Raw genomic sequence first — 50881 nt, 5'->3', positions numbered from 1 at the left:
GTCGCTCGCAGGTCCGTCCGCTGCCCAGACCAAGTGCGCGTGGGAGGTGACGCCAGGGAAGCCCCAACGGAGGAGATAGACGATGCCCGCCAGGGTCTGGCGCGCACACTGACGCGGACGACCACCACGTGGACGCGGTGGGGGTGAAGGAATGACCGGTTGAATCAGCGCCCACAGGTCATCGGGTACGAGCTGCTCGACCATGATCGGAACATAGTCCGACGTGTTCTGTCCTCAGGCTCTTAGCGTGTCAGCCCAGATTTGAGGCGATTTGCTCTCCGACTATGATTGAAAACCTGAGCCAGCTTCGGCCGTACCTTCGCACCGGCTACAGTGGACAGTGATATCCGTAGAAGCGTAAATTCGCTGTCCTTTCCGCAACGGACACACCCCTGCCTGGGCAGGGGTGGAGTGGGTGGATTAGGTTGCACGGTCCGCCAGAGGATCGGGGTTGTTCCGCGCCGATCGTCATTGGATCAGGTGCAACGCGCTCAGTGTGGCGGCGTGGCTGATCTGGATTTGTAGCGGTTTTGGCAGTGTGGGACGTCTCTGAAGACCTCGTCAAGGCTGCGTGTGAATTCAGCACCTACTGGCGTATCAGCGGGCGGTCCAGGTCATCGCAGGCCAGTCCGTCCTTGTTCTGATCCCTGTTGTTCGCGTACGCCGCTTCGCTGCGGCGCAGGGTTTTCAGGCCCAGCTGCACCAGCTGGCGGCAGTCGCCGCTTAAATTCACGCTGGAACGCAGCACCCAGCCGCGCTGGCGGTCCACTTGGACGTCACACCACACGGCGTAGCAGCGGCGCAGGTCCAGGGAAGTGCCGGCGGGCAGGGCGCGGAGGGCCGCGCTCGTCTGATTGGGCACTGGGTAGAGTTTGGCGCTGGGGACAACCCAGGCGGGTGAGGCGAGGGCCGCGCCGCTGAGCAGCAGCAGCAGGGGGCGGATAAGGCGGTGCATGGTCGCGTTTAGTGTATCCGGTAGGACCCGCGCCTCCCTTCACCCGTGGGGGGCAAAGGGAGGCGCGGGGTCCTGCAGGCGTTACAGGTAGTCGACGCTGAGAATCTCGAACTCGGCGCTGCCTTTGGGCAGTTGCACGGTGACTTTCTCCCCGGCGCGGCGTCCGGCGAGGGCCTTGCCGATGGGGCTGGCGTCGCTGATCTTGCCTTTCAGGACGTCCACCTCGTAGGTGCCGACCAGCTCAAACTGGTGCTCCTTGCCCTTGGCGTCCCGCACGCGGACCTTGGCGCCCAGCCCGGCGCCGCCGGTGGCGTCCTCCTCGATGATCAGGGCGCGTTCGAGCTGACGTTCCAGTTCGGAGATGCGGGCCTCGTTCTCACTCTGCTGCATGCGCGCCTCGTCATAGGCGGCACTTTCTCGCAGGTCGCCGTCCTCGATGGCGCGGCCCATGTTCTCGGAGATCTCCTCGCGTTTGGTGGTTTTCAGGAAGTGCAGGGTCTCGACCAGTTTGTCGTACCCGCGCTGGGTCATCGTGATGCGATCCTTCGTCATAGCACTCAAGTATAGGTGGTTTCGGGTGGGTGCGCGCGGTGAAGTGGGCGGGCAACGCGCCGGGAATCATGAAGGTCACCCCGGCCGTTTCCCCACCCGCGCCTTGGGGGCAGCGCTTACCCTCCGGGACATGACACGAGATGACGCGCGCGAGTACGCCCCGGAGGGCGAGGTGCGGGATGACGGCACCACCGGCGAACTGCTGAACGACAAGATGACGGCCGAGGCGCTCCTGCGGGACGCCGCCAGTGCTGAGAGCAGCAACCCGAATGACCAGCCCGGCTTCCAGGACGGCATGCTGGGCGGGAGCGATTTCGAGGACCGTCAGGGCACCCCGAACAACGATGGGGACAGCGACCTGGAGGGCCGCGCGGCGGGTGGGGAGGGCGTGCACCGCAGTGGTGGCGTGGACGGCGGCCCCGCGCGCACCACGCCGCTGCCCGGCGCGAAGAAGTAACGTCACTTCAGGCTCACCAAGGTGAGAGGGAACCCTGGCTGTCTGGCCGGGGTTCCCTCTTCCTGATTCAATCAGCGGCTGTCGGTGCCGAGGCCCAGGTTCTCCACGATGGCCTGCTGCGTCTGTTTCTGCGAGTCCATGACCTCCACGGCCACCTGCTCGCCGCCCTCGAGATCCATGACGAAGTGATCGCCGTCCAGTCTCACGCGCGACAGGATCTGCTCTTCACCCTCGGGCCGGGTCGTGGCGCGCAGTTCCACGAAGCGGCGCATGGGCGTACGGATCACCTTGGGGGCCAGGATCTCCTCCACCTGGAAGATCCCTCCGGAGTTGTTCATGGTGACGCTGATCAGCACGGGCTTGTCGCGGCCGCGCTCAATGACCACCTGATCCACCGCGAGCGCGCTGATCGAGTGGATGTCCACGCTGCCCAGACTGAAGGCCTTGCGACCGCGACCCTTGGTGATGTCGGTGCCGTCCGCGACGGCCACGATCCCGCCCTCCAGCGTCAGCGGCGCGGGGTTCAGGTCGTGGCAGTTGATTGCGCCCAGGATGAACGAACGCACCTTCACGCGCTTGAACGGGTCCGGGTACAGCGGCGTCATGATCCGGTCGATGATCGGCAGGGCCAGCGCCACGGCGTGCGCCTCGTGCCCCACCCGGTGAATCTGGTTGCCGATGTCGTGCAGCATGGTGCCCAGAATGACCGTGAGGAACACGTCATCCGCGTCCCCGACGCCACTGTCCATGATGTCGGTCTTCACGCCGCCCTCGAGCAGCAGTTCCGTGAGGGCCAGGCCCGCCGCGCCCGTGATGAAGGCGTGCACGCGCCCGTGGTCGTTGTAGCCCAGCTTGCGCATGGTGATGTAGTTCGCCATGTCCCAGTGTGCCAGGGCCTCCGGATCGCTGCGCAGCGCGTCGTATGCCGCCAGGGCGCGCGGGTAGCCGCGCAGGTCCATGCGGATCGCCTGATTGGCCTCCTCGATCAGTTTGGCGCGGGGCGTGGTGAACTCCACCACGCGGGTCTTTCCGGCCGCAGCGGCGCTGTCCTCACGGCCGGCCACGTCGCTGACCTTACCGCCCTCGACCTGCAGTCGGAACTTCTGCTCGCCGGCGCCCATGCCGTCCTCATTCACCCTGGAACTCCGCGCGGCGCTTGTTCAGGAAGGCGTCCACCCCCTCACGGAAGTCCTTCGTGGCGACCGTCATGCCGAACAGGTCCGCCTCGACCTCCAGCCCTGCCTCCAGCGTGGTGTCCAGACCGCGCCGCACAGCCTCCTTGACCAGCGACAGCGCAATAGGAGCATTTTTCAGCATCATCTCGGCCACCTCGCGCGCCTTGGTCAGCGCGTCGTCCGCGACGTAGTTCACGAGGCCCATGCTCAGGGCCTCGTCGGCCTTCACCTGCCGGGCAGTGAGCATCAGGTCCAGCGCGCGGCCCGCGCCGACCAGTCGGGCCAGGCGCTGCGTGCCGCCGAAACCGGGGATCAATCCCAGCGTGACTTCCGGCAGGCCCAAGCGGGCGGTGGTGGCCGCCACGCGCACGTCGCACGCCAGCGCCAGTTCCAGCCCGCCGCCCAGGGCGAAGCCGTTCACGGCGGCAATCACGGGAATGGGCAGCGAGGAGATCTGGTGCATGACGTCCTGCCCGGCCAGGGACAGCTCGCGGCCGTCGTACACGCCTTCCAAGTTCTCGAATTCGCTGATATCCGCGCCCGCCACGAAAGCCTTGTCGCCGGCGCCCGTGATGATCAGCGCGCCCACCTCGGCGTCCTCCACGATCAGGTTCACGGCCTGCGCGATCTCCGAGAGGGTGTCCGCACTCAGGGCGTTCAGGGCGCGGGGGCGGTTGATGGTCAGCACCGCGATCGGGCCATGCTGGTCAATCTGCACGTTGTTGAACTCGAACTCGTCCAGTTGGGTCATGCGCCCATCCTGCCACAGCCCGGTCCGCCCTCAAAGGAAGAAGGAGTCGCTCCGGCGGACGACTCCCTCCGGGCCGTGGCGTTCAGTCGCGCGCAGCGAGCGTCACGATGGCGTCCAGCGCCACGCGCACCATGCGGTCCACCCCGGCGGCCAGCACGTCGTCCGGCACCAGCTGCGGGTCGCCGATATCGTTGCTGCACGCGGTCAGGCACGCGGCGCGCAGGCCGCGCTGCGCCGCCACCAGGAAGATCGCGCTGGCCTCCATCTCGAAGCCCAGCACGCCCCGCCCCGCCCACAGGCGCGCGTGCTCCGGCGTGCTGGCGTAGAAGGCGTCCTCGGTCATGACCAGGCCGACGTGGTGCGGCGCGCCGCTCGCGCGGGCGGCCTGCACGCTGGCCTCCACCACCTCAAAGCTCGCGGCGGGCGCGTACGGGGCGCCGCCCAGCATCTGCCTCGTGGTGCCGTCGTTCGGGACGGCGGCCGTGGCAATCACCAGGTCGCCCGGCGCGACGCTGGGGGTTGCGCCGCCCAGCGTACCTACGCGGATCAGCGTGCGGGCGCCCAGCCGCGCCAGTTCCTCCGTGACAATCGCCGCACTCGGGCAGCCCATGCCGGTCGTCTGCACGCTGACCGGCACGCCCTGGTACGTGCCGGTGAAGCCCAGCAGCTGCCGGTGGCTGGTGTACTCCTGCGCGCCGTCCAGATAGGTCTGCGCGATGTGCCGCGCGCGGTTGGGATCCCCGGGCAGCAGGACGTAGGGGGCGACGTCGCCCACCTGAGCGCGAACATGAATCTGACTCATGCGCCGGAGTATACGGGCCGCTTTCACGTCCGAACAGCCGCAGGGGGTCCGCGCTGACTGAATGGCTCACTCATGAGTGAGGGACATGACGCGCACGACAGCTTTCTCATCAAGAAGACTGAAGTGCCGTGATTGGGCCGCAATTCCTCACTCATCGAAAGAGCCCTGACCTCACGAAACTGCCATGGTCAACCCGGGCGTCAGGTTCGTCTCATTCAGGCCCGCCAGGAGGGCGCCAACGCCGTCTGAAATTCACAAAGACCTCACTGGCCCTGCCTACCGTGAAGCGCAGAGGAACACGTCACACTGTGCCGCTGTTTCCGATTCAGACCGCTCAAGGAGAACAACACATGCGCAAATCACTGATCATCGCGTCCACCCTGGCCCTCAGCCTCGGCGCAGCCAGCGCCCAGACTTCCACCACGACCGCCGCTCCCGCCCAGGTCACCCTGAGCGACGTTCCCGCCGGTCACTGGGCCAAGGACGCCGTGGACAAGATCGTTCAGTGCGGTCTGATTCAGGGCTTCCCCGACGGCACCTTCCGCGGCAACGAGAACCTCACCCGCTACCAGGCCGCGCTGATCTTCTACCGCGCCCTGCAGACCGGCGCCCTCAACAACTGCGGCTTCAGCGCCGGCGACATGACCACCATCGCCAACGGCATGCAGGAAGTCAGCACTGAACTTGCCGCCGTCGCCAACCGCGTCACGGACCTTGAGAAACTCACCGCTGACCAGCAGGCCCGTATCGACGCCCTGGAAGCCAAGATCAACGGCATGGGTGACGGCGCCGCCAGCGCCGACGTCGCGGCCCTCAACGCCCGCATTGACGCCCTGGAAGCCGCCATCCGCAACATCCCCGCCGGCCCTCAGGGTCCCGCCGGTCCTGCCGGCCCCCAGGGTCCTGCCGGTCCTCAGGGCCCCCAGGGTCCCGCCGGAACGAGCACCAGCGCCACCGTTACCACGCCCACCACCACGACCGACACCACCGTCGTGATCGGCGAGCCCACCCCCACTGCCGTGGTCAGCCGCGACATCTACGCTGGCGTCTCTGGCGGCGTCAAGATGGCCGGCGCCGGGTCGGAGTGCCTGAGCCTGTCCGACAAGACCAGCCCCGTCAACTACTGCGTGAACGGCGGCGTCGTGATCGGCAAGAACAACGTCATCGGCCCCGTCGGTGCCCGCGTGTCCGCCGACTACCAGCCCGGCTGGAACGCCGTGAGTGTGGACGCCAACGCCACCTACGCGCTGAACACCGGCAGCCGCATCACGCCCTACGTCGGCGCGGGCCTCGGTCTGACCAGCGGCCAGCAGCGCGGCAACACCGCCCAGAACACCAGTGACATCTACGTCAACGCGATTGCTGGTGTGGACTTCAACATTACCGATAGCCTCGCCATCTTCGCCGAGTACAATGGCCGCTACTACACCAGCAACAAGGGCTACGCCACGGGCCTCGACCAGGGTGCTTCGAGCGGCCTGAGCAACGGCATCAAAGCCGGCGTGAAGTTCTTCTTCTAAACACACTTCAGCCAGAGCAGGCATCCCCGGTCACATGGCCGGGGATGTTCGTCGGTTGATGGGCAGACAGTCAGGCGTCCGCACTGAACGGTGGTGCGGAGACGCTGATCACCGCCGCCCTGGCCCCTGCGCGCTACACTGCCGGGATGCGGCTCGTTTCCTTCCTTCAGGTGCTGCTGCTGCTCGGCATTGCCGCGTACCTGGTGCTGGTCACGCTGGAGAACCCCGGCGTGATCCGCCTGCCCCTCCCGACCGGCACGGGCGAACTCTCGGTCCCGGTTGGGTCCGGGGTGGCCGCGTTTCTCCTGCTGGGCGTGCTGTTCGCCACGCTGCTCCTCCTGCCTGCCCTGTGGTCCGAGCGGCTGCGGCGGGCCCGGGAAGCCCGTCTGCGCCGCCAGTCCGAGGAACGCCTGACCGCCACCCTCCAGGCTCGGTTGGGCGGCGCCGTGACCCCAGATGACTCGCGCCACGGAGAGCAGGCGTGAGCGCTGTTCCTCGCTGGGTGCTCGCGCCCCCCGCCAGCCGCGACGAACTGCTGCGCGTCATGCGGGAGTGGCGTGTGTCCCCACCTCTGGCGCAGGTGCTCACGGGACGGCACCTCACGCCCGCGCTCCTCGACCCGCCGCTGACGCTGACGCCGAACCCGGCGCTGCGCGAGGCCGCCCGGCGCATCGTGACCGCCATCCGGGCCGGGCAGCGCATCCGCATCCACGGGGACTACGACGCGGACGGCGTGAGCGCCACCGCCACCCTGGTCCTTGGCCTGCGGGACCTAGGCGCGGATGTGCACGGCTTCATCCCCCACCGCCTGAACGAGGGGTACGGCGTTCACCCGGATAAGGTCGAGGAGCACGCGGCCGCGTGCGACCTGCTGGTCACCGTGGACTGCGGCGTGACGAACGTCGAGGAGGTCGCGGCCCTGGTCGCGCGGGGCGTGCAGGTCATCGTGACCGACCACCACGCCCCGGGCGACGACTTTCCCGACGCACTGGTCGTCCACCCGCACCTGACCGACGGCTACGACCACGACCTGCACAATCTGACCGGCGCGGGCGTCGCGTACCACCTCCTCTGGGCCGTTCATGAGGAACTTGGGCTGCCGGAACCGCGCGCCCTGACGGCCCTGGCCACCCTGGGCACCGTCGCGGACGTCGCGCCTCTCATCGGGGAGAACCGCGCTCTGGTCCGCGCCGGACTGGACGCGCTGAAGGACACGACCCTGCCCGGCCTGCGCGCCCTGCTTGACTCGGGCCGCGTGAAGCGACCCACCGCGCGGGACGTGGCGTTCATCCTCGCGCCGCGTATCAACGCCGCCGGTCGCCTCGGCGAGGCCGACGTGGCGCTGGACCTGCTGACCACGCCCAGCGCGCACAACGCCAGCCGCCTCGCGGAATACCTGGAGATCCGCAACCAGGAACGCCGCAAACTCCAGGACGACATGTTCCAGCACGCCCTCACCCTCGCCGATCCGGGCGAACCCGCGCTGGTCGTCACGCACCCCGACTGGCACGCGGGCGTCATGGGCATCGTCGCCAGCAAGCTCGTGGACGCGTACCACAAACCCGTGTTCATCGTCGCGCAGGGCAAGGGCTCGGTGCGGTCCACACCTGGCATCAGCGCCGTCGAAGGCCTGCGCTACAGCCACGACCTCCTGAAACGCTACGGCGGGCACCCCGGCGCCGCCGGATTCGCCATCGACCCCGCCAACATGGACGCCTTCCGAGACCGCATCCACGCCTACGCCCGGCAGTTCCCCACCCCCGCCCCGCGGGTGCGGCTGGACGCGCCGCTGCCCGCACTGGCCGCCAGCCTCGACCTGCTCCACGAAACCCACGCCTTCGAACCCTTCGGCGAGGGGCACGCCCTGCCGCTGTGGCACCTGCGCGAACCCCTCACTGAGACCCGACTGGTCGGCAAGAAAGGCAACAGCCTTCAGTTCAAGGTGGCGGGCCTGCGCGGCATCAAGTTCGACGAGACCAACGACGCGGCGGGCGAACGCGACCTGGGGGCGCACCTCGTCAGCAGCGAGTGGCGCGGCCAGACCCGACTGGAATTCCAGGGGCAGGCCCTGCGCGCACCCGGCACTATCGACCTCGACGCCCCTATCCCGGAACAGCTCACCCCGCGCCTGAACCCCAAAGCCGCCATGGAACACCTGCGCGCCGGAGCCAGCGCCTACGCCGAGGGTCCCGTCGCCGCGTACCTGCGCGACAACGTCCCAGGCCTCACCCTCGTCACCACTGCCGATGCGCACCCCGGCGGGGAACTCATCCTGTACGCCCTGCCACCCGAGGACACCCTGCGCGGCTGGCTGCACGCCACGCGGACGCGACTAGCGGCCAGCCTCGCCTTCGCGTTCGGTCCCAAGACCCTCGCGGAACTTGAAGGTAGCCTCAGCCGCCACCACCTCAGCGCCCCGCCCGCCAATCCCCTGCTGAACCCCGGCACCCTGGAGGCCGCCGCCGACGCCTACCGCCGCTGGCAGTGGGCCCACCACTGGCGCACCCTCAGCGACGACGGCTGGACCGCCAGCGTCCACGCCATGCTCGGCGAACCCGTGCAGGAATGGGAAGCAGTCAGCGCGGACTGAGCAGGGTCGAGGGGGCTAAACGTCTGAGGGTCCAAGCGTTTAAGTCTTGGAACCTCAGACTCTTAACTTTCCGACCCTTACGTTCCCGTGACGCGGCGGGCGAGGGTCCAGCCACTGAGCAGGGCGGTTTCCACGCGGGGGCCGTGCGCGTCGGGGGTGAACCAGTCGCCGCACCAGCCCAGGCGCAGTTCCGGGTCCCAGTGGCAGGGGCCGGGCGCGGGGCGGGTGGGGATGGCGTAGCGCCAGCGGTGCGCGAAGGCGTGCAGGGAGGGGGGGAGGTCGCCTGTGATCTCGGCGGCGGCGCGCAGCAACTCGGGCAGCACCTCGTCCGGGGTGCGCTCCAGGTTCGCGCGGCTCCACTCGGGCGTGGCGTGCAGCGTCAGCGCGGGGGGGTGCCCGGCGGGGCGTTTGGTGTGCTCGCAGGCCAGCCACTCCAACACGGGATGGTCGGCGCGCAGGGCAGGCCAGTTGGCCTCCAGATCACGCTCCAGCACGACGCCTGCGGCCCAGCAAGGCGCGTACTCGACGGCCGCGACCCGTTCGGCGGTGCCCTCGGAGTCGCTGCCGCGCAGGTCGAGATCGGCCAGCAGCGGGGCCAGCTGCGGCGCGGGGAGATTCAGGAGGAGCGTCCCCGCCTCCCAGGTGGCACCGTCGCGGGTGTGGACGCGCCAGCTGCCCGGGCGGCGTTCCAGGCTGGTGACGGTCACGCCGGTGGTGACCTCCAGCCCGCGGGCCAGCGTGCGGCCCAGGGTGCTGAGGCCCTGCGGGGGCGCATAGCGGGGGTGCCCGTCGCCACCGTCACGCACGTTCCCTTCTTCCCAGCGGGGAATGCCGCGCGTCCACTCGGCGTTCCACCCCTCCCGGACGCCTGCCTCGGCCAGCGCGCGGGTGCGGTCGTGCCGGGCGGTGAAGAACCGCGCCCCGTGATCCAGCCGCGCCTCCCGCCCGTCGGGGAGGGTCACGCGGCGGGTGGCGGCGCGGCCCGACACGCCCCGCGCCTTGTCCAGCAGCGTGACGTGCTGCCCCGCCGCGCCCAGGTCACGCGCCGCGGCCAGCCCGCCCAGGCCCGCACCCACCATCAGCACGTCTGGCATGCGTTACAGCAGCGCCCGGTGATCGGCGAGCAGGCAGCGGTCCTGTACGACGTCGATCCCGCGCGATGCAAGTTCGCGGGCGGTCGCGTCGTCGCGGATGCCGAGCTGCAACCACACTACTTTGGGCGGGGTCGGCATGGCCAGGATGTCCGGTAGGTGCTCGCGCACCCGGTCGCTGCGGCGGAACACGTCCACGATGTCCACCGGGGTCGTGATCTCCGCCAGGGTCGCCACCGCCCGGTGCCCGAAGAAGCTCTCGCCACGCGCCGCCAGCGCCGGGTTCACCGGGATGATCGTGTAGCCCTGGCGGTGCATGTACTCCGGCACGTAGTACGCGGGTTTCATCGCGTCGTGATGGAAGCCCACCACGGCGATGACCTTGTGCTCGGTGAGGATCTGCCGCACCTGCGCCGTCTGCGTCACCAGCGTCATGCGCCCAGATCCTGGTAAGCGGCGCGCGCGGCGTCCAGCGTGGCGTTCAGTTCCGCGTCGCCGTGCACGCCACTGACGAAGATGCTCTCGAACTGGCTGGGCGCCCAGTACACGCCCCGGCCCAGCATCCCCTGGAACCAGCGGGCGAAGGCCTTCGTGTCGCTCGCGGCGGCGTCCGTGTACGTGCGCACACTGCCGTCCGGCGCGTCCAGGTGGAAGGCGGTCAGCATGCTGCCGATGTGGTTGATGCTGATCGGCACGCCCGCCGCTGCCGCCGCGTCCCGCAGGCCGGCCGCCAGAGCGGTGGTGTACGCCCCGAGCCGCGCGTAGAGGTCCGGGTCGGCCTCCAGCGCGCTCAGGGTCGCGAGGCCCGCTGCCATCGCCAGCGGGTTTCCGCTGAGCGTCCCCGCCTGATACACCGGGCCCTGCGGGGACACGAAATCCATCACCTCGGCGCGGCCCCCGTACGCGCCCACCGGCAGGCCGCCGCCGATGATCTTGCCCCAGCAGATCAGGTCCGGGCGCAGGCCCAGCAGGCCGGTCGCGCCGCCCAGCGACAGGCGGAAGCCGGTCATGACCTCGTCCGCGATCAGCAGCGCCCCGTGGGTCTTCACGCGGTGCAGCGCCGCCAGGAACTCCGGCGTGGGAATCAGCACCCCGGCGTTCCCCACCACCGGCTCGAAGATCACCGCCGCCACCTCCGACCCGCGCGCGGTCATCAGGGCGTCCAGCGCCGCCGGATCGTTGTACTCGCTCACCAGCGTCAGGCCCGCGTACTCCTCGGGCACGCCCGCGCTGCTCGGGGCGGCCGCGCCCAGCGCTCCGTCCGCGTTCGTCAGCAGGCCACTCCCGGCCTCCACGAGCAGGCCGTCCGCGTGCCCGTGGTAGTTCCCGCGGAACTTCACGATGAACTTCCGGCCCGTCACGCCCCGCGCCAGCCGCAGCGCGCTCATGGTGGCCTCGGTGCCGCTGCTCACGAAACGCACGCGGTCCACGCCTGTCAGGCGCGTCACCAGTTCCGCCAGCAGCACCTCCCGCTCGCCGGGCGCGCCGAAACTCGTGCCGTACTGCAGGGCGTCCGCAATGGCCCCCCGCACCGCCGGGTGGTTGTGCCCCAGGATCATCGGCCCCCACGACCCGATGTAATCCAGCAGGCGCGTGCCGTCCGCGTCGGTCAGGTACGCGCCGTCCGCGCGGGCGATGAAGCGCGGCGTGCCGCCCACGCTGCGGAAGGCCCGCACCGGACTGTTCACCCCGCCCGGCGTGACGGCCCGCGCGCGCGCGAACAGCGCCTCCGAATGCGCCGTGGGCGCGGGTAGAACAGCAGCTTGCAACTCGGTGGTCATGCCCCCCACCTTACCGGAGGCCCGTGAGGGCCGTGGGCAACCCAGCGCACACTGAAGTGCAGCTAGGAGGTCTGCACCGCGCGCCGGGCCGGGCGGGAGGGGCGCGCTACGCTGGCGGGATGAGTGAGTCGTCCCCCCACAACCTGAGCGTCCGGGAGATGGGCGTGCGGGCCCGCGCCGCCGCCCGCGTGCTGCGGTCGCTGCCCACCGCGCGCAAGGTGGCCGCACTGCACGCGATCGCCGCCGGACTGCGCGCCAATGCGCCCGCGATCCTGACCGCGAACGCGCAGGACGTGCAGGCCGCGCTGGAGGCCGGGCTGCCTGCGCCGATGGTGGCCCGCCTGCGCCTGGACGCACGCCTGCTGGACGGCATCGCGGCGGACGTGGAGGCCGTGTCGCGCCTGCCCGACCCGGTGGGGGAGACCACCCCCGCGCAGGTGCAGCCGAGCGGCATCCGCGTGAGCACCCGGCGCGTGCCGCTGGGCGTGCTGGGCGTCATCTACGAGAGCCGACCGAACGTGACCGTGGACGTCGCCGCACTGGCCCTGATGAGCGGGAACGCCGTGATCCTGCGCGGCGGCAAGGAGACGGTGCGCAGCAACGCCGCGCTGGAAGCCGTGATCCACGCCGCGCTGCGCGGTCAGGGCCTCCCGGCGGACGGGGTGCAGGTCATCCGCGACCCGGCCCGCGAGCGCATGCTGGAACTCCTGAAGCTGGATGATCTGGTCGACGCGATCATCCCGCGCGGCGGGGCCGGCCTGCACCGCTACTGCGTGGAGAACGCGACCGTGCCCGTCATCGTGGGCGGCATCGGCGTGGTGCACGTGTACTTGGACCCCAGCTTCACCCGCGACCCCGGCGACCGGGCGCGTGCCCTGGAGATCGTGCGGAACGCTAAGGTGCAGAAACCCAGCGCCTGCAACGCCCTGGACACCCTCCTGATTCACGAGGAGGCGCTGGACGCCCTGCCGGACATCGCCCGCGACCTCCAGGCGCACGGCGTCACGCTGCGCACCGACCCGGCCGCCCACGCGGCCCTGAGGGCTGCTGGGATCAGCAGCGACCCCGCCACGGCCGCCGATTACGGCACCGAGTTCCTGGCCCTGACCGCCAGCGTGAAGACCGTCCCCTCCTTCGAGGAGGCGCTGGATTTCATTGCCGCGCGCGGGAACCACACCGACGTGATCCTCACCCGCGATGACACTCAGGCGCAGCGGTTCATCAAGGATGTCGATTCGGCGGCGGTGGTCGTGAACGCCAGCCCCCGCTTCAACGACGGCGGGCAACTCGGCCTGGGTGCGGAGGTCGCCATCAGCACCCAGAAACTCCACGCCCGCGGCCCCATGGGCCTGCGCGAACTGACGACTACGAAATGGGTCGTGGAAGGCAACGGCGAGGTGCGCGGGTAGATGGTCAAAAGTTGATGGTTGATGGAAGGTCGCCCCTTCTATCAACCATCAACCTGCTATACCCCGAGTGGTACGTCGACGCCGAGTTCGGCCAGCACCGTGCGGATCGCCTGCGCGTCGATGCCGCTGCGGGCGTGAACGCTCTCGACGGTGGCGTGCTCCTGAAATTCGTCGGGGATGCCCAGGACTCGTACGGGGGTCCGGAGGCCCTCGGCGTTCAGAAATTCCAGCACGGCGCTGCCGAAGCCGCCGACGACGGTATTGTCCTCGACGGTGATGATCGCGCGGGCGCTGCGGGCCACGTCGCGCAGCATCGCTTCATCTAGGGGTTTGACGAAGCGGGCGTTCACGACACCCACGCCGTCCAGGTCAGCAGCGGCCTTCTGCGCGTACTCCAGGGCCTTGCCACCCGCCAGGATCACCACGTCCGCACCGTCCTTCACGCGCTCCCAGGTGCCCCACTCCAGTTCAGGCCAGGTGCCCTCGGGCACGGGCGTGGTGTTGCCGCGCGGGTAACGGACCGCGAAGGGACCGTCGTGCGTCTGCGCGTACTTCAGCATGCCGCGCAGTTCCGCCGCGTCCTTCGGCAGGCCGATCCGCACGCCGGGAATGGACCGGAGGAAGCTCAGGTCGAATACTCCGTTGTGCGTCGCGCCGTCCGCGCCCACGATCCCGGCGCGGTCAATGGCGAACGTGACGTTCAGGTGCTCGATGGCCACGTCGTGCAGCACCTGATCGTATGCGCGTTGCAGGAACGACGAGTAGATCGCCACGACCGGGCGCAGACCCTGGAGGGCCATACCAGCGGCGGCGGTCACGGCGACCTCCTCAGCGATGCCGACGTCCAGGTAGCGGTTCGGGTGCGCCTTCGAGTACCCGACCAGCCCGCTGCCCTCGCGCATGGCGGGTGTGATCACGAACGTGCGCGGGTCCTGCGCGGCCAGTTCGGTCATGGCGTCCCCGAAGGCGTTGCTCCACGAGTACGCCTTGCTGGCGCTGAACTCCCCGGTGCTCGGGTCGAACTTGCCCGGGCCGTGCCAGTAGATCGGGTCGGCTTCCGCGTAGCTGAGGCCCTTGCCCTTCTTCGTGACGACGTGCAGGATGGTCGGCCCGTCCAGATCCACGAGGCGCTCCATGAGCCACACGAGTTCCTGCACGTTGTGCCCGTCCACCGGACCCACGTAGCGCACGCCCATCGCGGCGAAGGGGTTCACGCTGGCCGGGTCGAAGAAGTGCCGGGTGCTGCTCTTGGCGCGGCTCATGAAGTCCGCCAGGGGTTTACTGACCGCCTGCATGGCCTTCTTGCCGGCGCCCTCTCCCTCCTGGAACCACTTCTGCACCTGCAGGCCACGCATGAATTTGTTCATCGCGCCGACGTTCTCGCTGATGCTCATCTCGTTGTCGTTCAGGACGATCAGCATGCGGCGGTTCATGTCCCCGATGGTGTTCAGCGCCGCCAGCGCCATGCCGCCAGTCAGGCTGCCGTCGCCGATCACGGCGGCGACCTTGTAGTCCTGACCCAGCGCGTCGCGGGCCATGGCCATGCCCAGCGCGTTCGCCAGGCTGGTGCTGGCGTGCCCGACGGTGATCGCGTCGTGCGGGGACTCGCTGACCTTCGTGAAGCCCGACAGGCCCCCCTCCTTCTTCACGGTGGCCATCTGGTCGCGGCGGCCCGTGAGCATCTTGTGCGCGTACGCCTGATGCCCCACGTCAAAGAGGATCCGGTCGCGCGGGGAGTTCAGGACGTAGTGCAGCGCCACGATCAGGTCCGTGGCACCCAGCGAGGACGCCAGGTGCAGGCCGCCCACCGAGCACACCCGCGTGATCTCGTCCCGCAGTTCCTGCGACAGCGCGGGCAGCTGATCGCGGGACAGACGCTTGAGGTCGTCGGGGCTGCTGACAAGGTCCAGCAGCGGCGTGCCGCTTGGTCGGATGTCGGTCATGGTTGTCCTCCTGAACGCGGGGCGAAGTTCCGCTCCGTCAGGAGCAGACCCTCGGGCGTGCGAACCTCGCCCACGAAGGGTGTGAACCACAGCTGCTGCGTGGCCGGGAACAGCCCGCCCACCGTGTCACTGATCTGCCGGGTCACGACCCACACGTCAAAGCGGCCGCCGGGCGTGCTCACCTGCCGCCGCTCCTGCACCAGGTAGCTGTACGTCAGGGTGCCGCTGCCCTTCACAGCGCCGTCCGCGCCGAGCAGCGTCACCTGACTCTGCCCCTGCCACGTCAGGCCCGCCCGCCACGCGTCCGGCGCGGGGTACTCCAGCCAGGCCGGTTGCAGCCGCACGGTTACGCCCGGCTTGCTCAGGCCCAGCAGGTGCACGCCCTGCGCGTCCGACACGCGGTACCACGTCTGATCCGCGCCGCGCCCGGTCATTCTGGTCGCGTACGCCGCCTCGCCTCCGAACAGGGTCGGTCCGAGGTTCTGCACCACGTACGGCGCGCCGCCCGCCGACTCGCCCTCGGGCAGGTACGCCCACTGCAACCCGGTCTCCTGCGGGTAGAACGACACGCGGCTCAGCGGAGTCGTGCTCTGCACGGTGCCGGGCGCGCTCGCCTGTGGGGCGCACGACCCCAGGGCAGCGCAGGCGACCAGCAGGGCAGACAGGGGGAGTCGGGGGGCGGGCATGGCACCAAGCTTAGAACGCCTCATTGCCCTCATTCTGTCAGCAAACATGAAGTTCAGCTGACGAACGTCCCCCCAAAGGTGGAGGGGCCGCGCGCGTGGTCCTGCGGGCCCGTGGCCCAGCCGCTGCGCCGGGATAGATTCAGGCGGTTTCGGAAACCGCACTCGTGGCCCTGCGGGAACGGCCTACTCGGCGCGTTGCCCTGCCGGGGACTCTGAGAGATGGCCACGGCACGCGCCTCAGCCGCACCGCGCCTCTCTTCCTCTGGATGGCCCTGCGTCATAGAAGAGAGGCACGCAGGCTCTTGCCTGCGCGCCCCGCTCTGGGCGGTTCAGCTGCTGCTATTGCTGCCGCCCCCGCCCTGCACCTTGGCTTTCAGGGCTGCCATGGCGTCATCGAGCGCCTGGGTGCGGCCCAGGTCCTTGAGCTGCGCGTCGAAGTCGTTCTCCTTACGCAGGTCCTGCATGGCGCGGTTGCGGTCTTCCATCCCGGAGACCTTCTCCTCCATGTCCTCGAAGGCGTCCATGGCGCTGCCTGCCTTGCTGAAGCCCGACACGCGGTCCAGGGTGGCTCCGGCCTGCGCGGTCTTCTGACGGGCGGCGAGCAGGGACTTCTTGCTTTCCATCTCGTCGATCTTGGCTTCCAGGGCGCGCAGCTGGGTCTTGAGCTGCTCGACCGTCTGGGACTGCGTGCTGAGCTGCTCCTCGAAGCCCGCCGCGAGGTCCTTGGCATTCTGCGAGCGGCGCAGCGCCTCGCGGGCCAGGTCCTCGCTGCCGCCGCGCAGGGCCTCCTCGGCCTTCTTCTCGTACTCGCTGGCCAGGCGGCGGTTGGTGTTCGCCTCGCGTTCCAGCTTGGCGTTCTGGCTCATGGCGTCGGCCACTTCGCTGCGCGCGTCGGCGTACGCGGCGCGCATGTCGCGCAGGGCCTGGTCGATGATCTTGCCGGGGTCCTCGGCCTTGCTGATCAGGTCGTTCACGTTCGCGCGCAGCAGGCGCGAGAGGCGGTCAAGGATACTCATGGTGATTCCTCCTGTGGAGAGTGGTGCCTCGGGGCTTGACCCGAAGCTTACCGCCCTCCAGTACGCTCTGGCGCCTCCGGGCGTTCCCGCCGGCGTTCCCCTAAGAAGAGGTGAAGGCGCCGCCGCGCCGCACGCGAAAGGGGGCCCGCAGGCCCCCCGGTCCGTCCTGTGGCGGTCAGAACACGATGGGTTTCAGGCCCACGCTGTCCGAGCCGCACGCGACTGTCAGCACGCCGCCGTTCGGGGTGGCCGTGCAGCCCAGGGCACGCAGGCCCGACAGCGGGAAGATCAGGTTCTTGCCGTCCGTGGCGGGGGCCAGCGGCAGTTCCACGGCGCCCGCGTCGGTCTGCGCGGCGCGCTGGCCCACCGTGACGGTCAGGGTGCCCTGGTCGGCGTTGGATAGGCGGTACTTCCCGCTGCCCAGCGCCGTGACCTTCACGACGCCCACCAGGTCGCTGCCCAGCACGTACGGCTGGCCCTTCACAACCCCGGCGGGCGTGGCGACCTTCGCGGGGGCCGCGGCCTTCGCCGCAGGCGCGGCGTCCACGACGACCAGGGTTTCCTTGTCACTCAGGGTGCTGAGCAGCACGAAGTTGGGCGTCACGTCCTTCACGAGCAGCACGCTGGACTTGCCCGTGGTCTTCCAGTCGCCCGCGCGGGCTCCCAGCTTGCCCCGCACCAGGGGGCGCAGGCTCGTGGCGGGCGTCTGCACGTACAGGCACACGGCGTTCACGCTGAGTTTCAGGCTGGCGGGGCAGTCCATCAGGCGGCCCTTGACGACCGAGCCCACCTCGACCGCCAGCGCGCTGACGCTCTTGTTCGTCGCGGCGGACGCCACGGCCTTGGCAGGTGCGGCCGGAGCGGTCTGGGCCAGGGCGGCCGGGCCGAGCAGGGCCGAGGACAGGATGAGCAGGTGGGGGAAACGCATACCCGGCATGCTAAAGCGCACGCATGAGAAACCTCGCCGCTGCGTGAAGGAGCGGCACTCATGCAGCCAGGCACTGCCTGTCAGCCGGGTCGCAGCAGGCGCACCAGGGCGTGCACCTCGGCGGACAGCAGCGGCTCGGGCGCCGTGACCAGCGTGTGCACCACCGTGACCGCCGGGGCTTCCAGCCCCACGCTGGCCACGGCACCCATCTGCACGTCCCGCGCCACGAACGACGCGGGCATGATCGCCACGCCGTCCCCGGCCCGTACGCCCGCCAGTACCCCCCACAGGCTCCCCAGTTCCAGGCCCTGACCGGGGGGGACGCCCACCCCGTCCAGCAGCCGCTCGGCCTGACGGCGCACGCCGCTGCCCCGCGCGGACCACAGCAGCGTCTCGCCGCGCAGCGCGTGCGGGGGCACGTACCCCAGACCGGCCAGGGCGTGGCCGGGCGGCGTGACCAGCCGCAACTGGTCCTCCCCGACGCGGTGCAGGTCCAGGCCCTCCACGGGCCGCTGCGGGGACGTGATGATCAGCGCCGCGCCCAGCCGCCCGGCGCGGACCTCCTCGGTCAGCGTCCCGGCCGGCCGCGCCACGACCCGCAGGTGCAGACCCGCCGCCCGGGCGCGCCGGACCAGCGCGCTGGCCTGCTCACTCAGGGCGAACGACAGACCCACCCGCAGCGCCGCGACCGGACGCTGCCGCGCGCCACTGATCTGCCCCGCGACCTCCGCCAGGTTCCGCGCAATGGCCTGCGCGTGCGGCAGGAGCCGCTCCCCGGCCTCCGTGAGGGCCACGCCGCGACCCTGCCGCACGTACAGCGCCTGCCCGAACTGCTCCTGAAGTGCGCGCAGCTGCCCACTCACCGCCGGTTGGCTGAGGTTCAGGGCCTGCCCGGCGCGGCTGACGCTGCCCAGCTCCGCGACCACGCTGAACGTGACCAGATGCTCCGGATTGACCCTCACACGCTCCCTCCTGTGACCGGACGCCAGCCGTGCACCGGGTCCGCCTCGCCTGTCCGGGCTGATGGTACCGCGCGGCCCCGGCACCGCCGCCCGCCGGGACCGCGGGCGTCATGCGCTACCCTGCCCGCGTGACCCGCTCCGGCCTGCAAGACACCATCGCCGCCATCGCCACTGCCCCGGGCAGCGCGGGCGTGGGCATCGTGCGCGTCAGCGGCCCCGCCGCGCTCAGCGTCGCGGACCGGGTGTTCCGGGGCCGCCGGGCCCCCTCGCGCACGCCGGGAGGCCGGTTTCTGTTCGGGCACCTGCTGGACGCCGCAGGTGAGGTGCTGGACGAGGGCCTGTGCCTGATCTTCAAGGGGCCGCGCAGCTACACCGGCGAGGACGTGGCTGAACTCCAGACGCACGGCAGCCCCGCCGTCCTGGCCCGCGTCCTCCAGGCGACGCTGGACGGCGGCGCGCGCCCCGCCCGGCCCGGCGAGTTCACGCTGCGCGCGTACCTGAGTGGCCGCCTGGACCTCGCGCAGGCCGAGGCGGTGCTGGGCCTGATCGAGGCGCAGACCGACACGGCCCGCCGCCAGGCGACCCTGGGCCTCAGCGGGGCGCTGGGCGAGCGGGTGGACGGCGTGGCCCGCAACGTCACGCGGACCCTGGCGGCCATCCAGGCGCTCCTCGACTACCCCGAGGAAGGCGTGCCGGACGAGGACCGCACGCGCCCCCTGGCGCAGGCGGACGCCGACCTGCGGGACCTGCTGGCCTCCGCGCGGGCCGGGCAGGTCGCCACGCGCGGCGCGCGGCTCGCGCTGATCGGGCGGCCCAACGCGGGCAAGAGCAGCCTCCTGAACGCCCTGCTGGGCTACGAGCGCAGTATCGTCACGCCCACGCCCGGCACCACCCGCGACTACCTGGAAGCCGCCGTGGAACTCGCCGGGGTGCCCGTCACGCTGGTGGACACCGCAGGCATCCGCGACACCGCCGACGTCATCGAGGCCGCCGGGGTGCGGCAGGCGCTGAGCCTCGCGGGCGCGGCCGATCTGGTCCTGGCGCTGGAGGACGGCAGCGCCCCGCGCGAGCCGGTGGGCGCGGACCTGAGCGGCGCGCGGGTCATCCGCGTCCGCACGAAGGTGGACCTGCCGGCCGCCTGGACCGACCCGGAGGCGCTGGACGTGAGCGCCGTGACTGGAGAGGGCCTGCCCGCGCTGCGCGGCGCCATCCAGGCGGCGCTGCTGGGCGACGCGGCGCGCGGTGAGGCGTGGCTGACCACCGAGCGGCAGGCCGACGCGGCGCGCCGCGCCCTGGCGCACATTCAGGCTGCGCAGACCCTCCCGGACGACCTGGCCGGGTACGAGCTGGAAGAGGCCCTGCGTGCCCTGGCTGAACTCACGGGCCGGGACGTGCAGGAGGACGTGGTGGACGCCGTGTTCCGCAACTTCTGCGTGGGCAAATAGCCGAAGGGGGCGGTGGGCTGGCCGGCGTGGGCGAGAGGTCTTCCAGCCTCCCCAGAATTGCAGGAGCAGGGGGGCGTCCCCAGGTCACTGGTCAGCCGCCGTGAGCGCGGGGGCTCAGGTGAGGGCCTCCTGGGCCAGCCAGTCGGGGTCCGGGGCAACCATTTCAAGGAGTTCAACTGTCACCCCGTCGGGACCCTGGATCTGGCAGCGTTTCTGGCCCCACGGTTCGGTCGTGACGGGCATCAGGAAGTCCAGCCCTGCCTGTGCCAGCCGGTAGGCCTGTGCAGTGACGTCCGGGACGATGAGGGCCAGCATGACGCCGGACGTGCGCTGCTGACTGAGGGCCGGTCCGGCCGCCGGGTGCCCCTGGCGCAGCAGATCAAGGTGCAGGCCGGGGAGGTCCGGGTGGTGCAGGCTGACGAACCAGCCCAGTTCAGCGGTGGGTGTGAAGCCGAGGTGCTGACGGTAGAAGTGGGCGCTGCGGACCGGATCGGCACTGAGCACTGTGACGCTGAGAGCAGTGAAGGTCATGCTTCCCTCCTAATGAATGACAGTCGTACCGGTACGACTGTACCATAGTGGGGATGCGTCAGAATCCAGCCCGCCGTGCGGCCCTGCTCCACGCGGCCATGACCCTTCTCGCCCAGCGGGGCGCCGAGGCCCTCAGCTACCGCAACCTGGACGAGGCCGCCGCGCTGCCCGTCGGGACCGCCGCCAATTACTTCCGCACGCGGGCCGACCTGCTCGTGCAGCTGACCCGCCACGTTCTGGAGCAGCTGCGCCCCGATCCGGCCACCGTGACCGCCGCCCTGGCCGGGCCGGAACAGGAGCGCCACGCCGCGCTCCTCCAGCACCTGCTGGACCGGATGCTGCGCGAACGCGAGGCGACCCTCGCCCTGCTGGAACTCAGACTGCTGGCCCGGCGGCACCCGGACATTCAGGACGCCTTCCGGGAGACCATCCAGGCCAACCTGGCGCTCAGTCAGGCGTTCAGTGACACGCACGGGTTCACAGCAGAGCCCGGGGCGTTTCTGATGGGGTATCTGCTGCTGAGCGGCTTCGTGTTCGAGGAACTGACCCTGCCGGGCCTGCTGCCCCCAGACCTCGGACCCCGGCTGATCCAGGCTCTGACCGGGACTGGCCCGGCAGGCAGCTCGGACGGAGCCGATGGTCCTGAGTGGCACCTGCCCTGAGAGGTGGCCGCTGAACCCCAGGCGGCTGTGTTCCTGTTCCCAGCGGCGCTGCTGCCTACCGGAGTTTCCCGAGGCTCTTGCGGATCAGACTGTCGGCGCTCAGGTCGGGGTCGGCCGCCACGAGTTCCGCGACCACGCCGCGCACCTGCGCCTCGCGGAAGCCCAGGGCCAGCAGGGCGTCCACGGCGTCGCGGCCCGCGGTACTCGTGACCCGCGCGGCCTTCCCGGCGCCGCTGCCAGTCGCGGGCGCGGCGAGATGTTCAGGCACCTTGCCCTGAAGTTCCAGCACGAGGCGCTCGGCGGTCTTCTTGCCGACGCCGCTGACGCTGGAGAGCAGTTTCACGTCCCCGCCGAGCAGCCCGGCGGCCAGGGCACTGACCGGCATGGCGGACAGCAGTGCCAGGGCCAGCTTCGGGCCGACGCCGCTGACACTGGTGAGCAGATCGAACAGGCGGACGCTGTCAGCGTCGTGGAAACCGAACAGCAGCTGGGCGTCCTCACGGACCACGAAACGGGTGTTCAGTTCAGCGGTTTCTCCCACGACTAGCTTGCCCAGGGTGCTGACCGGGCACTGCACCTCGTACCCGACGCCGCCGGCGACAATCACGGCGCTGTTCTCTCGGACTTCCCGGACGGTGCCGGACAGGTAGGCAATCATTGCCCCCATTCTACATTCCGCTGTGAACAGAATGCTGCCGAAAGCCGGACTTTGGCGCAGGTTCACACCACACCGCGCCCCCACACCGCGCCCGGTGTGCTGCACTGTGAGGCATGTTCACCCTGCGTCCCGCCCGCGACACCGACCGCGCCGCGCTGTACCGCATCTGCCTGGAAACCGGGGCCAGTGGCGAGGACGCCACTCACCTGTACGCGGACCCTCTGATCCTGGGTCACGTGTACGCCGGGCCGTACCTGACGCACGCGCCGCAGTTCGCATTCGTGCTGGAACATCAGGACTCTGGGGACGTGATGGGCTACGTCCTGGGCGCGCCAGACACCGCCGCGTTCGAGACCACTCTGGAGCGCGAGTGGTGGCCGGCCCTGCGCGGCGTGTACCCAGACCCGCTGGACGTGCCCCGCGCGGACCGCACCCCGGATCAGCGGATCGCGCACCTGATCCACCATCCGCCGCGTGCGCCGCAGGACATCCTGGACCCCTACCCCGCGCACCTGCACATTGACCTGCTGCCCGGTGCGCAGGGCGGCGGCCGGGGCCGGGCGCTCATGACCACGCTGCTGGACGCGCTGCGGGCGGCGGGCGTGCCCGGCGTGCACCTGGGTGTCGGGGAGTCCAACGTCCGCGCGCAGGGCTTCTACCGGCACCTGGGCTTTCAGGAGGTGCGCCGCGCGCCCGGCGCCGTGACCTTCGGCCTGCCGCTGTAAAGATGCCACTGTAATGAAAACGCGCCCCCGGCTGGAGGACCGGGGCGCGCGCTGCTCTCGCTGGAGCGTTACTCGGTGCGGTACCTGGGCGTGATGATCTGCTCCCGGCCGCCCAGGTCCAGCCCTTCCAGGGTCTGCGCGGTCGCGGTGGGCACCGTGTACGCGTCGGCCGCGGCGTAGTTCACGGCGTACCCCATGTCCTGCAGGCTGCCCACGCTGATGCGGCTCAGGGGGTTCTTCACGCCGCTGTTCAGGTAGCCGGTCATGAGTTCCGTCTTGAAGGTCGTCTCGCGCCAGTGGGCGCCCTTGGTGCCGCTGCCGCCCTGGTTCTCGACCGGCACGGTGCTGAGCGTGCCGCCCGCCGCGCGGTACTCGCGCACGCCATTGGTGCCCTTGTAGATGGGGTTGGTGGTGTTCACGCCGCTGACCAGCCCGAAGCGCGACCACAGCGACCCGATGCCCAGCGAGTGCCCCAGCTCGTGCACGGCAATGTCGGAGAGCTGGCTGCTGAAGTTCGCCAGGTCGGCGGTGTCGAACACCAGCGTGGAGTACGTGGTCAGGCCGGTGCTGCTGCGCACGCTGCACGGGCCACTCTGCGCGAGGATGCCGCCAGGACCGTCGATGCTCTTGTTCCCGGTGAACACCATGATGTCGTCGATGGTGCCGCTGTACGCGGCGTTGCTGCCGCAGCTGCCCGCAGGAATGCTGACGGTCAGGTCCGGCTGGCCCTGCGTGATCACGCCCTGCCAGCGGCTCGCGGCGGCCTTCATGGCGTTCACGACGCTGCTGTCGCTGCCCGAGGCGAAATTCAGGGTGATGTTGTACGCCTCGGTCGCCTGGGGTTGCAGGGCGGCCGTCTTCGCGTACGGGTCGACGGGCAGGTCCGCGACATTCACGGTGCCGGGCGCAGGCTCGGCGGCCTGCACGCTGGCGGGCGCGCTGCCGCACGAGGCGAGCAGGGCAGTCAGGGACAGCAGGGCGGACAGGGTCAGGGTACGGCGCATGGCAACCTCCGAGGGGAAGTGAAACGGGGAAGACGGGGACGGCGGAATGCAGGACGGGGCCCCCTGGGGCCAGGATTAGGAATGAATGGGATTCCGCCCGGAAGGTACGGCGCGCCGCGCCCCCCACCGCCACGTTGGCTAGACAGGTTGCAGGGGTGGGGCGCCCCGCGGCGAGCGCGCCGCTCGGCCAGACAGCGCATCCCCCGCGCCGCAGGCGGACGGTACACTGAGCGGCATGACCGCCCGCCTGATGATGCGAATGCCCCCCGGGCGCTGACCACAAGCAGCGGCCGCGCGGGGCGTTCTGATCAGGTCAGGCGCCCCGCACGCCGTTCACGCCGCCACCCGCAGCCCGTATCCTGAACGGGTTGCCCGACCGCCGCCCCCACACCGGGGCGCGGGAGGGGAAGGAAGGACGCCCATGAGCCAAGACCCGAACCGCCCCTTTTTCATCACGACCGCCATCGACTACGCCAACGGCGCGCCCCACATCGGGCACGTCTACGAGAAGATCCTCACCGACGCCATCGCCCGCTACCACCGCCTCGCCGGGCGGGACGTGTTCTTCCTGACCGGCACCGACGAGCACGGCGAGAAGATCGCCAAGGCCGCCGCGAAGGCCGGGCAGACCCCGCAGGTGTTCGTGGACGACCTCGCCACGCGCGCCTTCAAGGGCCTGTGGGACCGCCTGGAAATCAGCTACGACGACTTCGTGCGCACCACCGAAGGCCGCCACAAGCGCTTCGTGCAGGACGTCCTGCAACGCGTGTACGACGCCGGGGACATCTACTTCGACGAGTACGAGGGCCTGTACTCCGTCGGCGCCGAACGCTACGTCACCGAAAAGGAACTCGTGGAAGGCCCGGACGGCGTGCGCCGCTACCCCGGCGACAAGGACCCACCCGAACTGCGCCGCGAGGCGAACTACTTCTTCCGCATGGAGAAATACCAGGCGTGGCTGCTGGATCACATCCAGCAGAACCCGGACTTCATCCAGCCCGCCGGGTACCGCAACGAGGTCATTGAGATGCTGCGCGAACCCATCGGGCCGCTGAGCATCTCCCGGCCCAAGAGCCGCGTCCCGTGGGGCATCGAACTGCCCTGGGACCCGGACCACGTCACGTACGTGTGGTTCGATGCGCTGCTGAACTACGTGTCCGCGCCTGTCAGCAAGGGCGCGAAACCCGACGTGATCGGCACCGCGTGGCACGTGATCGGTAAGGACATCCTCAAGCCGCACGCGGTGTTCTGGCCGACCATGCTCAAGGCCGCCGGGCTGCCCCCCTACCGCCGCCTCGTGGTGCACAGCCACATCCTCGCGGAGGACGGCCGCAAGATGGGCAAGAGCCTCGGGAACGCCATTGACCCCGAAGCGCTCGTGGCCGAGTACCCGGTCGACGCGATCCGCTACACCCTGCTGCGCGAGGCGACCCTCAGTGCCGACAGCCCCTACGGCGAGGGCATCCTGGTGAACCGCCTGAACAGCGACCTCGCCAACGACCTGGGCAACCTGCTGTCGCGCACCGTCAGCATGATCCAGAAGTACCGCAGCGGCGTCATTCCCGCCGCCGCGGACCTCAGCGACCGCGACCGCGAGATCGAATCGGCGGCGCTGGCCCTGCCCGGACAGATCCTGGGCCTCGTGGACGACCTGAAGATCAACATGGCCATCGAGGCCGCCATGAACTTCGTGCGTGACCTGAACCGCTACATCGCCGAGAGTGCACCCTGGACCCTCGCCAAGAGCGAGGACACCCAGCGCCGCCTGGACACCGTGCTGTACACCGCCGCCGAGGGCCTGCGCGTCGCCAGCGTCGCCCTGGAGGCCGTGATTCCCGTCAAGGCCCGCGAACTGCGCGCCCAGCTGGGCCTCGGCGGGCACACCTACGCCCTCCAGGCCGCCTGGGGCCTCACGCCCGCCGGGACGCGCGTGCAGGGCGGCGCGATCCTCTTCCCGAAACCCGAACCGAAAGACGCCCCTACCCCCGCCCCGAGCGCCCCGAAGCCCGGCAAGAAAGAGAAACCCATGACCCAGACTGCCCCAGAAGCCGCCCCCACGCCCGCTGCCGCCCCGGCCCCCACTGCCACTGCCTCCCAGACCACTGAAACCGAGGGAACGCTGATCAGCATCGACGAGTTCGCCCGCATCGACCTGCGCGTCGCGGAAGTCCTCGCCGCCGAGGCCGTCGCCAAGGCCGACAAGCTCCTCAAGCTCACCGTGAAGCTTGGCGACGAGACCAGAACCGTCGTCAGCGGCATCCGCAAGTGGTTTGAGCCCGAGGCGCTCGTGGGCCGCAAGGTCATCCTGGTCGCCAACCTCAAGCCCGCCAAGCTGCGCGGCATCGAGTCCCAGGGCATGATCCTCGCCGCCGAGGACGACCAGGGCAACCTCGACCTCGTCGGCCTGGGCCTCGACCTGCCCAGCGGCACCAAAGTCCGCTGAGCCCCCCCGCTGAAGGCCGCCCACGATCATGGGCGGCCTTCACGTTGCCTGACCGTCCCGTCACGGGCGCCTGCCCGGGGCCGGGCTACACTGACCGCATGCCGTTTGTCGTCGTGTCCGGCCTGTCCGGCAGTGGAAAAAGCACCGCGCTGCGAACCCTGGAAGACGCCGGGTTCTTCATCACGGACAACCTCCCACCCGAACTGTGGGGCGCCATGCACGACCTCGTGCAGGCGCGCGGCCTGACCCGCGTGGCCATCAGCGCCGACGCCCGCACACGCGACTTCCTAGGCGCCCTGGACGACAGTTACACTCGCCTCACCCGCCGCCGCGAGGACCTGCGCGTGCTGTTCCTGGAAGCCAACGATGACGTGCTGCTGCAACGCTACAACTTCACCCGGCGCGAGCACCCGCTGGGCGAGAACCTGATGTTCGACTTCGCGCGGGAACGTGAACTCCTCGCCCCGCTGCGTGCCATCGCGGACAACGTCATCGACACCACGGCCCTCAGCGCCAAGGACCTCGCGGCGCAGATCCTGCGGGTCTTCCGACTGGAACACGACTTCCACCTGCGCCTGATGTCCTTCGGGTTCAAGCACGCCCCGCCCCGCGACGCCGATCTCGTGCTGGACGTACGCAGCCTCCCCAACCCCTACTACGACCCCGCCCTGCGCCCCCGGACCGGCCTGGACCCGGCGGTCGCCGCGTACGCCTTCCAGGGTGAAGGCAGCGAGCAGTTCTACGCCGACCTGCGTGACTTCGTGCGCGTCGCCGCCGAACGCGCCCGCACCAGCGGCCGCCACGGGTACACGGTCGCCATCGGCTGCACCGGCGGGCAGCACCGCAGCGTCGCCGTCGCCGACCGGCTCGCCCAGGACCTGGCCGACCTGAATGTCGATATCATGGACCACCGAGACATGAAAGAACACGCCCATGAGTGACCCGCCCATCCCGCAGCGCGCCGCACGAGCGGACGGCAGCCGCGACGCGCGGCGCACCGAGCTGCTGCAACGCGGGCAGCAGGCCACCCGCCGCGCCCGCATGTGGATGTCCCCCGGCCTGGGCGTCAAGCGGTGGCTGGCGCTGTTTGTCATCTGCACCCTGATCGGCGCGGTCGGCGTGCTGCACTTCACGTGGACCGGTCCGCTGCACTTCACGGCCACCCGCTGGATCCTCTGGGTGAACGCCCTGATCCGCCCCGAGGTCATGCCGCTGTACGTGGGCGGCATCCTGCTGATGGCCCTGGCCCTGCTGGGCGCCCTGTGGAGCATCATGATGCTGAACCGCTCGGTGCTCAGCGGCACCGGCACCGCCCCCGAGCAGGCCGTGGACCTCATGTACCAGAACCGCCACCTGGCGCGCGGCCCGCGCATCGTGACCCTGGGCGGGGGCACCGGCATGTCGAACCTGCTGTCGGGCCTGCGCGTGCACACCGGGAACACCACCGCCATCGTGACGGTCGCGGATGACGGCGGCAGCAGCGGACGCCTGCGCCAGTCGCTGGACATGATCGCCCCCGGCGACCTGACCGATTGTTACGCCGCCCTGAGCGACAGTCCCGTCATGGCCCGCCTGCTCCTGCACCGCTTCACGCGCGGCGACGGCATTGAAGGGCACACGTTCGGGAACCTGATGCTCGCCACGCTCAGCGAGGAGCAGGGCAGCCTCAGCGAGGCCATGCTGGACATTCACGAGGTGCTGCGCATCCGCGGGCGCGTGTACCCGGCTGCCACGCAGCCCCCCACCCTGGTCGCGCACCTGAACGACGGGCGCGTCATTCGCGGCGAGAGCCAGTTCGCGCAGCAGGTCGGCGCGGCCCGCATTCAGCGCGTCACGCTTGACCCTCCGGACCTGCCCGCCCTGCCCGAGGTTCTCCAGGCCATCCGGGACGCCGACCAGATCATCCTGGGCCCCGGCAGCCTGTATACCAGCATCCTCCCGGCGCTGCTGGTGCCGGCCATTGCGCAGGGACTGAGGCAGACGGCCGCGCCGCTGATCTATGTGGCCAGCCTGATGACCGAGCCCGGCGAGACCGACGACCTGACCCTGGAAGGGCACGTGCAGGCCATCACGCGCCACCTGGGCCGCACCCCGGACTGCGTCCTGGTGAACAACGCCATACCGGCCCGCGAGGTCATTGACCGCTACGCCGCCGAGGGCGCCCACCTGCTGAGCCTGAGTGGCGCCAGCCGCGACCTGCGGGGCCGCAGCGTCATCCTGCCCCTGCTGCACCCCGGACAGGCCCGCCATGACCCCGCCGCGCTGGCCCAGGCGCTGCTGTACGCCGCGCCCCGCCGCGACCAGACCACCTGAACGGCAGCGTGCGGGGCGGCCCTCCCGGGAGGGCCGCCCCGCACCACACGCCGCGAGCTTTACAGGCCCAGCAGGCCCAGCGCGACCGTGTCCGTCAGTTCCCGCTGGAAGGGCTGCACGAGCGCGCGTTCCTGCGCCGTGCCGGTCTGCACGTCACGGTTCAGGTCCGGCAGCTGGCCATTTTGCAGGGTCTGCGCCGCCTGCGAGAAGTCAATGCTGGGCACGCCCAGCGCGCGGTTCACGCCTGAACGCACCGCCGCGTAGCGCTCGGCGCTCATGTTCTCGCGGCTCAGGGCGGCCGCCTGCGCCTGCCGGGCGGCGCCCACACTGCCGCCCACCTCGCGCAGCACGGTCATCATCTGGAACAGGTTCGGGTTCTGCCCGTTCTGGATGTCCGTCCACACTTGCTGCACGCCCGTGAAGGACGAGCCCATTGCCTGACGCACGTCCCGGCGCACCCGCACGAACTTCTGCACGTCCGCGCGCGTCAGGGCCGCGTTGACATTCCCGGTCAGGGCGGGCGGCGCCCCCGTCCCCCCACCCTGCGACTGCGTCTGCGCGGGCGGTGACTGCCAGTTCGCCAGGAACGCCCGCGCAGGCTGAATCACGAAGAACCACGCCAGACCGCCCAGGAGCGCCAGCACCAGCAGCGTACCCCCACCACAGCCCAGGCACCCGCACCCCCACCCTCTGCCACTTGATCTCATGTCAGCTCTGTACGCGGCTGCCCCCTCCGGGGTTCCCGGGTCTATAGTCAGGGCAGCTCATCACAGCCCAGCCCCGCGCGCCCGCGCCCCAGGAGAACCATGAAGCGTTCCGTGTCCGCCAGTCTGCTTGCTGCCCTCGCCCTGTCCGCCTGCGCCCCGGCGTCCGTTCCCGTGCCCACCACCACCCGCGTGCACGACACCCGCACCTTCAAGGCGGTCACGCCCACCTTCACCGCCCTGACCGGCGCGAGCATCTACCAGGGCGTCATGCCCGGCATTCACGGCGACGCCGCGTACGCCATCGAGGTGCCCGGCAACTGGAACGGCCAGCTGATCATGTACGCCCACGGGTACGCCGGGGACGGCCCGAACCTGATCGTGCAGGCCCCCGCCCTGCGCGCCTACTGGCTGAGCCTCGGGTACGCCTGGGCGGCCAGCTCCTACAGCGCCAACTACTACGACGTGCAGGCCGGCGTGGAGGACACCAACGCCCTGGCCAACGCCTTCCCGACCCTGACCAGCAGGGCCAGACCCACCAAGACCCTGATCATGGGCGTCAGCATGGGCGGCCACGTGGCCGGCGCCGCCGTCGAGAAGGAAACCGCGCAGACCGCGAAGAACAAGGTGGCCTACGCCGCCTCGATGCCCGTCTGCGGCGTCATGGACGAGGAATACGAATTCCAGTGGCTGGGCGATTACACCCTGGCCGCCGCGCAGCTCGCCGGACTGGGCCCCAAGACGTTCCCGCAGGGCACGGACACCTACGCCAAACTGCTGCCTGACATCCTGGCCGCCCTGTTCACCAGCACCACCGACCCCGTCTGGCAGGAGAACGCCACGCAGGGCGCGAAACTGCGCGAGATTGCCCGCAACCTCACCGGCGGGCCCCGCCCCGTGTTCGAGCTCGGCTTCCGCCTCGGGTACTGGCAGAAGGCCGTGCTCGGCACCGGCGGCGCGGACGGCACCATCACGGGCATCCTGCCGCGCAACATCTACGGCAACGCGACCACCAGCTACCGCTGGACGAGCGGATCGGCCCCCACCGCCGCCGAGGCCGCCTTCAACGCGGGCATCCTGCGCGTCACGCCGGATCAGAACCCCAACCCGGCCCGCAGTGACCGCGTGCGCGACCTGCCCCGCGTGAACGGCGAGATCAGCGTGCCCGTCCTGACCATGCACACCACCGGGGACTTCTACGTGCCCTTCAAGCACGAGCAGCTGTACCGCGCCGCCGTGAACGCCGCCGGGAACGGCGACCGCCTCGTGCAGCGCGCCATCCGCGCCGCCGGGCACTGCGAATTCACCGCCGCTGAACTCGTCGAGGGCTTCACCGACCTCGTGAAGTGGGAAGCGGGCGGCGCGAAACCCGCCGGGGATGACGTGACCACCCCCGCCGTGCTCGCCGACCCGAACTACGGCTGCGCGTTCACGCGCGGCACCCGCACCGGCGTGGACGCCTGCCCCGCGAACTGAGCTGAAGCCAGGGGGAAGGGGGAGGCCCGGGCGGCGCTCCCCCTTCCGTCAGTCCGGGAGGACGGGCAGGACCGTGAGGAGGGCGTGCCCGCCGCGCAGCGAGGCCGTGACCGGCCCCCCCGGCGCCTCGTTGCTGACGGTCCAGCCGCTTCCCAGCGGGATAGCTGCGTCGGTCAGCGGCCAGCGCACCCCGCCCAGGCTCAGGCCGAGCAGGTCCGACACGGCCAGCACGCTCAGCGTCGCGCCCGTCGGCACGCCCAGGGACAGGGGAGAGGCGGGCGTCAGCGGCCAGCCCCACTCGTCCCCGCTCGTCAGGGTCACGCGCAGGCCCTCCCGCTCGGTCAGGCGCAGGGCCAGCAGCGCCAGCGCCAGCGTGTGGTCAAAACGCCCGCCGAACGCGCCCAGCAGCACCAGCTCCGCCGCACCCCGCTCACGTGCCACGCGGACCGCCAGTTCCGCGTCCGTCTCATCCTTCGCCGCCGGGTGCACCTCGCGCGGCGCGTCCACCTGCACACCCGCCGACGAGTCGAAATCCCCCACCCACACGTCCACCCGTACATTCACGAGCGCCGCGTGCCGCGCCCCGCCGTCCGCCGCGACCACCACGTCCGGCCGGGGCAGGGCGTCCAGCAGCGGCGAGGCTGCCAGTCGGCCGCCCACCAGCACCCACGCCACGCCCCCCTGCCCCGCCCTGCCGTCCAGTCGTCTCAAAACCTCCCCAGTGTAGGGCCCCCGTGCGGGGCTACAGGCCCGGCAGGTTCAGGCTGCCCAGCACGTCATTCAGCAGGGTCTCCACGTTCCGGCTGACCCCGTCCAGCGGGCCGCTCCCCCGCAGGGGATTGAGCGGCGACAGGTACAGCAGTCGCGTCCCGCCACGCGGATTGAGCGCCGGGTCCGACGTGACCGCCAGCTGCGTGAAGCGCTCCTGCCCGTCCGGGAGGGTGTACGTGACGCCCACCAGCTGATACGCCCCGGCGTTCTCGGGCGCCGAGACCTCGAACTTCAGGGCGGCCACGGCCTTCAGGGTCGCCGCTGTGGCCGCTGCATTCAGTGCCTTGAGCTTCACGGGATTCAGCAGGTCCCCCGTGAACAGGGCGTTCAGATCCGCGAACGTCAGCCCGCGCAGCGCGCCCCCCAACTGCTGCACAAGCAAGGTCGCCGCAGGCGCCGGACTGGCACTGGCCGCCGGTGCCGGAGCGGCCGGAGTTGCGGGCGCATTCAGGGCCGCGCCCGGCGCGAGCGTCAGGTACGGCTTGAGCACCGCGTTGCCCGTCAGCTTCTGCGCCATCTTCGCCGCGCAGTCCGCCGCGGCCTTCCCCTCATCGGAATCGAGGTACACGCTGCCCGTCCACCACGTCCAGGTGCTGAAGCCCGAACTGCTGCCCTCGCACGAGTCCTGCCAGCGGACCTCACCGGTCTGCCGGTCCAGCAGCTCCAGGCTGGCGCGCACCGTGGTGCCCCGCACGCAGCCCACGAAGGGCAGGCACAGCCCCCCACCGGTGCTGACATCCGTGATGCCGCCCCGCAGGTCCAGGCTCGCGCCCTCAGGCTGGCGCAGGGGACGTACGTAGCCACTGCCACTCAGGGCGCGGGACAGCGCCTCGTCAAACGCGGCGTACACGCTGCCCGAGCAGTACCCGCCGCTGCACCAGCGGTCCCCGATGTACACCGCCGCCTGCGGCCCTGTATACGTCGCCGCGCTGCCCACACCCACCGTCAGCGCACCCAGCAGCGTGAGGCCCAGCCGCGCCCCACGGCGCGTTCCCCATTCCTTGACCATGTTTCTCGCCTCCACGCGGTCACCTAGGACCGCCCCGTCAGCATAAATGAACTGTGCGAAAAGCCACACTAGAGTGAGCGGTCGTCCGGCAGGCGCCGCACCCCCGACTCCTCCACACTCAGGCGCAGGCGGTCACCATCCAGAGCCGCTGCTTCACGCGCACTCAGGGTCAGTGACAGCGGCCCCCACTCGTGGGCGACCGTCACCTGCACGCCGCCCTCCACCGGCTGCCGCGCCGTCACCGGCCACCATTCCCCCACGCCGGGCCGCAGCGCCTCCTCGGGCACGAAACGCACCCAGCTCGGCTCGTCCGGCAGCAGATTCGACTCGCCCAGGAACGCCGCCACCCACGCCGTCGCGGGCCGCGCGAACACCTCCTCAGTCGCCCCCACCTGCACCAGTTCGCCCGCGCGCATGACTGCCACACGCCCGGCCAGCGCCCGCGCCTCCCGCTGATCATGCGTCACCAGCAGCACGCCCGCGCCCACCTGCGCGAACAGCGACCGCAGCCCCGCACGCAACTCGGCCCGCAGCCGCTCGTCCAGGTTCGACATCGGCTCGTCCAGCAGCAGCAGCCCCGCGCCCGTCGCCAGCGCCCGCGCCAGCGCCACCCGCTGCGCCTGCCCCCCCGACAGCTGCGCGACCCGCCGCGCCTCCAGTTCCGGCAGATCCACCAGCGCCAGCGCCTCACGGGCCCGCGCCGCCGCTGCCGCGCGCCCCGCGCCCCGCACACGCGGCCCGTACGCCACGTTCCCCAGCACGCTCAGATGCGGGAACAGCGCGTAATCCTGAAACACCAGCCCCACCCCACGCGCCTCCGGCGGCAGGCTCGTCACGTCCCGCCCCGCCACCGCCACCGATCCCGCATCCGGCTGCTCCAGGCCCGCCACCACCCGCAGCACCGTGCTCTTCCCACACCCACTCGGGCCCAGCAGCGCCACCGTCTCACCCGCCGCCACATCCAGCGACACACCCCGCACCGCCGCCACCCGACCAAACGACTTCCGGATACCAGCGAGGGACAGGGCAGGGGGAAGGTCGGTCACGCGGGTCAGCATCTCACGTGACCTCGCCCTCGCCGCCGTCCAGCAGGGTGAAGGCCAGCGTGGCGAGGACGAGCAGCGCAGTGGCCAGCGCGCAGGCCTCGCCAAGGTTGCGTTCACCGGGGCGGCCCAGCCGTTCATACAGGCCGGTGCTGAGGGTCGCCCATTCGGGCCGCGTGAGGACCAGCGTCGCACCGAACTCGCCCAGCACGGTTGCCAGTGCCAGCGCCCCGCCCCCCCGCAGCGCTGGGAAGGCCAGCGGCACCGTGACGGACCGGAACGCCGCGCTGCGCGAGGCACCCAGCGAGCGGGCCGCCTCAAACAGCCGGGGTGGAATGGCCCGCAGCGCGGGCAGCAGCGAACGCACCACCAGCGGCCACGCCAGCAGCGTGTACGCCGCGATCAGCATGGGCAGCGTCGCGGCCAGCACCGGGTACGCCAGCAGGTACCCCACCGCGAGGCTGACGGGGGAGACCATCAGCGGCAGCAGCGAGACCAGATCCAGCGCCCGCGACCCGGCCCGCCACGCGCCCAGCGCGTACAGGCCGCCCAGCAGGGTGGCGCCGGCCAGGGCCATCAGCCCGAAGCGCACGGTGTTCCACAGGAGCAGCGGTGTGTCCGGGTCTGCCAGCACGCCCTGCCAGTACCCCAGTGTGAACCCCGACGTGCCCAGCACGCCCCGCAGCGCCACCGCCACCAGCGGCGCGAAACACACGAGCGCCACCACACCCCCCAGCCCCAGCAGCGCCGCCCTCGCCCCACCCCGCGCGCGCGGCAGGCCACCTGACGGTACGCCCACCCCACCGCGTGATAGCGCCACGTACGCCCAGGTCGCCAGCAGCGTGAACCCCAGCTGGCCCACGATCAACGCACTCGCCTCCGACAGGCGCAGTTGCAGTGCCGTCAGCGTGTAGATCTCCACCTCCAGCGTCGCGAACCGCTCGCCACCCAGCGCCAGCGGCAACCCGAAACTCAACGCCGAGTACAGGAACACCAGCACCACCCCCGCCAGTACCCCCGGCAGCGCCAGCGGCAGCGCCACACCCAGCGCCGCCCGCCACCAGGGCGCCCCCAGCGACCGCGCCGCGCCCACCACGTTCCCCGGCACCCGCGCGAACCCCGCGTAACTCAGGCGCACCAGCACCGGCACGTTGAAAAACAGATTCCCCAGCACCAGCAGCGCCGGCGTGTCACTCAGGTCCACACCCGTCAGGCGCGTCACCCACCCCTGCGGCCCCAGCAGCGCACTCAGGCCCAGCACCGCCACCAGCGTCGGCGTCACGAACGGCAACAGCAGCAGCCGCAGGAACAACGCCTTCCCCCGCACCTCGAACCGCGACAGCAGGAACGACAGCGGCACCCCGATCAGCGCCGCCACGCCCGCCGTCACGGCCGCCTGCGTCAAGGTCCATGCGAGGCGACCCTGGAAGTACGGGTCACGCCACACGTCCAGGGTCACGCCACCTTCCCGCAGCGTTCTGGCCAGGGGCAGGACAAGACACAACGTCACGAAGATCAGGCCTGGGAGGGCGAGGAGCCAACCTGTCAGCTTGGGCAGGTTCATAGGGGGGTGCCTGCGGTGGGCTGCCCCACCCCCCAGCCCCCATCCCCAGGGGGGACGGGGGGGCAGTCGCTGCGCTCGGCAAGAGATTTGACTGACGCGGCGGGCTGGCGCAGGGCAGTGACGGTTCCGGCCTCGACGCCATCCGTCGCGCCCGCCGAAGGCCCGCGCGCTGCGCGCACGACGGCTCGTGGGCCAGGACGGTAGAGGGGCAGGCTGTCTTGGTGCATGTCGGCAGGTTCTACTTTCTCAGCTTGAGCAGAGGGGTTTGGTGTTGCCGCGTCCTTACCGGGCTCTGAGGACCTGCGTGACCCAGGCGTCCACGAGGCGCTGGGGATTGGCGGCAATGTCGGCTTTCACGGAGGAGGCCTGGGGTTCCTGCGCGAAGGTGAACACGGGGTTCATGGGAGTGCCTTTCACGGCGGGGTAGATCCACATGCGGGTGGGGATGTCGGTCTGGACGGGTGCGCTCAGCATGAAGTCCACGAACTTCCTGGCGAGGGCGGCCTGCTTGGTGCCTTTCAGGATGCCCACGCCTTCGAGCTGGGTGTAGGTGCTGCCGGGCAGGAAGAGGTTGGCGGTGGGGGGCTGGGCGGGGAGTTTGGCGGGGTTGAAGCCGTCGGCATAGAAGACTTCGGCGGCGGGGCTGCTGGCGTAGGACAGGACGATGGGGTACTTGCCGCCGTTGCGGGTGAAGTCCTTGTAGTACGCGTCGCTCCAGCCGCGCGTGACTTTCATGCCGCCCTGCCGGGCGGCGCGCCACCACTGCCACGCGCCTGCCTCGCCGTAGTGGTTGACGGTGGCGAGGAGGAACGCGAGGCCGGGGCTGCTCGTGGCGGGGCTCTGCACGACCGTCAGCTTCGCGTAGGCGGGGGACTTCAGGTCGTCGAGGCTTTTGGGGAGCGCCACGCCGTTCTTCTCGAACCACGCGCGGTCGTAGTTCAGCGCTACGAAGCCGTAATCGACGGTGTTCAGCAGGCCGTCGTCGCCCAGGCGGTATGCGGCGGGCACGCGGGAGAGAAGGGGGCTCTTGTACGGCTGGAGAATGCCAGCCTGCCGGGCGCGGGGTAACAGGCTGTTGTCGAGGCCGTACACCACGTCGGCGATGGGGGCGCGGCGGGTGAGGATCAGGCGGTTCAGGAGTTCCCCGGCGTCGCCGCCCTTGATGAAACGCACCTTCGCCCTGTTCTGCGTCTCGAACGCGGTGAGCAGTTTCTTGTCCACGTCGAACGAGTCATGCGTGATGACGGTCAGGGTCGTCTGGGCGCTGGCGGCGCTGGCGACGGCGAGTGCGGCAAGTACAGTCAGTGTTCCACGCATAAGAAAGTCCCCTCGCGTCACGAGGGGAAGCGGTGGGCCTACGCCACGGGTGTGGGCGGCCGGTCACGCTCCCTCCGCCGGAATGACCCGGATCAGGTTCCTGGGGTAAGTCTCAGCCCGCCCTTTGGCAGGCACCCCCGGTGACGCACCCGTCAGGATAGCGCAGGCCGCCGCGCGGGGAGTGTCCTTCGTCACCGGTTGCGGTTGCGGCGCGCGGCGCGTGCCAACCTGGGCCATGCGGAATCTGCTCGTGTGGGTGGTCGTGCAGGATGAGGGGGGCCGGGTGCTGCTGGGGCGCCGGGACGGCTCGGCGTACGGGCATGGCCTGTGGGGCCTGCCGGGCGGCGGCGTGGAGCGCGGCGAGGGCCTGCCGGAGGCGGCCGCGCGCGAGGTCCGGGAGGAGGTTGGTCTGATCCTCGACCCGGCCACGCTGTCCCTGCTGGGCGTGCGCCGTTATGAGGTGGACGGCGCGCAGGGCACGGACTTCCTGTTTCGCGCGCTCGCCTGGGAGGGCGAGCCGCAGCCGCTCCACAAGACCTCCGAGGTCGCTTGGTTTGCCCCCGACGCGCTGCCACCGGGCGCCTTGCCGTGGATCGCGCCGCTGCTGGACGCGCACCTGCGGCGTGGGGCGCGCCTGACCGAGCAGCTGCGCGACGTGCGTGAGGCGCGGGTGATCGCGTGACGTTTCATCTGGTGGCGTGGCTGATCGTGCAGGACGACGCGGGTCGGGTGCTGCTGGGCCGCCGCTCTGGGTCGTCGTACGCGGATGGGCTGTGGGGCCTGCCGGGCGGGCACGTGGAGGCGGGGGAGACGCTGGCGCAGGCGGCGGCCCGCGAGGCGGCGGAGGAGGTGGGCCTGAGCGTGAATCCGGTGCTGCTGTCCTGCCTGGGGGCCTGCCGGTATGACCTGGAGGGCGCGGCGGGACTGGATGTGTTCTTCCTGGCGCGTGGGTGGTCGGGTGAGGCCAGGCCACTTGAGAAGACCTCGGAGGTCGGGTGGTTCGACCCTGTGGACCTGCCGGGGGACGCCCTGCCGTGGCTGCCGGGCGTGCTGGACGCTCACCTGTGCGCGGGGGTGCGGCTTTCGGAGATGCTGGACGGCTGGGTGGCGTTGCGGCCTGTGCCGCTAGAGTAGGGGAACGGGTTATCGGGCGGGGCCGGAATTGTGAGGTGTGGTGTTCCCGCTGGATGAACACTTGGCAACTGGCAGAACTTGGTTCCATTTGAAATACTTCCATTTGAAATGAATGGAAGTCCTGCCCTCAATCCCCCCCCAGTCACGGATGATCTGTACGGCCTCGTCCGGATGATCCTGCGGCTCTCCCGGCGTGTTCACCACGTTCTCGACGACCCGCTTGAAACCGCGCTGGGCCTGAACACCAAGGAACTGCTCGTGCTGGCCAGCGTCATGGACGGCGCCGACACGCCCGGCGCGGTCGCGCACGCGCAGAACCTCCCCGCACCCACCGTGACCCGCATGGTCACCAAGCTCGTGCAGGCGGGCCTGGTGCGCCGCGTCACCGACCCCAGCGACCTGCGACTGCAACGCCTGGAACTCACCCAGGACGGCCAGGCCACCCGCGCCCGCACCCGCGCGGTCGCGCAGGACATCGTCCACGCGCATTTTGGCCACCTGCCCCCCGAGCGTGTTCAAGCCGCTCTCGCCGCGCTGGCCGCCCTGGACACCGCCCTGCACGCCCCCTGCCCCACTCCCGGAGACCCCGCATGACCACCCCCGCACCCACCACCAGCCCGGTCGCGCCGCGCGAGAAGCTCCTCGCGTTCGTCGGCATCCTGACCGTGCTGTTCCTGTCCAGCCTCAACCTCACCGTCGTCGGCAGCGCCATGCCCCGCGTCATCAGCGACCTAGGCGGCTTCCACCTGTACGCCTGGGCGTTCACCGCGTATTCCCTGGCCACCACCATCACCCTGCCCATCGTGGGCACCATCAGTGACCGGTACGGCCGCCGACCACTGATCCTGCTCGGCATTGCCGTGTTCACGCTGGGCAGCGTCCTGCTGGGTTTCGTGCAGAACATGGAACAGCTGATCGTGCTGCGCGCGGTGCAGGGCATCGGCGGCGGCACCCTGATGGCCATGAGCTTCACCGCCATCGCTGACCTGTTCACACCCATCGAACGCGGCCGCTACCAGGGCTACACCGGCGCTGTGTGGGGCGTCAGCTCCGTCGTGGGGCCGCTGGTCGGGGGCTTCCTGACCGATCACCTGGGCTGGCGCAGCGTGTTCTTCGTGAACCTGCCCTTCGCGCTGCTCGCCGCTTACTTCATCTGGCGCTACTTTCGCCTGCCCGCCCCCGGCGCCCGCGGTCACTTCGACGCGCTGGGCGCGCTGCTGCTGGGCGCGTCCGTCACCACCCTGACCCTGGCCCTCTCGTGGGGCGGCGGCACGTACGCCTGGGGCAGCGCCATCATTCTGGGCCTGCTGGCTGCCACCGTCCTCACGTTCGGCGCGTACGCGTGGCACAGCGCCCGGCAGGAACGCCCCATCCTCGATCTGCGCCTCCTGAAAGACCGCGGCATCGCCATTGCGTCCATCGCGGGCTTCCTGACGAGCGCGGGCATGTACGCCGCGATCCTGTACCTCCCGCTGTACATGCAGGGTGTGCGCGGCAGCAGCGCCAGCGGCAGCGGTCTGGCCCTCGCGCCCCTGATGTTCGGCATGATCCTGACCAGCACCCTCAGCGGGCAGGTCGTCAGCCGCACCGGCCGCTACAAGAACCTCATCCTGATCGGCGGTCTGGTCGCCACCGGCGCGCTGCTGCTGGCCACCACGCTGGGCACCGCCACGCCCATCCTGATCGCCGTGGGCATCATGGTCCTGCTGGGCCTGGGCCTGGGCCCCGTGAACAGCCAGCTGACCCTGGCCGTGCAGAACGCCGCGCCGCGCGAGCAGCTCGGCAGCGCCACCAGCGGCAACCAGTTCTTCCGGCAGATCGGCGGCACCCTGGCCGTCAGCCTGTTCGGCGCGCTCGTGAACGCCCACCTGAATGCCAACCTCGCCGCGCAGCTGCCCGAACAGGCCCGCACGCTGCCCGCCCCCGTGCAGGACGCCATCGCCAACCCGAACCTCCTGACCAGCCCGCAGGCCACCGCCCAGCTCGGCGCGGGCCTGGGCAAACTGGGCGACGCGAACCTGCTCCAGCCCATTCTGGACGCCCTGCGCGGCGTCATGGCCGGCGCGATTGATCAGGTGTTCCTGGTGTCCGCCGTGCTCGTGGGCCTCGCGTTCCTGGCGACCATCGCCCTGCCCGAACGCCCCCTGAAGGGCCGCGCCGGACTCGCCCCGCGGGCCGAGAAGATCGAGGTCAGCGCCACCGACTGATCCAGCCGGTCAGGCGCAGGGCGCGGAGGAGAAGGCCTCTTCGTGCCCCGCGCTTTTTCAGGGTACAGGCCAGCGGATCGTGCCCAGCTGATCGGTGCGCCACGCCCGCGAGTGAACCTGCGCCAGCCGGGCCAGCACGTCCGGGTGAGGGTGCCCGTAGGTGTTCCTCCCCACGCTGACCACCGTGTCGGGCGGCGCGACCTGCGCGAGGAACGCCGCCGAGCTGCTGTGACGGCTGCCGTGGTGCGCGGCCTTCAGGAGATTCAGCGCTCCCACGGCCAGTGTGCCCTCGGCCGGGTCGGGCAGGTCGCCCAGGAACGCGGCCCGCCACCCGCGCGACTCCAGGCGCAGGGCGACGCTGTTGTCGTTGTCCTCGGTGGACCAGGCGGTCCCGGCGGGCCACAGGACGGTCAGGGTCGCGCCGTCCGAGCTGACCTGATCACCCCGGCGGACCTCGCGCACCGGCACATGGCGTTCCTGCGCAGCCAGCAGCACGGCCGTCAGCACCGGATCGTCCGTCTTGCGCTGACCGATCCAGACCTCCCCGACCGGCATCTGCCGCAGGACGCTCGCGGCGCCCTCGATGTGGTCGGTGTCCGCGTGGGTGGCGACCAGCACGTCCAGCTTCCGCACGCCCAGGGCCCGCAGGGTGGGCACGACCGTGTGCGCGCCCACGTCGTAGTCACTGCCCACCGAGCCGCCCGCGTCCACGAGGACCGTCAGGTGGGGCAGGCGGATCAGGGTGCTGTCCCCCTGCCCGACATCCAGAAAGACCACCTCGCGCGCGGGGTGCAGTCGTCCCGGCAGGGTGGTCAGCAGGAGGCAGGCCAGCCACGTGCCCAGCGCGGCGGGCGCGCGGACGCGGCCCAGCAGCCACAGCCACCCCGCCAGCAGCGCCGCCGCGTACGCCAGGAGGCCGCCTACACCCACCTGCCCCCAGCTCAGGACCGGGGCGTGCCCGAAGGTGCGCGCCACCAGCAGCAGCGCGTCGGCCAGCACGCCATTGACCACGTTCAGCGGCAGCGCCAGCGGGCCCAGCAGTCCCGCCAGGAAGCCCAGCGGGACCAGCGCGGCCATGATCCCCTCCGCCAGCAGGTTGGCGGGCAGACCCACGAGCGGCACCTGCCCGAACGTTCCCGCGATGACGGGTAGCGTCCCGGCCTCGGCGAGCAGGGTTGCGGCGAGGCCCAGCCGCAGCCAGCGCGGCCAGCGCCCCGGCAGGAGGCCCGCCACCCGCTCGGACTGCGTCAGGGCCACCACCGCCAGGAACGACAGCTGAAAGCCCACGTCCGTCAGCCACAGAGGGAACAGCAGCAGGCATGCCAGCGCCGCCAGCGCGATCACGCCGGGCGGGTCGGGCCGCCCGCGCCCCAGCGCCAGGGCCAGCAGCACCGCGCCGCCCATCAGGACCGCCCGCGTGATACTGGCCGAGGACTGCACGAGCAGCAGGTACGGCCCGAGCAGCAGCACCGGCAGCCCGAATCGCCACGCGGGGGCCGCGCCCAGCCGCGTCAGGAGCAGGATCAGCGCGCCGGTCAGGAGCGCCACGTTCTGCCCGGACAGCGCCATCAGGTGCGCCAGTCCCGCCCGCGCGAACGCGTCGCGCACCGCCTCACCCTCGCTGAACTGCTCGCGGCTGATGTCGCCCCGGTCCCCCAGTTCGATGGCCTGCATCAGCGCGCCCTGCCGCTCGGTCAGGCCGGTCGTCAGGCCCCGGCGGAACCAGCCGCGCAGCCCGCCCTGTGGCTGGAACTCCCGCACCCGCGCGCCTACCAGCGCGCCGCCCGGCGTGACGCTCAGCAGGCCCCCCTGCGCGCGGAACCACGCGGCCTGATCGAACCCCCCTGGCGTGCGGCGGCCCTCCGGGGCCAGCAGCCGGCCCGACACCCGCAGCCGCCCCGGGCCCTGGGTGGGCTTCGGCGCCAGCGTCACGCGCGCGGGCGGATCACGCAGGGTCAGGAACTGCCCGTCCCACTCGCCCTGCACCGTCACCTGCGCCCCGAACCACGGCGTCAGGGTGTTCGGGCGGGTCAGCACCGCGTGCGCGGAGGCCCAGCCTGCCGCGCCGCCCAGCACGACCAGCGCCAGCAGGACCGGGCGGGCGTGCCACAGCACCAGCCCCGCGCCGGCTAGCAGCGCCGCCACGCCCCACGGCTGCCCCAGCGCCAGCAGGATGCCGCCGATCACGCCCGCCACCGCCGGGACCGGCCAGGGCAGACTGCCCGCGCGGGGCCGGTGCGCGTTCAGAACGACACCAGCGGTTCCAGCGCCTTCAGCGCCGCTGGCCCGACGCCCTTCACGCGGTCCAGATCCGCGACCGATCGGTACGGCCGACCCGCCACGATCCGCGCGGCTAGGGCCGGCCCGACCTTCGGCAGCGCTTCAAGCTGCTCGGGCGTGGCGGTATTCAGATTGACCCGCCCTGAGATCAGCGGATGGATGCTGGCCGTGGTGGGATACGTTGGCGGCTCCTGCCGGGCTGGCCCCTGACTGGTGGCCGGCGCAGCTGGGGTCACGGTGGGCAGCGCGGCCCGCGTGACGACTGGCACGCGCGGCTGGGGCCACAGCGCCGGAATCAGTGTGAAGGTGGCGGTGATCAGGACCGCGCCGCCCAGCAGAGGCGTCCAGGTGTTCCACGGCGTGACCAGCGCCTGCCGGACTGGGCGGGGGGCCGCGGGCCTGGCCGGTGAGTGACGGCCGGGCGCTGCGGCCGTCGGGATGGTGGGAGCCGGTGGGCGGTGGTCCACCGCGTCGGTGCTGGGCATGCGGTCAGCTTAGGAGGTCGGGTGTGGACGCGCTGCCGCAGGTGCCCTTTGCCTGTTGAGCGCGTCCCGTGCTACACTCCCGGAGTTTGCCTCCCGAGGGAGGCGTTCCCGCGTGACGCTGCGCGCCCGGCCAGGAACCGGCGGCTCCGCGAGAGAAGAGGAGAGCACCATGAAGCGTACCTACCAGCCCAACAACCGCAAGCGCGCCAAGACCCACGGCTTCCGCGCCCGCATGAAGACCAAGTCCGGCCGCAACATCCTCGCGCGTCGTCGCGCCAAGGGCCGCCACCAGCTCACCGTCGCCGACGAGTAAGCTCCCCCACGGAGCGGCCCTCATCGCACAGTCAGACCTGCCCAGCGCCACCCAGGATCGGCCCCGCCGTCCGGTGGCGCTGGATTCATTACGGGGCGACCGCGAATTCCGCAAGGTCCGCGCCCACGGTCAGGCCGTGCGCGACCCCCTGTTCACCCTGCGTGTCACCGAGTACCGCCCCCGTCATGGGGAAGCGTGGCGGCCACGCGCGATCATCGGCGTTGTGGTCAGCAAGAAGACCCTGAAGCGGGCCGTGGACCGCAACCGCGCCCGCCGCCGCGTCCGCGAGGCGCTGCGCACCCTGCCCGGAGGCCTTCCCGCCTGCCGGGCCATTCTGCTGCCCAACCCCGCCGTGCTGACCGCTCCGTTCGCGGACCTGCAGGCCGCCCTGGAGCGCGCCCTGCGGCGTGCGCCCTCGCGCGGCGGGAAGCCCGGCCGGGGCGGCGGGAACCAGGGCCGGGCGGGGCGCGTACCTGCCCCCGTGCCCCCAGTGTCCCCGCAGCCCGCGCTAGACTCACCGGAGCCCGACCCCCACGGAGGGACCGCGTGAGCGCGCCCCGCAAGCTGATGGTCCGGGCCGTCCGCTCCTACCAGCAGCACCTCTCGCCCCGCAAGCCCGCGCCCACCTGCCGCTTCACCCCGACCTGCTCGGAGTACGCCGCGCAGGCCATCGAGCGGCACGGCGCCGTGAAAGGCGGCTGGCTGGCCACGTGGCGCGTCCTGCGCTGCAATCCCCTGGTGCCCGGCGGCTTTGACCCGGTCCCCGAGCACTTTCCCAAGAGGCACCCCCAGAACCCATGAAGACACGACACCTGCTTCCCCTCGCCGCCCTGGGCGGCATGCTGCTGCTCAGCGGCTGCGGTCAGACCGGCCCGCTGCCCACCTTCGGCAAGGCCATCACGCCCGAATGGATCACCACGGACTTCGACGGTCAGCCCGGCGACGAGTACATCGCCACCAGCAACCTTCAGGACGTGGTCTTCAACGCCCGCGGTGAGATCATCGGCTGGTACGTCAAGGGCTACGCCGGCACGCCTTACATCAAGAAGAAGGGCGACGGCACCTACGACTTCAGCGCCCTGACCAACCAGAAGGGCATCGTGAACATGGTTGCGGGCCGCAAAGCCCTGGCCGTGGAGGACAAGGCCGCCGGGCTCGACCCCGCCCAGGCCGCAGAGACCAGCGCCCCCACGGGCCTGAGCACCGACCTGAAAGCCAACCGCCAGGACGCCGTGTTCCGCTACACGCAGGGCGGCGTGACCGTCACGAAAACCGTCACGCTGCACCCCCGGAACTTCAAGGTGGACCTGAAGACCGAAGTCACGGGCGGGCCCGAACGCGTGAACCTCCTGTTCCCGGGACTCGGCAAGGCGGACAACCCCCGCGTGCAGGCCTACGCGACGGGCGGCGCCCAGCCGGCCGCCGTTCAGGGCAGCGGCACCCTGACCGTGGAGAACGTTCAGTACGCCGCGCTTCAGGAAAACCCCAGCCAGATCGCGCACGCGCTGATCATCCGGCCCCAGAGCGGCACGCAGGTGAACGCCACCCTGACCGGCGGCAGCCAGGGCCTGATCACGGCCTCCGTGCCCGCCAGCAGCAACCTGGAAGTGTACGGCGGCAAAAACGAACTGATCCACCTGTACCAGAGCGGCTACACCGACCTGCCGGGCCTGTTCAAACCGAACCCCTTCGGTCAGATCAGCCTGCTGATCGTGAAGCTGATGGAACAGCTGTACAAGTTCATCGGGAACTGGGGCCTGGTGCTGGTCGTCCTGACCATCCTGCTGCGCGCCATCATGTGGCCCCTGATGCAGGCGCAGGGCCGCACCACCGCCCGCATGCAGGTCATGCAGCCCAAGATCAAGGAAATCCAGGAGAAGTACAAAGACCGCAAGGACATGGACTCGCAGCGGGCTATGCAGGCGGAAATGCAGCAGCTGTACCGGGATTACAACTTCAACCCGGCCGGGTGCTTCTCCACCTTCATTCCGTTCCCCGTGCTGATCGCGCTGTGGTCCACGATCCGCAACTTCGAGTTCGACAGCGGCTTCCTGTGGCTCCCGGACCTCGCGATTCCTGATCCGTTCTACCTGCTCGCTGTGGTGTACTTGATCGTGAACATCGGGCAGCTGTACGTGATGACCCGCAAGAACCCCGACATGTTCCGGCAGCAGGCGTTCATCTATCTGATCTTCCTGTACTTCGCCCTGACCTTCCCGGCCGGCGTGACGATCTACATCATTCTGTCCACCCTGATCGGCATTGGGCAGCAGATCCTGATCAACAAGCAGGTCGAGAAGGAGACCGCCACGATCGGCCAGAAGGTCGAGAAGGCCCCGGCCCGCCCGGCCACGAAGGCCAGCAAGACCATTGATGCGCCCAAGAAGTAAACCGCGCGCAGCCTGAAAAGAGGCGCCCACCCAGATACCCGGGTGGGCGCCTCTTTTGGCAGTTCTCAGGCCTTGTCGGTGTCAGCCTTCTGCTCCGGGTCGGTCGTGGCGCCGCTGGCCGGCAGGCCGCCCTGCATGCTCCCGAAGGACGTGGGGTTCACGTCCGTGCCGCCCTGCGCGTCGGAACGCGGGTCGGTGGTGCTGCTCACCTGCTGCGCCTGCGAGGTCTCTGAGCCGTCGCCTGCGTTCTCGTCACTGGCGTCCGGGTAGATGCCCTGCGTGGTGGCGTCCCCCGGATTCTTGGGCGTGCCGGTATTCCACTGCCCCTGGTCATTGATGGTGTCCTGTGAGACGTTCGCGTGCGCCTCGCCGTTCGGTCTGCCTTCTCCCATGGTGTGGCCTCCTGCTCCGTCCGGGCGGAGCGGCTGAACTGAAGTGCGTCGCCGCCCAGCCTAGGCCCGCGCGGGTGGGGCGCAGGTAGGGGCCGCGTTCACGTCTCCTTACGTCGCGCCCCGGAGGGCCGGGCTCAGCGGTCCTCGTCCCCCCCGGCGTCTGCGCCTTCACGGCCGAAGGTGGCGGCCAGACCACCGGCCAGCTGCTGTTTCTCCTGGACGGTCAGGCGCGCCGCCGGGTGCATGGGCAGGTAGGTGGGTTCAGGCATGCTGCCGTTGCGGACCGTCTTGGCCGCCTCGTCCGCCTCGCGGCCGTACCCGGGGACGTTCACGTTGAACTTGCTGCGGCCCTCATCCACGTGCCGCTGCACCAACCACGACACGGGCGCCACGTTGCTGTACCAGGGCCACACGGTCGCGTGACTGTGGCAGTCCGCGCAGGCGCGAGTGAACAGCGCCTCCGTCTGAGGGCTATCCCACTTCGGCTGCGCCTGCACGGTGGGATTGGCGTGCGCCCGGCCGTACGGCACGAGCTGGATCAGCACGAACAGCGCCACCAGGCCCAGCAGCAGGCGGGGCAGGAGGGAACGGCGGGCGGGATTCAGTCTCATGGGGTCCTCCGGTGAACTCTGAAGCTCAGCCTGGGCGTCACGGGCCGCGCCGGGATGTGCTCCGCTTGCGGGAATGTTGTGATGCGGGCAGGGCGGGTCGTGCAGCGCCCCTTCCCCCGCGCGGCCTACATCCGGTGGCGCAGCAGGCGCAGGCCCATGAACACCACGAAGACCGTGCCGCCCTCGTGCGCCAGAACGCCCAGCGGGAGCGGCACCCTGCCCGCCACTGCGAGCGGCGCGACAATCAGGATCACCCCGAACGCGAAGGCGAGGTTCGTGATCACGGTGCGCCGGGCGGCGCGGGCCAGCCGTACCGCGCCCGCCAGTTTGCCCAGGTCGTTCTGCATGAGGACCACGTCGGCACTCTCGATGGCGACGTCCGTGCCGGACGCAACCGCCACGCCCAGATCCGCGCGGGCCAAGGCGGGCGCGTCGTTCACGCCGTCGCCGACCATGGCGACCGGGCCGGGCAGCTCGCCGATCAGCCTCAGCTTGTCCTCGGGAAGCAGGCCCGCGCGGAATTCCTGCAGGCCGACCTCCCCGGCGACGCTGCGGGCCACCTCCTCGCGGTCCCCGGTAAGCATCACCCGGTGCGCGACGCCACTGGCCTTCAGGGCGTCCAGCGCGCCGCGGATGTCGGGGCGCAGCGCGTCCGCGACGCCCATCACGCCGGTCACGCGCGGCCCGACGCCCACGATGACGCTGCTGCTGCCGCGGTCACCCAGATCACTCAGGGCCGCCTGCTGCCCGGCGTCCAGGGTCGCGCCCTGCCGCCTGGCCAGGCGGATGTTCCCGGCCCAGGCGACCTGCCCGTCCGTCAGGCGGGCCTCAATGCCGTGCCCGGGGATCGCCTGCGCGTCCGTCACGGTCAGGGGCGCCACGCCACGCTCGCGGGCGGCGGTGACGATGGCCTGTGCGATGGGGTGCTCGCTGTGGGCTTCCAGTCCGGCGGCCAGCGCCAGCGCCTGCGTGTCGTCGTGGGCGTGCACAGCCGTGAGGGTCATGCGCGCCTGGGTCAGTGTTCCGGTCTTGTCGAACGCGACGGTCTGCACGCCGGCCAGGGTGTCCAGCGCGGCGCTGCTCTTGAACAGCACCCCCGCCCGCGCGGCGGCGGCCATCGCGGAGAGCATCACGGCGGGCGTGCTGATCACGACCGCGCAGGGGCTGGCGACCACCATGAACGTCATCGCGCGGTACCAGGAATCGTCCACGCTGAGGCCGAACCCGTACCGCAGCAGGGCGTACACGGCCGGGACCAGCGCCAGCACGATCATCGCGTAGGGGCTCTCCCAGCGTTCCGTGAGGCTCTCGGTGCGGCTCTTCTGCGTCTGCGCCTGTTCCATCAGGCCCACCAGCCGCGCCAGGGTGCTTTCCCCGGCGGGTCGCAGCACCTCGGCCTCCACGCTGCCGTTCAGGTTCACGGTGCCGGAGGCCAGCTCCGCGCCCCGCGCCTTGTCCACCGGGACGCTCTCGCCCGTGATCGGACTCTCGTCCACGCTGGTCTGACCCTTCACGACGCGGGCGTCGGCGGCAATGCGTTCGCCGGGGCGCACGACGAGCAGGTCCCCGATCCGGATCTCGCCCAGTTCACACCAGTTCTCCACGCCGTTCCGGCGGACGGTGGCGCCCTCCGGATTCAGGTCCATCAGGGCCTGGATGGCGCTGGACGTGCGGCCCATCGCCCAGTCCTGCAGGGTGTTGCTGAGGGAAAACAGGAACAGCAGGATCGCGCCGTCTGCCGCCTGCCCGATGCTCGCGGCGCCCAGCGCGGCCAGGACCATCAACAGGTCCACGTCCAGCTTGCGTTCCCGGAAGAGGCTGTGCAGCGCCTCGCGGCCAGCGGGAATGCCGCCCGCCAGGAACGCTGTGACGTACCCGGTCCACTCGAGGGCCGGCAGGTGAAGGAGGTACTGCCCGACCAGTCCGGCCAGCAGACCCAGCAGGGTCAGGGCAGTCAGGGTGACGGCGCGGCGGACGGCGGGGGAGACAGTGACGCGCGGGGCGGGTGCGTCGCGCGCTGGGGTGAGGGTCTGGGTGGTCACGTGGGGCCTCCGGCGTGGGGGAGAGGACAGATTTCCTTAATAGGAATAATTCTCAATAAGCGAATTTTACTCTCCCCAATCCCCAAACTCAACGCAGAACACCCACCGGAATGCTCGGCAATCCAGCCCCCACCAGCTCGCCAGCAGGCTGAATCCCTCCAAATCCATCCCGCCGCCAGGAATCATCCTCAGAACGCTCCACCGACTCCCTTCACCCGAACTGGGGCAAAGCCCTCAGAGTCCCTCCGTACACTGAGGCCATTCACCGAGTCACGCCACGCGCGGGAGACCAGACCCATGACCTCATCCCTGTCAGCGCCAGAGACCGACTTCGACTCCAGCGTGCTTCACCACATCAAGCAGCGCGGATGGAGTGTCCTCACCATCCCCGAAGACGCAGAAGGCCCAGGCTTCGCGTTCACCGTCGGCCTATGGGCCAACTGCCAGCACCCGGAACTCATCCTGATAGGCCAGCCCACCGCCGCCATGCAAGCCGGTCTCTCCGCAGCCAGTCAGGCCATCCACGACCGTCAGCAGCGCTACAGCGCCGGGTACACCACCCCCGACCTGCTTGCCGGCCACCTGTGCCAGTTCATTCCGGTCCCGCCCGCCTCATACCGCGACTACCTGGGTTACGCCCTGCGGCTGTACGGCAACGAGGAGTTCCCGGTGCTCCAGTGCGTGTGGTCAGACCACCAGGGCCGTTTTCCCTGGCAGCCTGGCGCCTCAGACGCCCTGCGAGAACAGCAGCCAACCCTCGGTTCAGTCCAGCAGTCCACTGCCCACTGACCGCACTTCCAGCGGCACAGGCTCGTTGACCGGTCAGCCGGGCCGCGCCACCCGCGTGATGGTCAGGTCGTGCGTTCCGTCCGCCCGCTGGACCCGGAACGTGCTGCTCACGCCAGGTGCGGCGCTCAGGCGCAATTCGTGGAACAGCGCGTTCTGCACGTTCATCTCGTCCACGGCGATAATTTCGTCCCCGGCCTGCATCCCCGCCTGATGCGCCGGACTGCCCTCAAACGCCTGACGGGAGCGCACGCCCAGCCCGTCCCTCATGGGCTCCAGCTGCGCTCTGGTCATGCCCAGCCCCTGCTGCGCCGGCATGTGTCGCCTCAGCAGCCGCAAGTGACCCCGGTGGTTGATCTCGTCCCCAAACACATCACCTCAGTCCCAAGTCTGCGGGACATTGAGCTGCACGACGTTTACGCCCTCTGGTGTGACCTGCCAGCGCACCTGCAGAAGCGTCAGAAGGCGGAGGTACTCGTCTCCGGTGAGGGTCTCGGCAGCGTCCGCGTACGCGTGCATGGCGGGCACTTAGGGGACGCTGATCGGGATGGCCGGGGTGAGGGCGTCGATGCGGCCGTCCAGTTCTTGGCGGCGGCGCACGAACTCCGCCCGGTCAATCAGCCCGTCAAGGTGCAGGTCAATCAGGGCGGCGCGGCGTTCCGTGAGGCGCGTGCGCTCATCAGCGTGCGGGTCCGGGGAGGGCGCACTCTGCTGAAGGAGAAGGGTCAGGGCGGCCGGACTGCGGAGCGTACGGACCAGCACTTCACGCGCCTGAGGTTCCACTTGGTCTGCGTCGTAGGCTTTGTTCGAAACGCCCGCAGCGGGGCAGGTGGGCGCCCCGCGTATCCGGGCGCGGCACAGGTAGTACCGGTACGCCTTCCCAGGCTTGCCCTGCGCGGGGCGGTTCGTGCTGCCCACGAGGGGCGTGCCGCACCCGCACTCGAGGTGCCCGGTGAGTGGGTACAGGTCCGGGCGGCGGTAGGGGTGGTTCATGGTGCGGGCCCGCTGCGCCCCCTCCCACTCGTCCTGCGTGATGAGGGCCGGGGCGGGCATGTCAATCCACGCGGCAGGTTCGTCCGGGAGGGCGCGGCGCCGGTAGGGGTAGACGCCGGTCGCGTACGTGGGCGTCTTGATGATCTTCATGACGGTGTTCGCCGTCCACTCCGTGCTGCGGCCCGGCGTGGGGACGCCCTGGGCGTTCAGCTCCGACGCGATGGACAGGAACGCCCGGCCGCCCTGGGCGAGCTGGAACACCAGGCGCAGGTCGTCCGCGCGGTCACTCTCGACGATCCGCCCGTCTGGGCTGCGCGTGTACCCGAAGGGGAGGCTCTGCGCGTTCTGCGGGTAGATGCCCTGGCTGGCCGCCTGGATGCGCCCGGCAGCGGTGCGCTCCCGGGTGGTTTCGACTTCCAGTTCCGCCAGCGCCGCGAGGATGGTGAGCATCAGGCGCCCAGCGGGGGTCTCCGTGTCGATGTTCTCGGTGAGGGAGACCAGGCGCGCGCCGGCGTCTTTGATGCGGCCCACGATGCTGAGCATCTGCACTGCGCCGCCACGCCCGAGGCGGCTGAGGCTGTACACGATCACGGTGTCCCCTGGCTGGATCTCGCTGAGCAGCGCGGTCAGCTGCGGGCGGTCGTCGAGCCTCCCGGAGATGCCGCGTTCCTCGTAGAACTGAACCGGCCCGAGATCCTGGTACGCGGCCCAGGCCAGAGCCTTGTCCCGCTGGAAGGCGAGACTGTACTTCTCCACCTGAGCGGCGGAGGAGACGCGGAGGTACGCGCGGGCGGTGGGGGAGGGAGTCACGGTGATCTCTGGGCCATCATAAAAAGCACCACCGGGGGATGAAACCCGGAGGTGCTGTAGGTGTGGTGAGCGCTGACTACCTGATTAACCGGTAGTGCTCCAGTTTTGACTTCAAGCGGCGTTACGAGCGTTCGCCGATGAGGTGAGTGTAGACC

At 70.4% G+C, this 50881-nt stretch carries 52 protein-coding genes and 1 riboswitch; of the genes, 21 read left to right on the top strand and 31 right to left on the bottom strand.

All coding sequences use genetic code 11. The features are described 5' to 3' along the window. From IEY63_RS22640 to greA, 3 genes are all read right to left on the bottom strand, one after another. The coding region (locus tag IEY63_RS22640; protein ID WP_189070675.1) for a transposase at nucleotides 1-204 on the bottom strand (204 nt) is incomplete at its 3' end. A gap of 382 nt (nucleotides 205-586) precedes the next feature. Further along, a complete protein-coding gene (locus tag IEY63_RS19525) occupies nucleotides 587-955 on the bottom strand; it encodes an SH3 domain-containing protein (protein WP_189070674.1) in 369 nt (122 codons plus the stop codon). A gap of 81 nt (nucleotides 956-1036) precedes the next feature. After that, nucleotides 1037-1507: a transcription elongation factor GreA gene (greA, locus tag IEY63_RS19520; protein WP_189070673.1), complete on the bottom strand. Its 471-nt coding sequence runs from the start codon at nucleotides 1505-1507 to the stop codon at nucleotides 1037-1039. A gap of 130 nt (nucleotides 1508-1637) precedes the next feature. Here greA and IEY63_RS19515 point away from each other — a divergent pair, with 130 nt between their 5' ends. Continuing rightward, complete coding sequence (locus IEY63_RS19515; RefSeq protein WP_189070672.1) at nucleotides 1638-1964, top strand: hypothetical protein; 327 nt, start codon at nucleotides 1638-1640, stop codon at nucleotides 1962-1964. Between the two features lie 71 nt (nucleotides 1965-2035). Here IEY63_RS19515 and IEY63_RS19510 read toward each other — a convergent pair whose 3' ends face one another. From IEY63_RS19510 to IEY63_RS19500, 3 genes are all read right to left on the bottom strand, one after another. Continuing rightward, nucleotides 2036-3085: a phosphohydrolase gene (locus IEY63_RS19510; protein WP_189070671.1), complete on the bottom strand. Its 1050-nt coding sequence runs from the start codon at nucleotides 3083-3085 to the stop codon at nucleotides 2036-2038. Nucleotides 3086-3092: 7 nt separating this feature from the next. Further along, complete coding sequence (locus tag IEY63_RS19505) at nucleotides 3093-3890, bottom strand: enoyl-CoA hydratase/isomerase family protein (RefSeq protein WP_189070670.1); 798 nt, start codon at nucleotides 3888-3890, stop codon at nucleotides 3093-3095. A gap of 82 nt (nucleotides 3891-3972) precedes the next feature. Then, entirely contained in the window at nucleotides 3973-4692 is a 720-nt protein-coding gene (locus IEY63_RS19500) for a phosphorylase family protein (RefSeq protein ID WP_189070669.1), read from the bottom strand. A gap of 350 nt (nucleotides 4693-5042) precedes the next feature. On the opposite strand from IEY63_RS19500, the gene IEY63_RS19495 reads away from it, so the two are divergent. From IEY63_RS19495 to IEY63_RS19485, 3 genes are all read left to right on the top strand, one after another. After that, nucleotides 5043-6212 carry an S-layer homology domain-containing protein gene (locus IEY63_RS19495; RefSeq protein ID WP_189070668.1) on the top strand — a complete coding sequence of 390 codons (1170 nt, stop codon included), beginning with the start codon at nucleotides 5043-5045 and terminating at the stop codon, nucleotides 6210-6212. A 146-nt stretch (nucleotides 6213-6358) separates the two neighbouring features. After that, on the top strand, nucleotides 6359-6697 hold the full coding sequence (locus IEY63_RS19490; protein ID WP_189070667.1) for a hypothetical protein: 339 nt from the start codon (nucleotides 6359-6361) through the stop codon (nucleotides 6695-6697). 59 nt (nucleotides 6698-6756) lie between these two features. After that, the gene (locus IEY63_RS19485; RefSeq protein WP_189070678.1) at nucleotides 6757-8802 is read left to right on the top strand and encodes a single-stranded-DNA-specific exonuclease RecJ; all 2046 of its coding nucleotides are present in this window, start codon (nucleotides 6757-6759) and stop codon (nucleotides 8800-8802) included. A gap of 77 nt (nucleotides 8803-8879) precedes the next feature. On the opposite strand, the gene IEY63_RS19480 is transcribed toward IEY63_RS19485, so the two are convergent. From IEY63_RS19480 to hemL, 3 genes are read right to left on the bottom strand one after another with little or no spacing between them, the layout of a single operon-like run. Continuing rightward, nucleotides 8880-9896, bottom strand: coding sequence for an NAD(P)/FAD-dependent oxidoreductase (locus IEY63_RS19480; RefSeq protein WP_189070666.1), 1017 nt, complete (start codon nucleotides 9894-9896; stop codon nucleotides 8880-8882). A 3-nt stretch (nucleotides 9897-9899) separates the two neighbouring features. Then, entirely contained in the window at nucleotides 9900-10328 is a 429-nt protein-coding gene (locus tag IEY63_RS19475; RefSeq protein WP_189070665.1) for a CoA-binding protein, read from the bottom strand. After that, complete coding sequence (hemL, locus tag IEY63_RS19470) at nucleotides 10325-11674, bottom strand: glutamate-1-semialdehyde 2,1-aminomutase (RefSeq protein WP_189070664.1); 1350 nt, start codon at nucleotides 11672-11674, stop codon at nucleotides 10325-10327. The genes IEY63_RS19475 and hemL overlap by 4 nt, the downstream gene beginning before the upstream one ends. 119 nt (nucleotides 11675-11793) lie before the next feature. Between hemL and IEY63_RS19465 the strand changes: the two genes are divergently transcribed. Beyond that, nucleotides 11794-13083, top strand: a complete 1290-nt coding sequence (locus IEY63_RS19465; protein WP_189070663.1) for a glutamate-5-semialdehyde dehydrogenase — start codon at nucleotides 11794-11796, stop codon at nucleotides 13081-13083. A 56-nt stretch (nucleotides 13084-13139) separates the two neighbouring features. Here IEY63_RS19465 and dxs read toward each other — a convergent pair whose 3' ends face one another. From dxs to IEY63_RS19440, 5 genes are all read right to left on the bottom strand, one after another. Then, nucleotides 13140-15026, bottom strand: coding sequence for a 1-deoxy-D-xylulose-5-phosphate synthase (dxs, locus tag IEY63_RS19460; RefSeq protein WP_189070662.1), 1887 nt, complete (start codon nucleotides 15024-15026; stop codon nucleotides 13140-13142). Beyond that, nucleotides 15023-15712, bottom strand: coding sequence for a hypothetical protein (locus IEY63_RS19455; RefSeq protein ID WP_189070661.1), 690 nt, complete (start codon nucleotides 15710-15712; stop codon nucleotides 15023-15025). The genes dxs and IEY63_RS19455 overlap by 4 nt, the downstream gene beginning before the upstream one ends. A 329-nt stretch (nucleotides 15713-16041) precedes the next feature. Then, nucleotides 16042-16728: a PspA/IM30 family protein gene (locus IEY63_RS19450; protein ID WP_189070660.1), complete on the bottom strand. Its 687-nt coding sequence runs from the start codon at nucleotides 16726-16728 to the stop codon at nucleotides 16042-16044. Nucleotides 16729-16903: 175 nt separating this feature from the next. Next, nucleotides 16904-17656: a hypothetical protein gene (locus IEY63_RS19445; protein WP_229784817.1), complete on the bottom strand. Its 753-nt coding sequence runs from the start codon at nucleotides 17654-17656 to the stop codon at nucleotides 16904-16906. Between the two features lie 80 nt (nucleotides 17657-17736). After that, on the bottom strand, nucleotides 17737-18618 hold the full coding sequence (locus IEY63_RS19440) for a LysR family transcriptional regulator (protein WP_189070658.1): 882 nt from the start codon (nucleotides 18616-18618) through the stop codon (nucleotides 17737-17739). A 128-nt stretch (nucleotides 18619-18746) separates the two neighbouring features. Between IEY63_RS19440 and mnmE the strand changes: the two genes are divergently transcribed. Continuing rightward, nucleotides 18747-20063, top strand: a complete 1317-nt coding sequence (mnmE, locus tag IEY63_RS19435) for a tRNA uridine-5-carboxymethylaminomethyl(34) synthesis GTPase MnmE (protein ID WP_373290941.1) — start codon at nucleotides 18747-18749, stop codon at nucleotides 20061-20063. Between the two features lie 114 nt (nucleotides 20064-20177). Here the strand turns inward: mnmE and IEY63_RS19430 are convergent, their stop codons facing one another. Further along, on the bottom strand, nucleotides 20178-20594 hold the full coding sequence (locus IEY63_RS19430; RefSeq protein ID WP_189070656.1) for a VOC family protein: 417 nt from the start codon (nucleotides 20592-20594) through the stop codon (nucleotides 20178-20180). Nucleotides 20595-20647: 53 nt separating this feature from the next. Between IEY63_RS19430 and IEY63_RS19425 the strand changes: the two genes are divergently transcribed. Beyond that, entirely contained in the window at nucleotides 20648-21256 is a 609-nt protein-coding gene (locus IEY63_RS19425) for a TetR/AcrR family transcriptional regulator (protein ID WP_189070655.1), read from the top strand. 55 nt (nucleotides 21257-21311) lie between these two features. Here the strand turns inward: IEY63_RS19425 and ruvA are convergent, their stop codons facing one another. Continuing rightward, entirely contained in the window at nucleotides 21312-21914 is a 603-nt protein-coding gene (gene ruvA, locus IEY63_RS19420; RefSeq protein ID WP_189070654.1) for a Holliday junction branch migration protein RuvA, read from the bottom strand. A 113-nt stretch (nucleotides 21915-22027) separates the two neighbouring features. Here ruvA and IEY63_RS19415 point away from each other — a divergent pair, with 113 nt between their 5' ends. After that, the gene (locus tag IEY63_RS19415; RefSeq protein WP_189070653.1) at nucleotides 22028-22639 is read left to right on the top strand and encodes a GNAT family N-acetyltransferase; all 612 of its coding nucleotides are present in this window, start codon (nucleotides 22028-22030) and stop codon (nucleotides 22637-22639) included. Between the two features lie 68 nt (nucleotides 22640-22707). On the opposite strand, the gene IEY63_RS19410 is transcribed toward IEY63_RS19415, so the two are convergent. Beyond that, the gene (locus tag IEY63_RS19410; protein ID WP_189070652.1) at nucleotides 22708-23643 is read right to left on the bottom strand and encodes a leishmanolysin-related zinc metalloendopeptidase; all 936 of its coding nucleotides are present in this window, start codon (nucleotides 23641-23643) and stop codon (nucleotides 22708-22710) included. Nucleotides 23644-24064: 421 nt separating this feature from the next. Between IEY63_RS19410 and metG the strand changes: the two genes are divergently transcribed. The 3 genes from metG (at nucleotide 24065) to IEY63_RS19395 (ending at nucleotide 28399) form a co-directional block, all read left to right on the top strand. Continuing rightward, entirely contained in the window at nucleotides 24065-26086 is a 2022-nt protein-coding gene (gene metG / locus IEY63_RS19405; RefSeq protein ID WP_189070651.1) for a methionine--tRNA ligase, read from the top strand. A 98-nt stretch (nucleotides 26087-26184) separates the two neighbouring features. Continuing rightward, nucleotides 26185-27027 carry an RNase adapter RapZ gene (rapZ, locus tag IEY63_RS19400; RefSeq protein ID WP_189070650.1) on the top strand — a complete coding sequence of 281 codons (843 nt, stop codon included), beginning with the start codon at nucleotides 26185-26187 and terminating at the stop codon, nucleotides 27025-27027. Beyond that, nucleotides 27020-28399: a gluconeogenesis factor YvcK family protein gene (locus tag IEY63_RS19395; protein WP_189070649.1), complete on the top strand. Its 1380-nt coding sequence runs from the start codon at nucleotides 27020-27022 to the stop codon at nucleotides 28397-28399. The genes rapZ and IEY63_RS19395 overlap by 8 nt, the downstream gene beginning before the upstream one ends. Before the next feature lie 59 nt (nucleotides 28400-28458). Here IEY63_RS19395 and IEY63_RS19390 read toward each other — a convergent pair whose 3' ends face one another. Then, on the bottom strand, nucleotides 28459-29043 hold the full coding sequence (locus IEY63_RS19390) for a hypothetical protein (protein WP_229784816.1): 585 nt from the start codon (nucleotides 29041-29043) through the stop codon (nucleotides 28459-28461). A gap of 162 nt (nucleotides 29044-29205) precedes the next feature. Here IEY63_RS19390 and IEY63_RS19385 point away from each other — a divergent pair, with 162 nt between their 5' ends. Beyond that, entirely contained in the window at nucleotides 29206-30579 is a 1374-nt protein-coding gene (locus IEY63_RS19385) for an alpha/beta hydrolase (protein WP_189070647.1), read from the top strand. Between the two features lie 48 nt (nucleotides 30580-30627). Here the strand turns inward: IEY63_RS19385 and IEY63_RS19380 are convergent, their stop codons facing one another. From IEY63_RS19380 to IEY63_RS19360, 5 genes are all read right to left on the bottom strand, one after another. Beyond that, entirely contained in the window at nucleotides 30628-31290 is a 663-nt protein-coding gene (locus IEY63_RS19380) for a thiamine diphosphokinase (protein ID WP_229784815.1), read from the bottom strand. 31 nt (nucleotides 31291-31321) lie between these two features. Beyond that, on the bottom strand, nucleotides 31322-32359 hold the full coding sequence (locus IEY63_RS19375; RefSeq protein ID WP_189070646.1) for a hypothetical protein: 1038 nt from the start codon (nucleotides 32357-32359) through the stop codon (nucleotides 31322-31324). 68 nt (nucleotides 32360-32427) lie between these two features. Next, nucleotides 32428-33405, bottom strand: coding sequence for an ABC transporter ATP-binding protein (locus IEY63_RS19370; protein WP_229784814.1), 978 nt, complete (start codon nucleotides 33403-33405; stop codon nucleotides 32428-32430). A gap of 13 nt (nucleotides 33406-33418) precedes the next feature. Continuing rightward, nucleotides 33419-34966 carry an ABC transporter permease gene (locus tag IEY63_RS19365; RefSeq protein ID WP_189070644.1) on the bottom strand — a complete coding sequence of 516 codons (1548 nt, stop codon included), beginning with the start codon at nucleotides 34964-34966 and terminating at the stop codon, nucleotides 33419-33421. A 282-nt stretch (nucleotides 34967-35248) separates the two neighbouring features. Next, the gene (locus tag IEY63_RS19360) at nucleotides 35249-36283 is read right to left on the bottom strand and encodes a thiamine ABC transporter substrate-binding protein (RefSeq protein WP_189070643.1); all 1035 of its coding nucleotides are present in this window, start codon (nucleotides 36281-36283) and stop codon (nucleotides 35249-35251) included. A gap of 51 nt (nucleotides 36284-36334) precedes the next feature. After that, nucleotides 36335-36432, bottom strand: a riboswitch (TPP riboswitch). 86 nt (nucleotides 36433-36518) lie between these two features. Here IEY63_RS19360 and IEY63_RS19355 point away from each other — a divergent pair. The 4 genes from IEY63_RS19355 (at nucleotide 36519) to IEY63_RS19340 (ending at nucleotide 39624) form a co-directional block, all read left to right on the top strand. Then, on the top strand, nucleotides 36519-36965 hold the full coding sequence (locus IEY63_RS19355) for an NUDIX domain-containing protein (RefSeq protein WP_189070642.1): 447 nt from the start codon (nucleotides 36519-36521) through the stop codon (nucleotides 36963-36965). Continuing rightward, a complete protein-coding gene (locus tag IEY63_RS19350; RefSeq protein WP_189070641.1) occupies nucleotides 36962-37417 on the top strand; it encodes an NUDIX domain-containing protein in 456 nt (151 codons plus the stop codon). Before IEY63_RS19355 ends, IEY63_RS19350 begins: the two co-directional genes overlap by 4 nt. A gap of 108 nt (nucleotides 37418-37525) precedes the next feature. Next, nucleotides 37526-38011, top strand: coding sequence for a MarR family winged helix-turn-helix transcriptional regulator (locus IEY63_RS19345; RefSeq protein ID WP_189070640.1), 486 nt, complete (start codon nucleotides 37526-37528; stop codon nucleotides 38009-38011). Further along, nucleotides 38008-39624 carry an MDR family MFS transporter gene (locus tag IEY63_RS19340; protein WP_189070639.1) on the top strand — a complete coding sequence of 539 codons (1617 nt, stop codon included), beginning with the start codon at nucleotides 38008-38010 and terminating at the stop codon, nucleotides 39622-39624. The genes IEY63_RS19345 and IEY63_RS19340 overlap by 4 nt, the downstream gene beginning before the upstream one ends. 57 nt (nucleotides 39625-39681) lie before the next feature. Here the strand turns inward: IEY63_RS19340 and IEY63_RS19335 are convergent, their stop codons facing one another. Both IEY63_RS19335 and IEY63_RS22565 read right to left on the bottom strand, forming a co-directional pair. Then, nucleotides 39682-41820 carry a DNA internalization-related competence protein ComEC/Rec2 gene (locus tag IEY63_RS19335; RefSeq protein WP_189070638.1) on the bottom strand — a complete coding sequence of 713 codons (2139 nt, stop codon included), beginning with the start codon at nucleotides 41818-41820 and terminating at the stop codon, nucleotides 39682-39684. Nucleotides 41821-41867: 47 nt separating this feature from the next. Further along, nucleotides 41868-42389, bottom strand: a complete 522-nt coding sequence (locus tag IEY63_RS22565; protein WP_308425239.1) for a ComEA family DNA-binding protein — start codon at nucleotides 42387-42389, stop codon at nucleotides 41868-41870. Nucleotides 42390-42558: 169 nt separating this feature from the next. Here IEY63_RS22565 and rpmH point away from each other — a divergent pair, with 169 nt between their 5' ends. The 4 genes from rpmH (at nucleotide 42559) to IEY63_RS19310 (ending at nucleotide 45092) form a co-directional block, all read left to right on the top strand. Further along, nucleotides 42559-42702: a 50S ribosomal protein L34 gene (rpmH, locus tag IEY63_RS19325; RefSeq protein WP_046844501.1), complete on the top strand. Its 144-nt coding sequence runs from the start codon at nucleotides 42559-42561 to the stop codon at nucleotides 42700-42702. Between the two features lie 73 nt (nucleotides 42703-42775). Next, nucleotides 42776-43252: a ribonuclease P protein component gene (rnpA, locus tag IEY63_RS19320; RefSeq protein ID WP_189070637.1), complete on the top strand. Its 477-nt coding sequence runs from the start codon at nucleotides 42776-42778 to the stop codon at nucleotides 43250-43252. Nucleotides 43253-43269: 17 nt separating this feature from the next. Further along, nucleotides 43270-43503 carry a membrane protein insertion efficiency factor YidD gene (gene yidD / locus IEY63_RS19315; protein ID WP_229784818.1) on the top strand — a complete coding sequence of 78 codons (234 nt, stop codon included), beginning with the start codon at nucleotides 43270-43272 and terminating at the stop codon, nucleotides 43501-43503. Continuing rightward, on the top strand, nucleotides 43500-45092 hold the full coding sequence (locus IEY63_RS19310; protein WP_189070635.1) for a YidC/Oxa1 family membrane protein insertase: 1593 nt from the start codon (nucleotides 43500-43502) through the stop codon (nucleotides 45090-45092). Before yidD ends, IEY63_RS19310 begins: the two co-directional genes overlap by 4 nt. A gap of 65 nt (nucleotides 45093-45157) precedes the next feature. Here the strand turns inward: IEY63_RS19310 and IEY63_RS19305 are convergent, their stop codons facing one another. The 3 genes from IEY63_RS19305 to IEY63_RS19295 form a co-directional block, all read right to left on the bottom strand. Continuing rightward, entirely contained in the window at nucleotides 45158-45484 is a 327-nt protein-coding gene (locus IEY63_RS19305) for a hypothetical protein (RefSeq protein WP_189070634.1), read from the bottom strand. 134 nt (nucleotides 45485-45618) lie between these two features. Further along, nucleotides 45619-46095: a heme-binding domain-containing protein gene (locus IEY63_RS19300; RefSeq protein ID WP_189070633.1), complete on the bottom strand. Its 477-nt coding sequence runs from the start codon at nucleotides 46093-46095 to the stop codon at nucleotides 45619-45621. Between the two features lie 125 nt (nucleotides 46096-46220). Beyond that, nucleotides 46221-48137 carry a heavy metal translocating P-type ATPase gene (locus IEY63_RS19295; RefSeq protein WP_189070632.1) on the bottom strand — a complete coding sequence of 639 codons (1917 nt, stop codon included), beginning with the start codon at nucleotides 48135-48137 and terminating at the stop codon, nucleotides 46221-46223. A gap of 297 nt (nucleotides 48138-48434) precedes the next feature. Between IEY63_RS19295 and IEY63_RS19290 the strand changes: the two genes are divergently transcribed. Next, nucleotides 48435-48926 carry a DUF4262 domain-containing protein gene (locus IEY63_RS19290; RefSeq protein ID WP_189070631.1) on the top strand — a complete coding sequence of 164 codons (492 nt, stop codon included), beginning with the start codon at nucleotides 48435-48437 and terminating at the stop codon, nucleotides 48924-48926. Between the two features lie 33 nt (nucleotides 48927-48959). Here IEY63_RS19290 and IEY63_RS19285 read toward each other — a convergent pair whose 3' ends face one another. The 3 genes from IEY63_RS19285 to IEY63_RS19275 are packed head-to-tail and all read right to left on the bottom strand — an operon-like array spanning nucleotide 48960 to nucleotide 50726. Further along, nucleotides 48960-49241 (bottom strand): PDZ domain-containing protein, encoded by a 282-nt coding sequence (locus IEY63_RS19285; protein WP_189070630.1) that lies wholly within the window; start codon nucleotides 49239-49241, stop codon nucleotides 48960-48962. Nucleotides 49242-49301: 60 nt separating this feature from the next. Beyond that, nucleotides 49302-49451, bottom strand: coding sequence for a hypothetical protein (locus IEY63_RS19280; protein ID WP_189070629.1), 150 nt, complete (start codon nucleotides 49449-49451; stop codon nucleotides 49302-49304). Continuing rightward, the gene (locus IEY63_RS19275) at nucleotides 49452-50726 is read right to left on the bottom strand and encodes a recombinase family protein (protein ID WP_189070628.1); all 1275 of its coding nucleotides are present in this window, start codon (nucleotides 50724-50726) and stop codon (nucleotides 49452-49454) included. Nucleotides 50727-50881: the final 155 nt, after the last annotated feature.

This window comes from Deinococcus radiotolerans (assembly GCF_014647435.1).
Classification (GTDB): domain Bacteria; phylum Deinococcota; class Deinococci; order Deinococcales; family Deinococcaceae; genus Deinococcus; species Deinococcus radiotolerans.
Note: the sequence above shows the minus strand (reverse complement) of the source record. Positions and strands in the feature narration are given on the sequence as shown.

Coding starts and splice junctions, on each gene's coding strand:
- IEY63_RS19445 (WP_229784817.1), bottom strand. CDS start 17,656: ATGCGTTTCCCCCACCTGCTCATCCTGTCCTCGGCCCTGCTCGGCCCG.
- IEY63_RS19415 (WP_189070653.1), top strand. CDS start 22,028: ATGTTCACCCTGCGTCCCGCCCGCGACACCGACCGCGCCGCGCTGTAC.
- IEY63_RS19360 (WP_189070643.1), bottom strand. CDS start 36,283: ATGCGTGGAACACTGACTGTACTTGCCGCACTCGCCGTCGCCAGCGCC.
- IEY63_RS19375 (WP_189070646.1), bottom strand. CDS start 32,359: ATGGTCAAGGAATGGGGAACGCGCCGTGGGGCGCGGCTGGGCCTCACG.
- IEY63_RS19300 (WP_189070633.1), bottom strand. CDS start 46,095: ATGAGACTGAATCCCGCCCGCCGTTCCCTCCTGCCCCGCCTGCTGCTG.
- IEY63_RS19305 (WP_189070634.1), bottom strand. CDS start 45,484: ATGGGAGAAGGCAGACCGAACGGCGAGGCGCACGCGAACGTCTCACAG.
- rpmH (WP_046844501.1), top strand. CDS start 42,559: ATGAAGCGTACCTACCAGCCCAACAACCGCAAGCGCGCCAAGACCCAC.
- greA (WP_189070673.1), bottom strand. CDS start 1,507: ATGACGAAGGATCGCATCACGATGACCCAGCGCGGGTACGACAAACTG.
- IEY63_RS19430 (WP_189070656.1), bottom strand. CDS start 20,594: ATGACCTTCACTGCTCTCAGCGTCACAGTGCTCAGTGCCGATCCGGTC.
- IEY63_RS19355 (WP_189070642.1), top strand. CDS start 36,519: ATGCGGAATCTGCTCGTGTGGGTGGTCGTGCAGGATGAGGGGGGCCGG.
- IEY63_RS19395 (WP_189070649.1), top strand. CDS start 27,020: ATGAGTGACCCGCCCATCCCGCAGCGCGCCGCACGAGCGGACGGCAGC.
- IEY63_RS19410 (WP_189070652.1), bottom strand. CDS start 23,643: ATGCGCCGTACCCTGACCCTGTCCGCCCTGCTGTCCCTGACTGCCCTG.
- IEY63_RS19510 (WP_189070671.1), bottom strand. CDS start 3,085: ATGGGCGCCGGCGAGCAGAAGTTCCGACTGCAGGTCGAGGGCGGTAAG.
- IEY63_RS19475 (WP_189070665.1), bottom strand. CDS start 10,328: ATGACGCTGGTGACGCAGACGGCGCAGGTGCGGCAGATCCTCACCGAG.
- IEY63_RS19480 (WP_189070666.1), bottom strand. CDS start 9,896: ATGCCAGACGTGCTGATGGTGGGTGCGGGCCTGGGCGGGCTGGCCGCG.
- hemL (WP_189070664.1), bottom strand. CDS start 11,674: ATGACCACCGAGTTGCAAGCTGCTGTTCTACCCGCGCCCACGGCGCAT.
- dxs (WP_189070662.1), bottom strand. CDS start 15,026: ATGACCGACATCCGACCAAGCGGCACGCCGCTGCTGGACCTTGTCAGC.
- IEY63_RS19290 (WP_189070631.1), top strand. CDS start 48,435: ATGACCTCATCCCTGTCAGCGCCAGAGACCGACTTCGACTCCAGCGTG.
- yidD (WP_229784818.1), top strand. CDS start 43,270: ATGGTCCGGGCCGTCCGCTCCTACCAGCAGCACCTCTCGCCCCGCAAG.
- IEY63_RS19425 (WP_189070655.1), top strand. CDS start 20,648: ATGCGTCAGAATCCAGCCCGCCGTGCGGCCCTGCTCCACGCGGCCATG.
- IEY63_RS19505 (WP_189070670.1), bottom strand. CDS start 3,890: ATGACCCAACTGGACGAGTTCGAGTTCAACAACGTGCAGATTGACCAG.
- IEY63_RS19465 (WP_189070663.1), top strand. CDS start 11,794: ATGAGTGAGTCGTCCCCCCACAACCTGAGCGTCCGGGAGATGGGCGTG.
- IEY63_RS19500 (WP_189070669.1), bottom strand. CDS start 4,692: ATGAGTCAGATTCATGTTCGCGCTCAGGTGGGCGACGTCGCCCCCTAC.
- IEY63_RS19345 (WP_189070640.1), top strand. CDS start 37,526: ATGAATGGAAGTCCTGCCCTCAATCCCCCCCCAGTCACGGATGATCTG.
- IEY63_RS19515 (WP_189070672.1), top strand. CDS start 1,638: ATGACACGAGATGACGCGCGCGAGTACGCCCCGGAGGGCGAGGTGCGG.
- IEY63_RS19285 (WP_189070630.1), bottom strand. CDS start 49,241: ATGCCGGCGCAGCAGGGGCTGGGCATGACCAGAGCGCAGCTGGAGCCC.
- IEY63_RS19340 (WP_189070639.1), top strand. CDS start 38,008: ATGACCACCCCCGCACCCACCACCAGCCCGGTCGCGCCGCGCGAGAAG.
- IEY63_RS19455 (WP_189070661.1), bottom strand. CDS start 15,712: ATGCCCGCCCCCCGACTCCCCCTGTCTGCCCTGCTGGTCGCCTGCGCT.
- ruvA (WP_189070654.1), bottom strand. CDS start 21,914: ATGATTGCCTACCTGTCCGGCACCGTCCGGGAAGTCCGAGAGAACAGC.
- IEY63_RS19365 (WP_189070644.1), bottom strand. CDS start 34,966: ATGAACCTGCCCAAGCTGACAGGTTGGCTCCTCGCCCTCCCAGGCCTG.
- IEY63_RS19495 (WP_189070668.1), top strand. CDS start 5,043: ATGCGCAAATCACTGATCATCGCGTCCACCCTGGCCCTCAGCCTCGGC.
- rapZ (WP_189070650.1), top strand. CDS start 26,185: ATGCCGTTTGTCGTCGTGTCCGGCCTGTCCGGCAGTGGAAAAAGCACC.
- IEY63_RS19525 (WP_189070674.1), bottom strand. CDS start 955: ATGCACCGCCTTATCCGCCCCCTGCTGCTGCTGCTCAGCGGCGCGGCC.
- IEY63_RS19485 (WP_189070678.1), top strand. CDS start 6,757: ATGCGGGAGTGGCGTGTGTCCCCACCTCTGGCGCAGGTGCTCACGGGA.
- IEY63_RS19310 (WP_189070635.1), top strand. CDS start 43,500: ATGAAGACACGACACCTGCTTCCCCTCGCCGCCCTGGGCGGCATGCTG.
- IEY63_RS19490 (WP_189070667.1), top strand. CDS start 6,359: ATGCGGCTCGTTTCCTTCCTTCAGGTGCTGCTGCTGCTCGGCATTGCC.
- IEY63_RS19385 (WP_189070647.1), top strand. CDS start 29,206: ATGAAGCGTTCCGTGTCCGCCAGTCTGCTTGCTGCCCTCGCCCTGTCC.
- IEY63_RS19450 (WP_189070660.1), bottom strand. CDS start 16,728: ATGAGTATCCTTGACCGCCTCTCGCGCCTGCTGCGCGCGAACGTGAAC.
- IEY63_RS22565 (WP_308425239.1), bottom strand. CDS start 42,389: ATGCCCAGCACCGACGCGGTGGACCACCGCCCACCGGCTCCCACCATC.
- metG (WP_189070651.1), top strand. CDS start 24,065: ATGAGCCAAGACCCGAACCGCCCCTTTTTCATCACGACCGCCATCGAC.